Genomic DNA, 57,671 nt, shown 5'->3' on the forward strand with positions numbered 1-57,671 from the left:
AGCGCCCAACTGCGATCCGGCACGACCACGAACTGCAGCGTGGACGCCGATCGACCACTGCAGGATCCGAGCCAGCTACCCCGATTGAGGGTGACGAAGAGTACTGTGACCATATACTTGATGTGGCGTCAGCATGGATTGCTGGTTCGGAGGGGCCATGGGGAGCAAGAAGGAGCGCTGTGCCGTTCGCGGCACTGTCACCCGGCCTCCCCTAACCCCTGGCGGGAGGATCGCGCGCATCAACGCCAAGGTGAATCCGTGACGAGTGAGTTCAAGACAGTTCTCGCTAACGTCGAATCTCTGTACGACATCCCCGAGGACGACCTGATCGGCGAGGTCCTGATCCCGGCCATGTCCGTGGCAGATCATGCCCGAGTCGGAGCGGGTTTCTTCAGCTCACAGTGCCTGGCTCAGATTGCGCCTGGCCTGGCTTCGTTCCTTGAACGGAGCAATGGAGCCGTCGAGTTGCTCATCAGCCCCTCAATCAACGATGCGGACTGCGACGCGCTTATCCGCGGGGCGCTATCGCCTGAAGAGGCTATCCAGAACGCTGTAGATCGGCTACTTGAAGAGGCTGCACTGTCGCAGCACGCCTTGGTCCATCACACCCTTGACTGCCTTGCGTATCTTGTCGCTGCAAAACGCCTGGTAGTTCGATTCGCGCTGATGAAGCAAGGGATGTACCACAAGAAACTGTGGCTGCTACGCTCGGGGAGCGCTTGGACGGCAATCCACGGATCGGGCAACGCCACATCCCGGGGCCTTCTGGTCAATGGCGAACAAATGAGCGTCGACCGACCGTGGGCAGACGGTTCTGCCTCGCAAGCCCGCGTAACGAAGCTCCTGTCGCGGTGGGACACCCAGTGGGCGAATAGGAGTCCTCACGTTCTCTGCATCGCACTAAAGGACGGCCTGCATGTGGTCGCGCGGCGGCGTACGGGAACAGTGCCCCCGTCGATCGATGACTTCTGGCGGGCGTGGCACACAGATCATGCACATGGCCTTGCACCGCCACTCCCACCCGGTATCGATGTAGCTAACCCACGGCTGCTCACGATTCCAGAGAACGTCGAATGGAGGACTGGTAAGTTCGGTCATCAGGGCCGCGCTGTGGACGCGTTCCTAGGCAACGGGTCTAGAGGGGTTCTGGCCATCGCCACTGGTGGCGGCAAAACGCAAACTGCTTTGATCACCGCAGTCCACGAGCAGGACAGACACAAAGGCCCTACGCTCGTCATGGTTATCGTGCCGAGCGCACCGCTCGTACGGCAATGGGCAGAAGCCATCAGAGGATTTGGAGTTGAGCCGTTCCAGCCGAGCACGATGGCAAGCCCGCGGCGGCGCAGCCTACTTGAGGAGATCCGCGCAGGACTCGCAGGACAAGACCCGTTCACGGCGGTCATTCTCTGCACCCAAAAGCTCTTCACCGAAGACGAGCACATGCGCAGCTTCATCGCCGAGCTGCCTGATGAAGTACTCGCCGTACTTATCGGCGATGAGGTACATAACCTCGGCTCGGCGGGCTTCGTAACGAAGGCGCCACACCGATTCAACATTCGCCTGGGCCTCTCAGCAACACCAACTCGTCAGTACGATGCCAACGGCACGGAAGCGCTCTTTCAGTTCTTCGGACCGCCGGTCTTCGAGTTCACGCTCAGGGACGCCATCAGTGCCGGATGCTTGACGCCATACAACTACCACCTCCACGAGGTGGAACTAACCGACCAAGAGATAGCCGAGTACGAGGACCTCACACGTAAGCTACAGCGCAAGGGATTCGTTGGGTCCGACGACGGCAAGGACTTCGGCCATGACGCCCAGGTCGAGCATCTCCTGCGAAAGCGCCGAGCCGTACTTGAACAGGCGCAGGCCAAGATTCCCGCACTCGAGCAGCTACTAGACGCGGCTGGACCCGCGAACGTCGCCCGGACACTCATATACACCTCCGCCAAGCCAGTAGCGCTAGCTGGGCCACCACAGATCCACCTCGTCAACAGTACGCTCCGCCGACTCGGAATCCGCTTCCATCAGTACACAAATAAAGAAACCTCCAGTTCAAGTGCCGCTCAATATCTCGAACGCTTCGCCGACGGCGACTATCAGGTCCTTACGGCTATGAAGGTCCTCGACGAAGGCGTGGACCTCCCGCAGACAGATACTGCATACCTGCTCGCATCTAGCACAGTCCGGCGGGAGTGGATTCAAAGGAGAGGGAGAATCCTCCGTCAATCCCCTGGGAAGAAGACCGCCGAGTTACACGACTTTCTAGTTGTTCCGCCGCAGCTTGATACGACAGCTGCGCGCTCAATCTTGCACGGGGAGCTTGCCAGGGCACGTGAGTTCGCTAGTACGGCCGAGAACGAGTACGACAACGACGGCCCTCGCGAGATCATCGGCAAGTATGAGACCGCACTATAGTCAGGGGTAGCGGAATGGCAACAACTCCTCGCATCCGAGAAGTGGCGAGAGTCGAGGTGAAACATCTCCCGCTGCGTTATGAGGGATATCACGAGGACCTCATCGATGCACTCGATGAAATCACGAGGCAACAGGATCACATGACGAGCTCTCGGCAGCGGCAGGAGCTCATCACCAAGCTCGTGGAGAAGGTGGGGAGTATGGCGGCATCACTCGGCGGTGGAAGCGATCAATGAGAATCCAACGTATCAGAGTGCACAACTTCAAGCTGCTCAGAGACATCGACATCCAACTTTCGATCGACCCCGCTAAACCGCTGACTGTCATTCGAGCCGAGAATGCGTCAGGCAAGACGTCCCTGCACTATGCGATTATCTGGGGCCTATACGGAATGGATGCGCTCAAGAACATCGCCAGCCCCAGAGATATCCGGTTCTCCTCCAAGGCCGCACCCGCAGGATCACCGGTCTTGATCGAGGTCGTTCTTGACTTCCAGATCACTGACGAAGCCGGAACCGCAGACTACCGGCTCACGCGACACGTTCAGGAAACCCCCCAGGCGACCGGACCAGTGGATCGTGGTCGGGAGGTCGTGAAGCTCTCAAAGCTCACTGCAGCAGGCGATAAGGAGCTCGACCAGCCGGAGTCCTGGCTGGACCAGTGGCTTCCAAAGAGACTCGTAGACATCTTCTTCACTAACGGCGACGACGTTCAGAAGTTCATCACCGGTAAGCAAGAAGCTCGGCTGCGGCAAGAGAAGGTACATCTCGCGATCGAGAGTCTACTCGGGATCCGTCAGCTTCGGACGGCAGTCGTTGATATTGAGGCAGTACAGCGCACGCTTGACCGTAAGGCCGCCCGGGATGCCGGTGGCAAACTGGAAAGGGTCACGAGTGAACTCGAAAAGCTCGAACTAGCCCTCAAGGAGATCGATGACGAATACGAGAGGCTCACGGTTCGGCTCGGAAACATCGAGAAGAACCAAAGTCGCAAAACCCGCGAACTGGAATCTATCCGAGGCATCGGTGAACTCGACGCCATCAACCAAGAAATACAAGGGCTAGAGCAGGATCTGGCCTCGCTCGAGGGCTATCGGCGGAAGAACCTTGCCACGATGACTGGCCTGTTGCGCAGCGAAGCCCTGTCTTGGACTCTTGCCTGTGGCCCGCTGACGATGGCCCTGGCACGGCTGGACAAGCTGACGGACCTACGCAAGATCCCGAAGACCTCGACACAGATCTTGGAAGATCGACTCGAGCTCGGCGTCTGCATATGCGGGGAAACACTGGATCCAGGCTCAACTCATCGCGATGAAGTCGCCAAGTTGCTGGCCGAGCAACAGGGCAGAGACCCGATCGCGGACCGACTCACCGACCTGCGGTACCGCGCGAAGGCACTGCGCAGTGTCAATCAGCAGGACTTCACAGAAGCGCATGCCGAGGCTCTAGGAGACTTTGCAAAGCTGGCGGACTCGATCCGGAGCAAAACGACTGCCTTGCAGGCAGCCAAGGAGCGCCGTGCCTTGATTGACGAGGAAAGGGTTCGGGAGCTCACCGAGGAGCTCGCCGAACTCGACCGCAAGAAGGGCGACGTTAATTTTAAGCTAGGGACCCTGGATACTCGCCGCGTGACCGTACAGTACGACTGCGACCAAAAACGCGAAGAGAAAAGGAACGCCGAACGTAACGCCAATATCTCGCGGGATCTTGCCGTTAGGCGTGACGTCGGACTCGATCTCCTGAGTCTGGCAAGGGCGGTGCAGGAACAGCTTGAGGGACCCTACGTCCAGCGGGTCTCGAACCGGCTTGACCGCATGTTCAAGGACATCATTGGTGCGGACAACGGCGATACCACGGGTGTCATCACCTCGACGTCAATCACTAGCAGCTTTGACATCGTCGTTTCCAGCCAGCACGACAACAAACTTGACCCTGACTTCGAGGTAAACGGAGCCTCCCAGCGAGCCCTAACGCTCGCATTCGTCTGGTCGCTCATGGAAGTTGCTGGCACCGTCGCGCCGCGGTTCATAGACACCCCGCTGGGAATGGTCTCAGGCACCACCAAGGAGCGCATGGTCGAAGCCATCACACGTCCTCCTGCGCCCGACGAAACGCCGTACCAAGTCGTGCTGCTATTGACGCGTTCCGAGCTCGCTGGCGTGGAACATATCCTCGACGAGAGGGCTGGCGCATTCAACACCTTGTCATCTAGCCAGCACTATCCACTCGATCTCGTGTACAAGTGGGCCGAAGACGAGCCGCATTCCCGCAGCTGTGGCTGCAGCCACCGAGAGCAGTGCAAGATCTGCGCGCGGCGCCAGGATAACGATCTCGGCTTGCGGTTCAGAGAGGAATCTGTGGTGTGAGCGGTATGAACCCATACGCGTCTGTCGAGATGACCATGCCGGCAGACCTGCATCCGAAGATCAGCCAGTTTTTCGGGCCGGGAAAACCGGTGGGGCGAATGATCGACGCGTGGTGGCTTGGTCTGTGCATCGGTGTCAAGCACGGCCAGCAGCGTAAGCGTTCGGACGAAGTACGAAAGTTCGCAGATGGCACCATCTTCGCGAGCGACGATTGGCGCATCGTTCACCTTGAGTTGCTCGCGGTGGCCAAAAAGGGCGAGGCAATACTCGCGCAGCCGCGAGATGTCATAAGGCTCGCATCCGGCTACGCTGACTACGGCCTCGAATGGGTGGCGGAGCACTGCTTGGGTGCTAACGAGCCCATCCTGGCACTGCTCAACGCGATCGAAGTGCCTGCCGCTTGAGAGCGATGGGCCGCGGACAACGCAGCAGCGATTGACTGTCCGCGGCCTAGTCAGCGAAGCGCCCAGAGCGTTGAATGGGCGCAGCTGTTGCCACTACAGGTGGCAGACTGCGCAGCCTGCTTGATCGTCGTCCTCATCGTGGGCGTCGGCGAGTATCTCCAGCAGCGGGCGGTTCGGCTTGAAGCGCTTGGCGGCGCGTTCGAGGGCTGCCTGGTGCTTGGCTTCGATCTCTTCGCGGCGTTCGATGAGCTCCTCGAGAGACTCGCCCTGGGACCAGGTGTATTGGCGGCCCTGCATGGCGGTGTGTCGGTAGTTGACCTTCTCCTCGTAGGCTATGGCCTTTTCGAATAGGTCGGGGTGGCGGTCGCGGAGGCCGACCCATTCGTGCTTGCGCTGGAAGAAGCAGAAGTAGCAGCCGGAACGCGTGCGCCACTCGTAGTAGGCGGGGAGGCCGATACCGGCTTCGTCGAGGATGCGGTCGACGCCGGCGCGGTCGATGCCGTCCTCGCGGAAGGGAAAGACGGCCTTGATGTTGGGCTTGGTGCTGACGTAGCCGAGGCGGTTCTCGTCGGCGCGGATGGCAACGTAGGAGATCACGTTGTCGTCACCGACCCACTCCTCCAAAGGCTTGATCTTGAGGTTCTTGGTGCACCAGCGCATCTGGGGGCTGGGGAGGGTGCCCTGGTAGACCTCCAGCCAATGGTCAAAGTCGCGACTTGAGTTCAGGCGCACGATGGGCTTGCCGACGGCGGCTTCAAGCCGGTTGAGGTACTCGTAGGTCTCGGGGAGTTCAGCGCCGGTGTCGCAGAAGAAGTACTCCATGTCGGGGACGCGATCGCGCATGTAGATCGCGAGTGCGGAGGAGTCCTTGCCTCCGGATAGGCCGAGGACATGGCGCGTCTTGCTGTCGTTGGTACTGCTCATCGCGTTCATTCCTTCCTAGCGATCGCGGTGTCGCCGCCCGTGGCAGCCAGGCGTTCGGCCAGTGCTGCGAGCAGGATGCGAGCGCCGTCGGGACCTAGTGCTTCTTCAGCCTGCCTGATGACACTGACAACGAGTTCGTCGGCCACATGACGGGACTGCTTGGGCACATGGATGAGGGCGCTTTCCTCGGCCCCCTCCGAGGTTGTGAGCGTCAGGAGGCGAGTCTCGATCTGCCTCGCTGGCGCGGGCACGCTCGGGGTGACGGCTGGCGCCTGGTGCACCTCGTACAGGTGACCGACGCGGTCGAGGGCGCGGGCGACCTCCCTGGCCTTGCGGGGGAAGCTCTCCACGTCGGCGTCGGTCCAGTCGCCAAGTGCCTTATTAGCAAGGCGGATGACGATGGGGTCTAGCCAGTCCTCGTCGGGCAGGTTCTCGTTGAGGACGCGGGAGACGAACCCTTGCAGGCTGAGTTCGAGGGGAGCGTCAGCGAAGCCGCGCAGCCGCTCGGTCAGCCCGGCCCGCAGCTCCCGGATGTCGGAGGGAAGACGGAATTCCTTGCCGAGCTTTCCGGCGACCTCCCGGCGTAGGGCCGCAGCGGCGCCGGAGATGTCGTCAAGTGCCGTGGTGAGGGCCGAGACGTAGGCCCGGGCGGATTCTTCGTCCTTGGTGGCGTCCGTTGCGATGACGGGGAATCCCAGCGCCTTGGGCAGGGTGGCGAAGATTAGCTCGTCGGGGTCGGTCGCGCGTGACAGCAGGCCGCGGATGGCAAGGGCCTGTGCGCCGAGCCTCCTAGTCTGCCGGGTGTAGGGGTCGAGGACCATCACGCGCTCGAGGATGGTTCGGGTGACGGCTAGGAGCAGGGGGTTGCGCGCCGAACGCGAGCGAGGAAGGTCGACCTGGAGGGCCTTGGCGAGGCCATCCACCACGAGGCGGCGCTGTCCGCGGCCGACTGGCGTGGCCTTTACGGTGAAGCGATCGGGGTAAGGGACGTTAAGTCGTTCAACGAGCTCGGGGGAGAGGCGAGGGCAGTAATTTCCCTCCTCGAAGAGCGCAATGTCCTCAGCACGCAAGATCAGTGCGGCGACCACGAGCACGGGAACGACTCCGGCCTTGACGCCATAGGGCGGGGCCATGAGCTGATGGTAGATATCGACGATGGGTGTGGGCCGCTTGGCGCCGGTCAGTGCTTGGTCGAGGGCTTCCCACACGGGCATGACGCTGGGGTTCGTGTCCGGGGTGGGGCGGGAAATGCCGTGGGTGAGGATGCTGTCCCCGTCAATGCCGTTGGTGGCTTCTCCGGCGAAACGGTGCAGTCCAAGGTATTCGACAACTCCGTGGTACATGGCGCGTTCCGCGGAGTACCCCTTCTCATCGAATCCGCACAGGGGGTGGCCGGAGCGCTGGATCATTGCGGTGAGCAGCTCGCGGCGGGCCCGGGCACCATTGCTGGTGAGCTGATGGCGGCCAGCCATCTCGTTGCGGATGTGGGGGGTGGAGGGGAAGACCCGCTCACATGCCTGGGAGACGAGGTTCGAGTAACTCCGCGCTTCGATAACCGCGTCGGGGGTGTTGCCGGTCTCGGCGCCAACGTGCCACAGCCGCCAGGTGGACTGCGGGCTTTGCGGATTGAAGGCCCTATCGAGCAAGGTGCCGATGCTGTCAGAGATCTCGGCGATGCGCTCGGTGATCTCCCGAGCGGCCACGTAGTCGATCGTATCGTCGTCGAGGAGTTCTTCGAGGGCCACGAGGTCGATGCCCGCCTGGAGAACCCGTTCCGGGTTCTCAGTCGTACCGACCAGTGCGGGCAGCGGGGAGTTGATGGCGGGGAGCGTGTCGGTGGTGCCGAGATGGAAGACCATGAGGCCGTCCGCCGGGTCCTTGACAACCTCGGGACCGACGATCTTCTCGCCCGTGGGGCTGACGGCCGTTTGGAAGTAGCGGAGCATGCCGGTCTGCTGGCTGTGCTTGCCAGCCACCACCGCTTCGGGGAGCACGGTGCCGAGGTGCTTGCTGAGGTAAGCGACGACGTCGGCTGGCTTGACCCCGATGGCATTCGCCTTAACACCGGCGTCGATATCGAAGTCGGTGCCTTGCCAGACCCGGTACTCATTGCTGTAGGAGCGGTGGACGACGAAGCCGTCCTCGACAAGCTTGTCGAGCCGCTCTTGCAAAGCGGTAAAGCGCTCGGGGTCGGCGGCGTCGGCCGGGTCCTGGAGCGCGAAGTGGATCATGGAGGGTGTGGCGCGAAGGAGGCCGTCGACATCGATGAGGTTGAGGATGCCGATCGTCTTGAGGACGTCCTGGTCTTCAGCGGCGAGTCCGTGGGCCTCGCTCAGTCTCATATCTACTTCGAGCCAGCGGCTGGCCTTGGCGGAGGCGATGATGGTGGTACGGCCGGAGGCGAAGAAGTAGTCGTACAGCTGAGGTAGGCGGATGGTGCAGGCACGCTCCGGCGCCTCGCCCGCGAGGGTCTCCAGGGAGCGACGGACGGTGTTGGGCTCGTCGCTGGAGAGGAACCCAGTGAGGCTGCGGTCGTGCTGGCCAATCTGAGCAGCGATGAGCGGTGAGGCGACGACGGTGAGCGGGTGAAGGGGGTACAGGTCGGCGAACATCTGCTCGGAGATGTCGACGACAGGGTTGAGGCCGTGCTGCATCCAGGCGACAGCGGCGGCTTGCGCCTGGGTCTCGATGAGGGAGCGGCCGGACTCGGTGACCAGGCTGTGGTCGAGGCGCCGACGCAGGAGGTGGACGGCATCCCCGAGGTTCGGGGCAAAGGTGATGTCTTCGAAGCGGCCTTGGATCTTGGCCCATTCCTGGGTCTGGATGCTGCTGGAGCGGGCCGCGTAGTCCGTGAAGGCGAGGTGCTGCAGGGTGAGCATGAACAGCGGCAGGCCTGAAGGGCCAGCACCCTTCTCGGCGAGCAGCTGGAGGAGGAATACATCGCTGTCAGCGTCGCCAGTGTCTCCGGCGGCAGCGAGGTACTCCAGGGTCTTGCCGAACTCGTCGATAATCAGCAGCACGGGTGCCGTGTTACAGAGCGCTGTCACAGCGTCCATGAGGCTGTCGGCCGACGGCACGTCCCGTTGCTCGCACGTGGCGAAGGCTTGGGCGATGGCCTTGGGCAGCCGTGTCTTCCATCGGCGTTCGGCAGCGGTGCGCAGGGCGCGGTAGATCGTTGCCGCGAGAGGCTCGCGGCTGGCGGTGGCGACGGCGCCGAGGAATCCGCCCTCGGCAACCTCGTCTCGGACCCGGCTCAGCCGAGTCGCGGTGCGCGGGCTGGTTGCGGCTACCGCCTTCTCGGCGTCGGCCCGACGGGTCTTGTCGTGTCCTAGAAGGGCATCGATGAGGTTGGAGAGGGTGGACTTGCCCGAGCCGTAAGGCCCGGTGAACGACCAAGCGCGGGTACGCCGTGGACTCTCCAACGCGCTGGTAATCCGTTCAAGCACGTCGAGGGCGCGTGCTCCAACGTAGGGGGCGTTGAGGTGGCGTTCACGGACGTCGCGCTCAAGGTTCGTGGAGCGCAGTTCGGACCCGACCAGGGCGATACCTGCGGGGAGCTGGGCAGTGTTCGCGGTCATGATCCGACGCTCTCCTCGGTCAGTTCAAACTCCTCAGCCTGGCGAGGAGCCGTCTTGCGTGTGCTCTTGATCGTGGCGCCGACGAGGCCCGGGTACTTACGCACCCACTCCTGCGGGGTGGGGAAGCCGTCGCGTTCCCGTACACGGCCGTAGTACTCATCCAGGACATCCCAGGCCAAGTCCTGGGGCGGCGTGGCGAAGGCGAGGCTGCGCTGGCCGAGCGCTTCGACGATCTGCAGAGCCGGATACGCGCCGACCAACGCCTCGATGGCCTTGGTCAGTTCAGGTTCCTTCATTCGGAACGCCTTCCCCGGGGATCCAGCCTCGCTGGCGAGTCGGGCGAGGGTGATCTGGCCAGCCTTGTTCGAGAACCGGGAGGCGTAGTCCAGGCACGCGTAGACGAGAATCGCCGCAGGAAGGTTCGAACGTGTACCGCTGGTGAAGCGCCAGGTACGTTCCTTGCCCCTGCCCTGGCCCTCAAGTAGGCCGAGCTCTTTGAAAGGCGACATCAGCTGGTCTTCGAAGCTGCCCGGCGACAGAGGGTTGACCTCCTGTTCCTGCGCATACATCTTGATCATGCAATCGACGTCGCGCTTAATGGATTCTGCGGCAGGCAACTTCTCCTCGTCGAAGTTCTCGCGCAAATTACGCCGGATGACGCTCTCCATCTCCTCGGCGGTGGCTCGGGAGCGCGCTGCGAGGTTGAAGGTGATGTACCAACTCGGCACCTGGCATTTGGCCTCGGGTTCGGAGGACAGCAGCCACCAGTGCAACAGCCAAAGGCTGCCGGTGTCTTCGAGGTAGGGGTCGGCACCTTCTTCGTCAAGCAGCCAGCGTGCCCGCCAGGTTGGCGCGGCGAGCAATGCTCGCGAGGAGGGATCGCTGTGGGGGTACTCCTTGGTCAGTTTGAAGGCTCGCGACCAGTAGCGCATGGCATTGACCATGTTCTTGCCCACGCCGAGCCGGACCGGCGCGTCTTCCAAGTAGAAGATGTCGTGCACGTCCTTGACCTGCATGTACGCCTTGTGCAGCCAGCCGAACCGCGGGGCGAAGGTCTCGTGCCGGCTGAAGTAGAGGTCTACGACATCGGCAAGCCGAATATCTGACATGCGTGGGAAGCCTTTCGGGGGGTCGAGGGCTGGCGGAAAGCAGGACTGCCGTGCGTTATGCGCTCAGGGCTCCGTGTCGGCCGCCAACGATGAGCGGACCTGCGCGACTGCCGCCGCGACCGCTTCGATGCCTCGTTCGATGTCACGTGGTGTAGTGGCGTAGCCGAGAGACAACCGGACGGTGGAGTCCGCGTCTTCACGGCTGCGCCCCATGGCGAGCAGAACATGACTCGGACTCGGCGCTCCGGAAGAACAGGCGCTGCCGTCGGAGGCCGCCACGTCAGGCATAGCGGCCAGCACAGCGTCCGCGGGCACTCCAGAGAACGTGACACTGGTCACACCGGGCATGCGCGACGCCTTGATTCCGTTGATCCGGCAGCCCGGAACATGCGCCAGCAGGCCCGCCTCCAACGTGTCTCGGAGCGCGGCGATCCGTGCAGCCTCCTCGTGCATCTTGAGGCAGGCGGCTTCGGCGGCTGCCCCAAGCCCCGCAATACCGGCGACATTGAGCGTGCCCGCACGCCAGCCGCGCTCCTGCCCTCCACCGATCATCTGCGGGTGGAACGGCAGCGAGGTGCTGCGGCGCACGAACAGGGCGCCAACTCCCTGCGGCCCGCCAAACTTGTGTGAGGATAGAGACAGCAGGTCGACATCCAATTCGTCAAGGTCGATCGGCAACCGCCCCACGTACTGCGTGGCGTCGGTATGCACCAAGGCCCCGGCCGCGTGCGCAGCCTTGATCACGGGCGACAGGTCGGTGATGACTCCGGTCTCGTTGTTCGCGAGCATCGCCGAAACTAGCGCCGTCCCACGCTCACCGGCATCTTCCAGCGCGTCGTCCAGCTTCGCCAGGTCGACGTTGCCATCCGCATCCACCGGTAGGACCACGAGAGCGTTGGGGGTTGCATCGGTGATCGCCCGAGCGACTTCCAGCACGGCCGGATGCTCCACCGCGGTGGTCACCAGTGCCCCGCCACCCGCGCAGGCAGCCCGCAGGGCCAGATTGTTGGCCTCCGTCGCACCAGAGGTGAAGACAATCTCACCTGCAGAGCAGTTGAGCAGAGAAGCGAGTTGACGGCGTGCCAGGTCTACCCGCTCAGCGGCGTCCCGACCGGCGTGGTGCATGCTTGAGGCGTTTCCAACGCTCCTGAGCGTGGCGACGGTAGCATCAAGCGCCTCCGGACGCAGTGGCGCGGTGGCGTTGTAGTCGAGGTAGATCATGTCGGATCCTGCGGGCTCTTCCGCCATGTGTTTGCCCCCTCGCGCAACGGACCTAGGCGCACTCCTGGACAGCTTGACCGTCGGAGCTTCTCGTTCCGCCAGGAGTGCACTGAAATCCTAGCCGCCCCCGGGGACAGGCGAGACCAAAGTCGACCTTTGACCTAGTCGTAGCCGTGTCGACCAGGAAACGAGAACATGCGTTCTTTGTCACAGTTAGTCGCGTCCGCTTCGACTGCCCGGGGTGGGGAAGATGCGAACGCGCAGCCGTGGTAATGCGCGGGCGAATCATCAGTAACAGCCCACGTTGTCGGCGTAGCGGTCTAGGGTTAACTCTGCCGCCACCGCATATGCAGGTACCGGGCGGCCGGGGTGGGACCCAGAGGAAGGTGGACGGTTGGACTGCGCTCAGGGGGAGCGTCTCGCGCAGCGGGGTGCGCGGGAGGAGGCGGCGTGATCGACTCCCCGGGGATCGCCTTCGGTGCCATCCTCAGTGCGGCCCCGATTGCGTACGTGCGGCGCTTGGTCGGTGAGCACGTGTGCGAGCTGCTGGAGCTCCTACAGGGTAGCAAACCGGACGATAACACTCTCCGCACTGTCGCCGTTTCTGCGGTATCTGTCGAGCGGCTCGTGGCTGATCCGGACGAACGCGCACAGTTGCTGCGCCTGCTGCCGACGGCCAAACAAGAGGAACTCGCTAGGCGGCTCGGGCATGCTGACAGGTCTTCAGCAGCTACATTACTGGCTCGACTGCCCTGGTCTGTGGAGCAGCGCCGGACGTTCTTAGGTTTCCTCGGACTGGTGGTCGATCGCGCACCGGAGGCCCCCGTCTCCGCCGTCCGGGGCGTGGAGCCTGCCTACAGTTTGTTCCCCTACCAGCGGACAGCAGCGGGCAAGGTGCGCCGCCTGCTGTACACCGGGGAGCGACGAACCGTGCTCCACCTTCCGACCGGGGGCGGCAAAACCCGCACCGCGATGAACCTGGTCTGTGATCACCTGCGGCAGAACGAACCCACTGTGGTGGTCTGGCTGGCGCGAGGCCGAGAGCTTCTCGAGCAGGCTGCACTAGAGTTCGTCCGAGCCTGGAGCATGCTCGGTGACCGGGAAGTCACCGTCGTGCGGATGTGGGGCGACGCACCGACCGAGCTCGACAACATCACCGACGGTGTGGTCATCCTCGGCCTCGACAAGGGCGGCTCCGCGGCCAAAGCCGACCCCACGTTCCTGGACCGTCTGGCCCTGCGGACGACCCTGACCGTCTTCGACGAGACGCATCAGGCGATCGCCCCCACCTATCGCAAGGTGCTCGATGCCCTGACGCTACGAAGCGACTCCAGCCTGCTGGGACTCACGGCGACACCCGGACGCACCTGGGCCGACATCGCCGAGGACGAGAGGCTCGCCGAGCTTTTCGCTCGCCAGAAGGTCACGCTGGAAATCGAGGGCTACGACAACCCGGTCACCGCTCTGATCGAGCAGGGCTACTTGGCGAGGCCGACCTTCCGTACTGTCGCCGCGCAGTCTGGTATGACGCTCAGCGCGCAGGACCGGCGGGACCTCGCGGCATCGTTCGATATCCCAGACGAGCTGATCGTCCGGCTGTCGACAAACGTGCAGTGGAACCTGCAAGTCGTCCGTACGGTCCTCGACTTGGCCGCGCAGCACCGCCGCGTTTTGCTGTTCGCGGCGTCCGTGGAGCACAGCCGCCTGATCACTGCGCTTCTGGGCATGCTCGGGATGGACGCGGACCAAGTGACGGCCGAATCCTCGACCCGGCATCGAGACCGGGTGATCAGCCGATTCAAAGGGGCAGGCCCTCGGCCCATGGTCCTGTCCAATTTCGGTGTGCTAACCACCGGCTTCGACGCGCCGGCTGCAAGCGCCGCAGTCATCGCTCGCCCCACCCGCTCCCTTGTGCTCTACAGCCAGATGGTGGGTCGGGTCATCCGTGGGCCGAAGGCGGGCGGAACCCCCACATGCGAAGTGGTCACTGTCGTGGACCCGGAGCTGCCGGGCTTCGGCGACGTGGCAGAGGCGTTCACCAACTGGGAAGACGTATGGAAGGCCCAATGACATCCAAGTACTCGATCGTCACCTCCGACCTGACAGTCAAAGCTCTGCAGGACAGCGGGTACAAGTCAACGGCGCATGCGATAGCCGAGCTGATCGACAACGGCATCGAGGCCGGCGCCGACCTTGTGGAGCTCTTCGTCGTCGAGGGGACGTACCGGCCTTCCGAGCGCGCTCGGCACCGCGTGGAGACGATCGCCGTCATCGACAACGGTCATGGGATGGACGGCGAGACACTCAGGCAGTCCCTGCGCTTCGGCGCAGGGACGAGGCAGCACCGCAGGGGGATAGGGCGCTTCGGGGTCGGTCTGCCGAACTCCAGCATTTCCCAGTGCGATCGCGTCGATGTGTGGTCTTGGACCAACGGGCCCGACAACGCGCTGCACACCCACCTTGACCTGGCTGAGCTGCGCGCGGGCCTCGAAGAGGTACCGGAGCCCAAGCATGAACCTGTCCCGGAGGAGTGGCATCGACTCTCGCACGCCCTCGGTCCCACGGGCACCCTGGTGCAGTGGACGCAGCTAGAGCGTGTGCAGTGGCGCGGCGCCGAGGCAACACTCGCCAACACCGAGAGCCTCATCGGCCGCATCTACCGGCGTCTGATCACCAAGGGCACGCGCATCCGACTCGTGCCCGTACGAGGATGGTTCCCGCTGGCCGGCGAACGCGACGCTCGCCCCAACGACCCGCTTTACCTGACAGCGCCTAGTTCTACGCCTTTCCCGTTCGACGCCAAGCCGATGTTCCGCCCCCATGGGGGTGGCAACAGCGGGGAGATCGGCGTCGAGCGGTTCATGGTCAAGGGGCATGACGGCGCCGACCACCCCGTACTTGTGCGCGCCTCCATCGCGGTGGACGCCGCCCGGCGACCCGACATCTCTGGCGAGGAATGGCCGCGGGAGGTCTCTCCCACGCTCAACCCCGGTGACACACCATGGGGCAAGCACGCCGCGAAGAACCTCGGGATCTCACTCATCCGGGCCGACCGCGAGCTGGATCTCGACACCGGCTGGACGAACTCCTACGACCCGGTAGAGCGTTGGTGGGGCGTCGAGATCGACTTCCCGCCCCAGCTTGACGAGGTGTTCGGCGTGACGAACAACAAGCAGGCCGCCACCATCTTCTCCAGCCTCTCCAGCTTCAACTGGAGAGATGAGGCGGCGGGTCTGTCGTTCGAAGAGTTCCGCGACCAGCTCCGCGAAGAGGGGGACAGCCGACTGTCCCTGATCGAGATCGTCTATTACATCCGCGAGAAGCTGCTGGGCAATCTGCGCACGAATCTGACCGACCAGACCCGCGGAACCCGGTCGAATCGGAAGCGGCATGAGGAGGTCGAAGCGAAGGCCGAGCACGTCCTGCGGCGGCGCAAGGAGGAGACTCAGCCCAGCTTGACCGACGTACTGGCTGACCAGGCGACCGTGGAGGAACGCCAGCAGCAACAGTTCGAAAGCCTGGTCAAGGTCCACAAGTACAGCCCGACCGATGCTGAGCGCATCATCGCGGAGACCACGGCCAACGACCGCCATATCCAGCTCCTCACCAGCCGCAACCCCGATTCGCCCGCGTTCTTCAACGTCGAGTTCATCCCCGGGATGCTGCAGGTCTCTCTCAACATGGACCACCCGGCCTATAGCGACCTCATCGCCGTACTCGACCAGGACCTCGATAGCGCCAGCAAGGAAGAACTCGCCGAGCGCCTCGTTACGGCTGCCAACGCGTTCAAGCTGCTGCTCCTTTCGTGGGCCCGCTACGAGGACGAGCAGCCCGACAAGCCGCGGGCACGGGCCAAGCAGATGCGTCAGGACTGGGGTCGCATCGCGCGGGAGTTCCTCTCCCCCGACGACGAGGACGACGAGTGAGGGACGATCACGTCTGGCAGCAGATCCAGCAACTGCTGCACACCGCGCACCAGCGCGTCGTCCTCATTACTCCCTTCATCAAGAAGGGAGTCTTCCAGGCCGCACTCGACGCCATCCCGGACAACGTCACCGACATCAACTGCGTGACCCGGTGGTCCGTCGCAGAGATTGTCGCTGGCGTCTCAGATCCCGAGATCGTCGACCTCGCTATCGCTGACGGGCGCGCGCAGGTGCGCCTGTGCCACAACCTGCACGCCAAGCTGTATGCGGCAGACACTCGCTGCCTCGTCGGTTCAGCCAACCTCACCGGAAGGGCAACCGGCCTCGTCCTCGAGCCCAACCTCGAAGTGCTCGTGGAAACAGAAACCACGCACCCGGAGGTACAGCGAGTCCTCGACGCCATCGATCACAGCTCCGTGCCAGCAACGCTGGACCTGGCCCGGCAACTGCGCGAACAGGCCGAGCTCATCCAGAGCGACGAGGAGACCCCCAGAATCATGATCCCTGGGCAGCAGACCCGGTCCGCCCGGTGGCTGCCCGAGACCCGCCGTCCGGAACGCCTGTACCGCGTGTATTGCGGGCGGCATCGCAACATCGGCAGGGACGTCCTCGCCGGCGTGCTCCGCGATCTCGCCGAGCTCGACATCGCACCCGGACTCCCCGAGGAGGAATTCGCAGCTGCCGTCCGCGTCCGCCTCCACGAACTGCCGGAGCTCCGCAAACTAAGCGATGCCGGCCGTCTGAACCTGGAGGAGGCAAGAGAAGAGCTCGTCGCCAGCGGCGCACGAACACTCGAGCAAGCCCAGAGAGCCGTTGAGACCATCGCCGAGTGGCTGCGGTACTTCGACGAGGTCCACTTCGTGCCTACCGGGCCATGGGAGATCAGGCAAGGGAAGCGGATCGTCTAGCTGCTCCCGAGATGATGCAGAGTCGACGGGGCCGCCTTCGCGGTGACGGCACTGCGTGCGCAGCTTCCGCTTCGTGCGTCCGCACGCGATATCTTGGGGCTGCCACGCACGTGCGGCAAACCTTGAAGCAGCCACTGCGACGACGGAAAAGGTAGAAGGCATGGCAGCGGTACGCGTGCCGTATCTGCTCGGCCATGCCGAGATCGCCGCCCTCTTCGACGTCAAGAAGCAAACCTCCCAGAAGTGGCGAACCGACGGAACGCTGCCCAACCCTGATTTGACGGCTTCCGGGAATCCATACTGGCTGCTGGCCACCGTGCTGCGACTCAGCGCAGCACGCGACCGTGTAACAGCCGAGCGCCTCACCGCCTACAAGCAGAGCATCCCGCAGGGCTACGACGTCACATCTCGCGACCAGCTGCCACCCATCGTCGGTATCAAAGAGACCGCTCTCGTCCTCAACCGAAACGAACAGACCATCGCACGGTGGCGCGGCAGAGAACAGATCACCCAGCCCGACCTTGTCCTGTCCGGATCCCCACTGTGGCTGCTCGACACCATCCTGGCCGACGCACGCACCCAGGGGCGCTCCATCGACGACCATCAGGTCCAGCAGATCCTGGCGGGTGAGCGTCCCGCCCAACAGCCGCGCGGCCGACGCACAGGTGACAAGGTGCCGCGCGCTACGCGCAAGCCGCTCCCACCGGCCAGAACGTTCACCTACAAGGAACGCAAGGAGGCCGTGGCGTTCCTTGACGCGCTCTTCTCCGAGGACCTCGCGGTAGTCATCCGGGCAGCCCGCAGAGAGCGGTGAACCACTTACCGACTGCGGTGCGTCCCGTCGGTGTCCGTCAACACTCAGTGTCGCCACTGGGCCTCCTCCCCACGCGCCGATGAGAGAAACACTTGATGAATCGATACTACATCCATAAAGTCTCTCACGTCGTGACCGCACCACACATGGGAGCTAAGGCATGTCCACCACGCGCAACGGCGCGCCCGCCGCCAGTCAGAAGAGCCGGCGGCTGACGTGAAGGTCGTCTCGTACGGGGGCGGCGTCCAGTCGACCGCCCTGCTCGTCCTTGCCGCGCAGAAACGTCTCCCCTACCGCACGTTCCTCTTCGCCAACGTCGGGGACGACAGCGAACACCCAGCGACCCTTGCCTACCTGCGCAATGTCGCCATCCCCTTCGCGGCGCAGAACGGACTAGACCTCCAAGAACTGGTTCGACGGAGACGCGATGGCTCCACCTGGACGCTCATGCAGCAGCTGAAGCGTCCAGAGAGCCGATCCATCCCCATTCCCGTGCGGATGTCTAACGGCGCCCCTGGACGACGCTCCTGCACCGCCGAGTTCAAGATCAAAGTGATCGGCAGATGGCTGCGTGAGCAGGGCGCCACCGCCTGCAATCCAGCCACAGTCGGCATTGGGATCTCCCTCGACGAGATCCATCGAGCCAACCGGCGCAGGGCGGAACCGCATGAACGCGTCGCGTACCCCCTGCTGGACCGGGGCCTACGCCGGACTGACTGCGAAGCGCTCATCGCGGATGCCGGGTTGCCCGTGCCTCCCAAGAGCGCATGTTTCTTCTGCCCGTTCAGAACGGTCGAAGGGTGGCATCAGCTACGGCGCGACGAACCCGAACTCTTCTCACAGGCAGTCGAGTTGGAAGACACAATCAACCAGCGACGCAAGGCACTTGGGCGCGATCCTGTGTATCTCACGCGCTATGGCCAGCCACTCGCCACGGCGATTCCCGCGAGCGCAGGGGAGGACCAGCTTGAGGATGAGTCGGAAGGCACTTGCGACTCCGGCTGGTGCATGACCTGACCCACTCCGGCAGCGCTGCCAAACGTGACATTGCGCGTACGCGCATCGCATCCGCCAAGCCTTTGGCGCGGCGCCAACGGCCGCTATCCGCCCCAAGAGGAGGTGTTCTCCGGTCTTGCCTGCCCGTCTTCTGTGCTGCTCACTTGGCCCAGGTGATCAGACTCAGGTGTCGGCCGAAGATCCGGGCGTCGGCGTGCATGGTTGATCAACGACGCGTTCAGTTGGAGCGAGCCGGCACAGGCTATGCACCATACGCACCCGCCCATGCGTGCCCCCATGTCCGAATGAGTGCGAACGAGATAGCCGCAGGCCACGCAAGGGATGCCAGGTCTCCTCCCATGTTCAGCATTGCTCAGTACCCGGGATAGCCCAGCGATCGCCGAGTAAGTCTTACCCCCTCCTATCGATGAGTGCAGCAGAAATTGGGCCCCTTGGCCAGCAGGAGGTTGGGCTCTGGCAGCGTCGAGATGATGGCGCTCCCGCTGGAGGCAGTTACTCGAAGACGGGTTGTTGTCTGATGGCCGACGCGCGGCGTCTGCACGGTCCCATGCCCTGCCCCACGCTTCGAGCGCAGAACCACGCGCTCCGCACACCCGGGCGAAAGTGATGACAAAGTCCCGGCTTGGTATGACCTGGCCGTTAAGGACACGACTGATCGTTGCAGCGGGTAGTCGACCGAATCCTCCTGCCTCTTCGTTCAACTGCCGATACGGTCGCCGCCCGTCCTTCGCATGAACATCCACCAAAGCAACGCGAAGCTCCGTGAAGTTGCCAACAATGTCTACATGTACAGCACGGAGCTTGGCTCGTTCCTCATTAGGATGCGTTTCATACCGCGCCCTCTTCCAGAGGCGCTCGGCCTCTGCCAAGTCTGCATCACAGGCTTCGGCGAACGCCCGCACCACTACCAGCCTCGGAACGTACCTTCCCGATGCGGCGCGGGCCAGGGTGTCCTCACTGTAGGGGGTGAGTTCCGCAAGGCGCGCGTAGCTCAGTCCCGCGCTCTCGCGCCGGGCACGCAGCCACGACGCGAGAGCGGCCAAGGACTTACTGCATGCGCCGATGGGTTTCTCCCGGCGCCCCACGCTTACGCCTGCCCAAGCTCCGTTGATACGTGTCGGAGGTCCACGACTCGTAGCCGCCGGACCAGTCGTGCGCCAAGTGCGCAGGATCCGCCCAAGAGAGCAGATTCCCCAGGTGACGGCATTCCCGCCACTGCGAGGACCGTCGCCGCAACGACGATGACGATCACCAACAGCGCCTCAGCGGGGGCAAGGGGCTTGACATCGGGTTCGATGCAGGCGGCGCCTCGAAATTGCTGACTCATCGCTGATCCTTCCGGGCTTTGGGCTCCAACTGCCATACGTGGAACGGCGGTTGCCGACGCAGTTCCAACGCTGCACTCATGTTGACACCCCACCACGGTCAGGCCCAAGCCCGATCCGCGTCTCCTGCGGCCGTTTCCGCACCCTTGTTTAAGTCTGGTCCGGAGCCCCAGGCTTTTCTCAGCTCGTCCGTTTCTGCAGGTAGTGCGTTCACCGCCTCCAGATTCCCGCATCCGTGTTTCTGTTCAGGGTTGACCAGGCACGATGGCATCGTGCACCTTGGGACGAGAGGCTCCGGGATCAGTGGATGCGCTGGTTCTGGCCCCGGGCGCTGTGGGCTCCAGCCAAGGTTCCGGGAATTGAGAGCAGGTCGCGTTGCCGCGAGGGCCCGTTCTCAACCTGCGCCGCATGCAGGGGCACTGTCACCTGTGTGCGGCGCCTTGGGTCATCTGCCGGGTCCTCCCGTTGCCCCCTACGTAGCCCTGACAAGCACCGCCCCTCGGCAGTTGTCCGAGAGGGAACTGACCAATGTGGTCGCGCTGCAGAGCGCTCAACCTTGGTCGGATACGGGTGCGAGGTTGCCGATTGAGTTTTCATGACGCCAACAGCAGGGGGAGGCCCGGTTGACCGACCTGAAGTTGTTCTGTCTCGGCGACGAGGGACGCAATGTCGAGATGACTGGATCCACGGCGCCCCTGGAGCGCGAACTGCAGCGCCGGATCGAGGCGCGCATGGAGGCGATGCTGGGCATCCGGCTCCTGGCATCGGAGTACCCGACGGCGCCGTGGCACCGCGGGCGGGTTGATTCACTGGGGCTGGATGAGAACGGTATGCCGGTGGTCATCGAGTATAAGAAGGGCGTCGCGACCGGGTCTTCTCTGAACTAGAGCTTCGTGGCCTGAGACGGTCCTTCCACGGTAGCCCTAGGACGACGGACCCGACGTCGCCGAGGCAGCCGGCGCCGACAGAGAGATCACACCGTGGGCGACTGCAAGCAGATGGAGCGCGGCCTGCAACACCAGCGCGACAACGGGGCGCGGTGGACAGTCGATCAGACCATGACACACGTCGTTGCGCACGTTGAGACCGCGCTCCCCATCGGTGAACGCCAGAGCAAACGAGTAACGCCGGTCCTCGTCGAAGCCAATCTTCTCCATGTTGGAGATCAGCGTGCCCAGCTGGACGACGCCGCCGTTGGTAGCGCCCTGCGCGACGGTGAGCATCGGCACGCCGCGGCCCCGCATGATCTCCCGCGCCAAGGCCTCCACGCGCGGCACCGCAAGGTGCACCGAGGCGTCGTCGTCTTCGCCTGTACTGTAGAACTTGAACGCCCGGGCCAGCATCTTCGTCCGGGATACGGTGCCGAGCTCGGCGCAGTCCAGCACCGCCACGAGGTCCTCGACGCTGGGCGCGAAGCGCTCCCATACCCGGTCCAGTTGCACCTCGAACGCGAGGCCAGCACGCAGAATGGCGATCTTGCGGTAGATGGCCTTGGTGTTCTCCAGCCCATCGGTGCTGGCCGGGGCCGTGGGCACCGGCCCCCCAGGGTTGACACTCCCGCGCGGGATGACGGTGGTCAGCGGTGCGTTCGGCATCACGGCCCTCGCAGCCCGCTCGGCCTCGGCGTCGGTGCCTGCCGGTGCGGGCATGGCGCCGATCCGCCATAGCGCCTCGGCCAGGGTGCGGGCCTGGTCGACTTCGACCAGCGCCGTATCCCGCTCGGCAGGCGTCAGCTGCAGCGGCATCCTGGAGACAGCTATCCCCAGGTTCTGCACCTTCATGGCCTGCATCTTCTTCCGAGCCTGTTCGGCCAGGTCGGTCAGCCCCGCCTGCTGGGCCTTCGTCGCCGCGTCGTTGAACAGCAACAGGCTGGGCATGCCGGTCCTCTTCTTCTCCGCAGTATCAATCATCGCGGCAACGATCCGCCGGTCGACCGCCTTGCGGCCCACGTCGTCGACGCCAAGTCGGCGCAGCAGCCCCAGGAACGCGTGGTGCAGGACGATGTCGTTCTCGCTGGCCGTCACGGCCCGCTCGATCAGGGCGCTGACCGTGGCGGAGTCCGCGTTCGCCGCGATCAGCACATCCAGCAGCCGATGGAGCAGCCCCAGCGCCGGGGGTGCGGTGTCCAGCATGTCCTCGACCATCGTGACGATGTCCGTGACGACCGGCCCGATCAGGTCCTTTTGGTTCATTCCCCGCGCTAGGCCGAGCGCGTGAACCAGCGATTCGGCCGCCCGGGCCCGGGTGCTTATGGTGTCCGCGGCCTGGAACGTCGGGACCGCGTCGCGATAGGCGGTGATCGCCGCCCGGGCATGAACGTGCGGCCGGTTGGCCTTGGCCGCGGTGAGCAGGTGATGCAGGTGGGCGCGCACCACCGGGCTGGCGGCGGCGTCCGCATACGCAGCCCACACCGGCAGCGCGTCAGGGCCGACCTGGTCGATAGTGCGGGGCCACGGAGACGAGAGGGCCCCGGCGTACTCGCCGGAGAACGTTCCATCGGCCAGCAGCCGGAAACCGATCGCCGCACGCACCGCGTCCAGGTGCACGGTGTCGTAGGTGGTGGGGTCGAGTTCGCTGACCTCGTGGATCAGCCGTTCGACCACGTCGGAGATGGCACTGAAGTCCTGGGTCGCGCGGTCCAACGCGCCGAGGATCACCGGGTCTGTGTTCGTCATAATCTCTCCCTCGAAGGCCTGTTGACCGAGTGTGAGGCTGTCGGTCGGGGTCCCGCCCGGATTTTCCATTTCGATACCGAGCCCAGGCTTCCGCCCCGCGCGGGTACGCGTAGTCGTTGGCGTTCGTGGACACGCCTTCTAGGGTCCGTCTTCAAACGGATCTTGCCCAGAGCAGGAACGATGCGATTGTGACCGCTGCTTCGTAGGAGGTGGCTGTCTTCTCGTATCGGGTGGCGATACCGCGGAAGCCTTTGAGTCGGTTGAAGCAGCGTTCGACGATGTTGCGTTGGCGGCAAGCCTCTCGGTCAAAGCGTGGTGGCCGCCCGCCGCGGTGCCCGCGGTTGTGGCGATGCCGTCGTTGGTCGGCCTTCTCAGGGATCGTGTGCGCGATTCCGCGACTTCGCAGGTAGGTACGAAATCCGAGGGGGCTGTAGGCCTCGTCTGCGATGACGTGGTCGGGACGGCAGCGTGGCCGACCCAGGCCAGTGCGTGGCACCCGGATGCGTTCGAGGAGCGGGCGTGCGCAAATGCTGTCATGCCGTTGGCCGGGAGTCAGCAGCACGGCGAGAGGGCAGCCTTTGCCGTCGCAGGCGAGGTAGTTTTTGGTGGTCAGTCCGCCTCGGGATCGGCCGAGGGCGTGATCGTCCGGTTCGTCCGGCCGGTACCGCCCCCTTTTCGGCCGGTCGCTGCAGCGTGCTGATGAGCACGGACGATGGTGGAGTCGATCTGGACCAGCCAGTCGATCTCACCGGCAGCCTCCGCGCGAGCCTGGATCTCCTGCAGAGCGCGGGTGAACACTCCGTCGAGGGCGTAGCGGCGGAAGCGGGTGTACACGGTCTTCTTCCACGGTCCGTAGCGTTCCGGCAGGTCACGCCAGGAGATCCCCGTCCGGATCTTGTACACCATCCCGTTGACGACCCGCCGGTCCTCCGCCCGCGGCCTTCCCGTCGCAGCCCGCGGTATCAGCGGAGCAAGTAACTCCCACTCATGGTCGGTGAGTTCATGGCGACGTATCACCCCACCGTCATCCACCACTCGATGATCTTTGAAGACGGATCCTAGTTTGGCCCTGACAACCGGGGCGTGGATCCCAATGGTTGGCACGGGGAGGTCGACCGTGGGGTCCGCCGATCGATCTGGGCGAGCTTGTCGTTGGCACCGGTCAGGCTGTCCACAGTCCTTCGACCTCGCCAAGCCAGCCTTCGCGCTCGGCCTCGGCGATGCGGGCAACGAGATTGTCGCGGATCCCCTCCAACCGGCCGCGCTGGGCCGGGTCCGGCCAGAGGAGCGAGCAACGCACACAAACGTGGTCATGAACACAGGGGCTTGAAAAGGCGCGTGCGCAAGTGTGGAGGCGCAGGCCAAGCTTCATTACATCGCCTGTCGACGGATGGTGAACGTCATCTGCGTCCAGTTCCGTCCCCTGCTCAGCACGTGGTCGTGGTGTACCTGAAGCTGGACCCGGACTCCGTCGACTTGGCGGAGGGCTTCACCCGGGACATGCGATGTGTCGGGCATCACGGCACTGGCGATCTGCAAGTGCGGATCAGTTCGGCCGCTGATCTGGAGAAGGCAACTCCCTTGAATCAGCGAGCGCTCGAGGTGGTCTGAGCAAACGAATCAGGGCGGCTGGTGCACCGGTTACGTCGGTGCACCAGCCGCCCTGGTGTCTTTGGATCTTCCCGGCCATGGTCTTGGTCTCATGCCTCGGGTCCCGCCAGCACGAAGTCGTCCTGGGTCAGCTCCCTGCGCAGCCTTCCGTCCGCGACGTCGGCGTAGTGCGGCGACAGTTCAACGCCGACGAAGTTGCGTCGCTCGCGCAGGGCGGCGACGCCGGTGGAGCCGCTGCCGGTGAACGGGTCGAGTACAGTGCCGCCTTCGGGGCAGATTCGCACGAGTTGCTGCATGACTTCGACGGGCTTTTGGGTGATGTGGACCCGGCCCTTGCGGGGCTGGGAGGCGATAAAGTGGCCGGGTAGGTAGAGGTCACGGTCCTTGTTCAGGGTGCCCTTGACACCCCAGAGGATGAACTCGGAGGACTGCTTGAAGCCGCCCTTGCGGGGGCGGGAGGCGGGCTTGATCCAGGGGATGGTGCCGGTCCAGGTCCAGCCTGCCATCTGCAACGCGTCGCTGGTGGTGGGTTCCTGTCGCCAGTCGGTGAAGACCATGGCGACGGAGTGCTCGGTGGCGGCCCGGTATGCCTCGGTGAGCAGTTCGGTCAACCAGGACCGGTAGCTCCTCTGGTCGCGGTTCTCGCCAGGGAAGTTGGCCAGGTCGTGGGCTGCGTCGCCGGAGGTGTACTTCGCGCGGGCGGTGCGGCTGGTGCGCTCGGAGCTGGTGCGTCCGCCGCTGTTGTACGGCGGGTCGGTGATGACAGCGTCGATGCACTCGTCGGGCAGGGCCTTCAGCACGGTCAGGGCGTCGCCTCGGTGCAGGGTGTAGCTCATCGATCGGGGCCTCTCGGGGATACGGGTTACGGCCATGCTTCGAGCGCCGTCGCAGGGGGACTTGTGTTCGGAGCGAGGAGTGCGCCGGAGGTTAGCGGCGATTTCCGGCCGCACCTAACGCCTCGCTCCTTCGCCGGTGGTTCGTTCGAGGGTCGTTTGGTGCGGCCGGAAATCCGTTCTACTGTCTCGCCCTGTCATCGCGACGGAGCCCGCTCCCCCCGTGCTGACCTGTGCTGATGCATGCTTCGGCGTCCAGCCGCGCAACCGCATCGGCTCTCTTGTGCCCACCCTTACGTCCGTACGAGGAGGCTTCCGCGTGCACAGGCTGAGATTACGAGGGCGGCTGGCTGCCGCCGACTGATTCGCGTCCGGGGTTCCGGAGCTACCAACTCCGTTGCCGGGCCAGCCCCTGGGCTGATTCACACCGGCGCGGTGCCGACGGCTTTCCACGAGGAGTCGGCACCGCGCCTCCTACGACCAGCAAGGAGACGCTGCGATGCAGCATGCCCTCATACATCCGCCGCCTGATCCAACGCCGCCGGCAGCTTCGGCTGCACGCACCGGCGTGGGGCAACGGTGATGAAGAAGACCGCAGCCGCGGCGGCCGTCGGGCTCGTCGCAGCCGGTCCGCTGTTGTTGGCCCTGCCCATCGTGGTGGCCGCAGCGGCGAGCGCGCAAGCCGCCTCCTGCTCAACTGGCGGTCCACAGTCTGTGGATGCTGCAGCCATCGCCGCCGATGTGGAGGCCATCGTGAACGGCGGCGCCAAGACATCGGTGTCGGTTCCGGGACTGGGTGATCCGGCCGAGCAGGTGCCGAACGCCAAGTCGATCGTGGCTACCGGGATCGCCATGCACATCCCGGCCCGCGGGCAGATCGTGGCGTTGGCGACCGCGTTGCAGGAGAGTAGCCTGCGTAACCTGAACTACGGCGACCGTGACAGCCTCGGCCTGTTCCAACAGCGGCCGTCCGCAGGGTGGGGCACGCCTGAGCAGATCATGGATCCGGTGCACGCCAGCACCGAGTTCTACGCGGCGCTGGAGAAGGTGTCCGGCTGGCAGTCGATGACTGTCACTCAGGCCGCGCAGGCGGTGCAGCGGTCTGCTTTCCCGGATGCCTACGCGAAGTGGGAGGCGCTGGCCACCGCCCTGCAGAAGGCGCTCGAACCGCTACTGGCCAACTCCGGCGACCCGAAGTCCTCCCCGTCACCGAGTAGTTCGCCTTCGAGCGGTTCCTCGGCGAGCGGCAGCGGTGGCTGTCCGGCCAGCGACGGCCGCGGTTTCGGTCCAATTCCCGCCGGGGCGGTGCCGTCGGGGTACACGATTCCGGCGGACTCTCCGCCGCAGGTGCGTACCGCCATCCGGTGGGCGCTCGGACAGCTTGGCACCTCCTATCAGTGGGGTGGTAGCTGCACGGATCCGCACGGGTCTGACCCGATGGGCCGCTGTGACTGCTCCTCGCTTATGCAGATGTCCTACCAGGCGGCTGGGGTCTCGTTGCCGCGTACTACCTACGAGCAGGTCAAGGTCGGCCAGTCGGTGTCTGTGGATGCCCTGAAGCCAGGTGACTTGCTGTTCACGCGTGGTTCGGCGGAGGCGCCCGAGCACGTCGGGATGTACATCGGTGACCAGCTCGTCATCAACGCCCCGCACACCGGTGACGTGGTGCGCATCGCCACGCTCGCCGACTGGAAGCCGCAGATCCTCGCGGCCCGACGCGTCGTCTGACTGGCGCTTCCCTCTCCCCTACCTCTCTCCACGCGCTCCCGCGCACCCATTTTCGAACTGGAGTTCACAGTGATACTCGCCGACAAGGCCATCCAGCTTGCCTACGATCCCGGCATCAGTCCCAACAGCGGCGGCCTGCCCGGCTTGCCGGTCTTGAAGCAGGTGATCGGCTCGATCAACCTGTTCGGCATCATCGCCGTGGTCGGCGCGCTCGCCGTCAGCGCGGGTGTGTGGGCCTGGGGCCACCACTCCGGCGGCCACCAGGCGGAGGCGAACGGCAAGAAGGGCGTGCTGGTCTCCGCCGGTGCAGCCCTATTGCTGGGCGCGGCGAACGGTGTGGTGGCGTTCTTCAGCACGCTGGGGACGCAGGTCCACTGATGTCCGCCCGTAGCGATGACTATTCCGGCCGCGCACCGCGCGTGCTCCGCCGGGCGCTGATCGGAACCGCCGTCTTGGCGGTACTTATCGCCCTGGCCGGCCTGTTCGCCTACGCCACCCGCGACAGCAGGCGTCCCGCCAAGGTCCCTGTTTCCAGGTCGAGTTCGGTGTCTACTGCTCCTTCCACGCCGTCTTCGTCGGCCTCCGCGTCTGCCGGGCGAAGCACGCTGCCCAAGCCTCCGGCGACGCACGATCCGATCGTCTTGGGCAAGGCGGCGGCCACCGCCTTGTGGACGTACGACACCCGCGCATACTCCCAACCCCAGTTGCTGTCCGCTCTGCACGCCTGGATGACGAGCGAGAGCAACTACGCCGATGTCGCGTCGGTCAACCAGCAGGTCCCCACGACACAGCTGTGGGAGCAGATGGCCCAAGACCGCCAGTACGCCACCGCCACCGTCAACGAGGCACACTTCCCGGCCTCGTTCACCCACGCCCTGCAGGCGGACCCAGGGGCGATCACCCAGGCGTACATCTACGCCGTCACCGTCACCGGCAAGCAGTCCATCGCGTGGAACGGCGCACCCCACGGCGGGGCCGAAGACCGATCTACCACCCTCGCCGTCCAGTGCCGCCCCGGCAAGGACTGTGCCCTGGTCGGGGTCCTGCCCGCCGTCGCCCCCTGAACCACGCCGACACCGAAAGAGAGGAGGTACCTGCCATGGGAGTCTGCGACATCCCCTTGATGGACAAGGTCTGCGACGTGGTTGATGGCATCAACTTCGTCAGCGACCCGGGCAAGAGCATCACCGACGGCATCGGCGCGTGGATCGCCAAGTCCATGGGCGAACTGGCCACCAGTGCCGCCAACCTTGCTGCCAAGGCCGTCGACAAGACGACAGCCATCGACCTGAACGCCTCATGGTTCAGGCACAACTACGACCTGATCTTGCCGATCGGTCTCGCGTTGCTCGTCGGCACGTTCTGCCTGCAGTTGATGCTCGCTGCCTGGCGACGGGACGAGCGAGCCCTCGCCCAGGCCGCCTGGGGCACCATGACCGGCGTCCTGTTCTCCTTCTGTGCCGTGTCCTTCACCGCAGTTGCCGTTACCGCCGTGGACGCCTTGTCCGACGGGCTGTTCAAGGCGGCCAACCTGAGCATCGCGGACGCGGTGCGGCGCATCATCAAGGTCTCCGAACTGGGGGCGATGTTCCAGCTCGGCTGGGCGATCCCCGCCCTGGTCGCCGTTGGCTGCGCGATCGGCGCCTTCTTGTACTGGTGCGTCATGGTCGCCCGTAAGGTCGGCGTGCTGATCCTCGTCACGCTCGCCATCTTCGCCGGGGCTGGTGGCGGTTGGGATGCGGCCAGGCGTTGGCGGCGCGGCTGGATCGAGGCCACCGGCACGCTGGTGGTGTCCAAGCTGCTGATGACGGTGGTCTTCCTGATCGGCGTCAGTGCGATTGGCAACTCGGATGCCAAGGACGGCATGAGTGCCCTGTCGGACGCCATGGCGGGCATCGTGGTGATGGTCCTGGTGCTGTTGTGCCCGTACGCCACCTACCGGTTCATCCACTGGGCCACCGACGGCGGCGGCCACGACGAGGTCCACCGCTCCGGCGTCGCGGGCTTGGCGGTTGCCGCAGGCGCGGCGAAGACCGCGGGCAGCCTGGCACTGCAGATGCGCACCGGCGCTCCGGCCCCGCAGGGTCCGAACCAGGTTCCGGGCATGGGTCCCGGCGGCGTCGCCTCCGGCATCGACCCCACTGGTCGGATCAGTAAGGAAGGCATCGATGCTGGGCCGCCCCGGCAGCCGACCACGTACCGGTACGGCGAGGACCCGAACGCCTCCGGTGACAAGGGCCGCGCTCTGATCCAACGTCCTGGTATCCCGCCGCTGATCACCCGATCTGGCGCGGCAGGCGGAAGCAGCGCCTCCGAGCCTGGCGAGCCTGTGGCCAGCGACGGCTCGGCCCAGCAACCAGTCTCCTTGGGCAGCCCGTCGAGTGGGCTTCCGACCAGCTTCGTCCCCGCCGCCCCCTCGGGTCCGGAACCCGCTGGAGCCCCGGGTCCCAGGACGATCCCCCCGATCGGCAACGATCTGTCCGCTCGCCGAGCAGATCCGGCACCCGGCAGTAACGGCCCGTCGGCAACAGGCTCGCCGACCCCGGCCTGCTGGGACTTCCCGAACCAGCCGCCGAGTTCCGAAGCCTGATCCATCCGCGGGGCGGGCTGGCCCACTCGGCACAGCCTGCCCCGCCTCCCCCTCGTTCCTTCACCGAAGCAGGAGATCCCTCGATGGCTTCCAGAAGAGCGCTCCTCCTCCAGCTGCCCGATGTTCCGCGCTCGTACCACCTGGATTCCCGATGTCTGACACCCCGGCCAGCACCCCGGCCGCCGTAACGTTTCCGCACCGCTCTCGCCGTGGCATCCTGCTCGGCCTGACCGCCGCCCAGCTGATCGTCCTCGCTGTCTCCGGCCTGCTGCTGCTCGCTGTGATCCTCACGCGTGGCGTGGTCGGCGCTCTGCAGCTGCTGCCTGCCTGGGCCGTCATCGCCTTGTTCGTCTTCGTCCGCCACCGGGGCCGCTCCCTGGCGGACTGGGCACCGATCGTCTCCCGCTACGCGCTCCGCCGCATGCGCGGACAGCTGATCTGGCTCGTGCGGCCGTCGCGCCGCCCTGTACGCGAGGGCCTGTTGAACCTCCCCGGTACAGCCGCCAGCCTGCGTGTCATCACCTCTCCTGACCGCCGATACGGGGCAGTTCATGCCCCCCATTCGGGCACGCTCACCGCGGTGGTGAAGGTTTCCTCCCGCGCCTACGCCCTGCTGGACCCGGCCACCCAGAACGCCAACGTGGCCGGTTGGGGCCGCACCCTGGCCGCCTTGGCCCGCACCAACCAGGTCGCTCGCATCCAGGTGATCGAGCGCACCGTCCCCGATTCCGGTGACGCGCTGCGCCGCTACTGGGATGAACATGGCCAGCCCGACGCGCCACTCGCAGGCACCATCTACACCGAGCTGATCAAGAACGCCGGTCCTGCCGCCGCCCCGCACGAGGCATATGTGGCGGTCGCACTGGACATGAAGGCCGCCCGCCGGTTGATCAACCAGGCCGGTGGCGGACTGACAGGCGCCTTCTGCGTCCTCTTGCAGCTGACGGCGACGTTCGACCAGGCCGCCCGCACTGCGGGGCTCAACCCGAGCGGCTGGTTGTCCGCTATGGAGATCGCGGCGGTCGTACGCAGCGCGTACGACCCCAAGGCTCTCCCGGCGCTGGACCGTTGGTCCTCCACGGGGCGGCCCGAGGCGGATCCGGCTGCTGCTGGTCCGGTTGTGGTTGTGGAGAAGGCGGACTGCATCGCTACTGATTCGGCGTTCCACACCACGTACTGGGTGGAGAACTGGCCCCGTACCGAGACCAGCGCTGGGTTCTTGCACCAGTTGCTGTTCACCGCCGGTGTCCGTCGCACCCTGACTCTGTCCTACGAGCCGAAGGGCCTGGATGCCGCGTTGCGCGATGTCCAGCGCAAGAAGGCATCCGTCATCGCGGACGCGGCCGAACGCGTCCGCCGAGGCCAGGTCGATTCCGAAGCGGACAGCATCGAGTACCAGGACATCAAGGCCCGTGAGCGGCAGCTGATCGCCGGACACGCCGATGTCGCCTTGACCGGGCTGCTGACCGTCTCGGCCGACAGCGAGGAGGAACTGCGCTCCGCGTGCGCGGTCGTGGAGACCGCGGCTGTCGCTGCTCAGCTCGACGTTCGCCCGCTGACCTGGCAGCAGGCCGAAGCCTTCACCGCCGCCGCCATGCCGCTCGCCCTCGCTGCCTGACGCTGGTCCGCCTCTCCGCTGAAAGAGCACCACCCCATGTCCCGCACTCCCACCCCTGACGCGCAGGACTTCGTTCCGTACGCGACCGCGGCGATCGACTTTCACCGGGCACTGAACGTCCCCGGCGGCGCCCTGGTCGCCAGCCGCACCGAGTTGGAATCCCTGCACGCCCACCTGATCGCCCTGCACGGCCTCCTGGACGCCCACGTGTCACGCACGACGCCGCTGATGCAGACCGAGGGCGACCACCTCAAGGCCGCGCGGACCCGGATCTGGCAGGCCGCCGACCATCTGCACGCCGCCTACCACGCGGCCCCCAGGCCGGACACCGGCGAGGTGCCGACCCGGGAGGCGTACTCAGCTCGCCTGCCCGAGGGCGCCCCGGAGCTGACGATCTGCCAGCGCCACCAGCGTGCCGCCCGCACCGTGCGGCGCCAGTCCACCCCGGCAGAGCTGTACGCCCCCTTCACCGGCCTCATCCGCCACTGACCACACGAGAGCACTGTCATGCCGAAAACCCGCGCCAGCGCCAGCCCCCTGTACATCCCCCGCAAGTCTTCCCGTACCCAACAGTGCGCCGCGCGAGCGGAGTTCGCCGCCGCGCGTCGCCAAGCCCGCCACGCTGCAACGGCCCGCAAGCAGCACGCCGTCCAAGGTGTCGACCCGGAGCTGCGGGCGACCTACCCCGCATCCGGGCGCCCTGGGCCGGCGTCAGCCCGGGGAGGCAAGCTCCGGCTGCCAGCGCACCGGATGACCACCGCCACGGCCAGCGGCGCGTACCCCTTCCTCGCCGAAGGCGGCCTGGGTGCGGAAGGAATCTTCATCGGGCGCGACGTACATGCCGAGGCAGCGTTTTGCTACGACCCCTTCAGCCTGTACAACAGCGGCCGACTCGACGGATTCACCAACCCCAACGCGGTGTTGGCCGGAATCATCGGCATGGGCAAGTCCGCCCTGGCCAAGAGCATCGCGACCCGAGCAATCGCCCACGGCTACCGCATCTACGTCCCCTGCGACCCCAAAGGCGAATGGACCGACCTCGCTCAGGCCCTCGGCGGCTACACCATCGCCCTCGGCCCCGGCCTGCCAGGACGGTTGAACCCGCTCGACGCCCCGGCCCGACCGGCCGGTGTGAACGAATGTGACTGGGCCAGCGAGGTCCGCAAGCGCCGCTTGCTGCTCCTCAGCAGCCTGGCCCGCACCGTACTCAAGCGCGACTTGCGGCCGATGGAACACACCGCGCTCGACCTCGCCCTCGACCTGGTCGTCGCCAACGCCCAGACACGCGACACGGTGCCACTGCTCGGCGAAATCGCCCACACCCTCGGCAACACCCAGCTTCTGGATTCCGCGCTCGGCGAGGGAACTGGGCGGATGGGTCCGGCCGCGCAGGACCTCGCTCACGCCTTGCGGCGCTTGGTCCACGGCGACCTCAGCGCAATGTTCGACGCCCCGTCGACCGTGAAGTTCGACGCGAACGCACCGATGCTGTCGATCGACCTGTCCCGGCTCGGCAGCGCTGGTGACGACACCGCCCTCGTACTGGCTATGACCTGCGCCAGTGCCTGGATGGAATCCGCCCTCGCCGACCCCTATGGCGGACGGCGCTGGGTGATCTATGACGAGGCGTGGCGAGTGATGCGCCACATCGGCCTGCTGGAGCGCATGCAGGCCCAGTGGAAGCTCTCCCGCGGTCTTGGCATCGCCAACCTCATGATCGTCCACCGCCTGTCCGACCTGCTCTCCGCAGGCGACGCCGGATCACGCGGACGCGTCCTGGCCGAGGGACTCCTCGCCGACTGCTCCACCCGAATCATCTACCGCCAAGAGCCGGACCAACTCGCCACCGCCGCCTCCCTACTCGGCCTGACCGGTGTCGAGACCCAAGCCGTCTCGGCCCTCATCAAGGGCCGAGGGCTATGGAAGGTCGCTGGTCGCAGCTTCATCGTCCAGCACCTCCTTCACCCGGCTGAGCGGCAACTGTTCGACACCGACGCGCGCATGGCCGCCTGAATCAACCAGCGGAACCGCGACGCAGTTGTCCTCGAAGACCGACACAGGAACACCGCCATGGAACCTGCCGACCTGACCTTTGGCCGTCATCCCCAGTACGGCATCGTCGCCCGCAACACCCGCGATTTGCCCGCCGGTCAGTGGATACTCGACCGTCTCGACTTTCGCCCCGTCCCCGGCCATCCCCACCTGTACGCGCTGGCCAACCACTACCGCGACGGCCGGGCACACACCGCCCAAGCCATCGCCATGCTACGCAAGGCTGGCTTCGCCGTGGACGCCGATGTCGAGTTCGAGCCGATCGAACTCGCCGCGCACGGACAGCAGTTCGTGCACCACGAACCGGTCACGCCCGATGTGGCGTTCGCTGAGCACCCGCGGCTCGGCGTGATCGCCGCCATCGACGACCGCGCCCGCGTCGGCGGCGAGCTACTCGAACAGCACGGATGGCAACACAACGCCGAGTTGGACATCTACACGCTGCCGAATAACACAGGCCACCCGCAAGCACTCGATCGCGTTGCGGCAGCCACCCTCGCCGCACAACGCGCCGACCTGCTGGTGGCTGTGCACCCCGAGCTGGCCCAGGCCGTAACCCACCATCGCGCCGGCCAGTCCGCGATCCTCCGCGCCAGTACGCAGCACGCCCCCATCCAACGGTTTCCAGACGGCGATGCCGCAGTCGCCCGCAGTCCCGCGGTGGCCGCCCTGCCCGGCACACCGACAACCCCCGCACCGGCCGCCGACTCTCCGGCACACCCAATCGATCCCAGTAGCCACATCTCCCGCTCTCGCTGAGCCCCAACCCACCAGATGGAGCCATACCGATGTCCGTTGTTGGTAAGTCCGGCTATCAGAAGTTGCGGAATGGTCCTCCATCCCGTGGAGATCCACGGTAGTCACCGGTCCCGGTAGAGGACTTCAGCTGGCTCCCAGTCCGCGTAGAAGTCGTTTGGTGACTCATCCAGCTTGACCTCCTCCGCAAGCCCCTCCAACTCTTCAAGTTCCTCGTGCTCGACAAGCAGGTCGCAGGCCGGGCAGCTGAAGACGAAGGGGGTGAACATGACCGCCCACTCATCCTCGTCGACGTGCTTGTCACCACTAAGCCAGCCCTGCGAGTCGCATGCCGGGCAGGTGACGAGCTCGTCGTGTTCGATGTTGCCGCCGGGAGGGAAGACTCGCGCAATCGCGCCGAGGACGAGCTCGCGTTCCTTCTGGGGCATGTGGCCGTAACGTTCCGTGAAGACATCTTTGGCCCGAGCAAGTTTGCTCTCCAGCCGGACACGGACAGCTTCCACGTTCTCTTCGAGAAGCCGGTCGTGCAGGGACTCGTAACCGCCCCAGTAGGAGTTGTTGATCTTGAGCTCGACGAGCAAGGGGTCGATCAGCCGGAGACACGTGGTGAAGACGGCATTGACCTCTGACCGGTCGTACATGCCACTGTGTGCGACGCCGTTACGAGCATTGGCTAGCGGTCCAAGCGCCCGCTGATCGACCGGCATTTTCTTCCGCAAGATCTTCTGCGCTCGGGCATGGGCTTCGGCCAAGCCGATGGTCTTGACCTGCTCCGCGGGAACCGAAGCGTGTGACCCGTGACCCGTCGCGTGCAGCAAGGAGTTGAAATCCTTGCCCTCCACTACGAGAGCCGGATGGAGGCTGGCCAGGTATGACTTGAGGAGATGCTCGGCAGCGATCCCGGCGTGGTGGACCGCCAGGTCATGAGACGACGGGCCTTCGGCGAGCGCGATGAAGGCCGCGATCATCCATTTGCGCGAAGAGAGCTTGAGCCGTTCCGAGTCCATGGCCAGGACACTAGGCGGCTGGAGCAGACACATTGTCGGAATTTCGGTGGCACTCAATAGTGCCACGGCGACATATGTCCACTTCTGTCTGCCCCAGCGCCGAGCAGGTCGAGGTCGCAACGGCAGCCGTTCTCGCCGTCCGGACTGGCTTTGTACGCGTGACCTGACACCACTTGTCGGTCACGGACGACACCACCTGGTGTTGGCGGAGAGCGATGTCGCCGAGATTTGACACCACTTCGGGCCTTGCGGTGGGAGGATCGGTGTTCTCCTCGTGGTGAGGGGCGCCGATGCCGCCCAAGTCCAAGCCTGAGCGGCCGCCCAGGACTCAGCCGGGAAGTGACGTGCCCACCATTGCCCACGCCCGCTCAGCCCCGCCTGGCACCAGCCTGCGGTGACCAGGTTGATCGCGTTGCCTGGTCGGACGTACGGCGGCGAGCCGTTCGAGGCGATGGTGTCTCAGGTAAGCCGAGACCAGAAGGCGACGAACGCGATGTAGGTGATGGCGGCGGTGGCCACGAACCAGAAGTACGGATCGCCGCTTCGTCCGGATGCCAGGTCACCGATGAAGGCGCTGAGATTCCCCACGGTGAGCACCACGCCCGTGCCGGCCCAGGCTCGCCCTGCGATCCGGGCGAAGCGCTCGTCGGGTTCCTTCTCGGTGAGGCCCTGGTAGGTCTCGCTCCGGCGTCCCAGCAGTACTAAGGCGAGACTGCAGACCGCCAGGATTCCGAACGTCACCAGGCCGAGAGCGAGGTGGCCGCCGACAGTCGCGGCCACGAGGCAGGCGCCTCCGAGGGCTAGGAAGAAGCCGGGGACGGACCGCCTGGCTGTGTTACTGGTCATCTGCTGGGCTCTCATTGGCATGAAACATCTCCTCAACGCTGACCTCGAAGAACTTGGCCATGGACAGGGCGAGCGGCAGGGAAGGTGTGTACCGCTCGGTCTCGATGGCGTTGATCGTTTGCCGTGAGACCCCGAGGGCTGTGCCTAGCTGGCTCTGGGAGAGCTCTCGTGATGACCGCAGTTTCCTGACGCTGTTTCGCACATGTAAAGCGTACTTGTCACCCCTCGGGGGCTGTCAAGCTTGCTTTACAGAAGGGGCCGGGCTCGCACGGCGCCTCGGGCACCGTGCTCACCACGCTGGTGGCCAGCCCGGGATGGAAGGGAGAGTGCATCCCCGACCGCCCCTTGGAAGGCCGCACCCCGCCCGCGAGTGCGGCTCCAGCTCCGAGGTGGTGTCACTTCTCACCGGCATTTCGCGGCACTGTGATCGACAAGCGCTGTCTGAACTCGTCGACAGGCGGTGTCAGGTCTCGCCTACAAAGCCACCGGACCGTGTTCGGGCAGGAGAACCAGGCCGCAGGCATATCGGCAAGTCCGGCTATCAGCAGCGGCGGAACGTCGGGTCAGCGGCGGCTGACTTCCGCGGCGTAGTCAGCGCCAAAGCCCTGGCTCTCTCGGGTCCAGTTGTCTCCGGTGGACTGGTGGAACCCAAGCAGTCGGCTGATGGCGATGGCGGGCAGTTCCGAGGCGATGTCCATCAGCGACGCGTGGCGCGCGAGCTGCGCCGGGATGCCGATCGCCTTCAGCCGCCGACCCAGGGTGTTCGGGTTGATCGGCTGTCCGGGGTAGATGCTATGGAACAGCCACTTGGGTTCCTCGAGCGGGACAGTGGCCGCGCGGCCGTTGCGTCGCTCGACGAGCTGGCGGATCAGGCCGTCCAGAGGCGCGGGGATCTCAACGGGGACTCGCCCGAGCTTCAGAGCGAGCGTGTCGCCACGGTCGACGATGTGCTCGGTGGTGAGGCGGCTGATGCGGCCAACGGGCTGGGCGAACAGCAGCAGGAGCAGGCCGGCGGCCCGGTCGGCGACCTGGAGTTGTTCGCCGTGGACGAGCCGGCGGACCAGGGCCCAGCGTTGGTCTTTACCGATGATGCGGGCGGTGAAGTAGTTGCTGATGACCGGCGCGGTCAGTGGTCGGCTGTGGCCGCGTCGGCTGGTCCAGAGCAGGAATCCGCGGACCGTGGCGCGGGCGGTGGGGCCGTCGCTGAGCCAGGCGTCCACCTGGTCCTGGGTGCAGGTGTCCAGGGTGGTGCCGCCGTCGTGGAGCCATTCCAGCAGGCGGGCCACGTTACGGATCTCGATCCGGACGGTCTCGGCCCGGCCGTGGGTGACCAACTGTCCGGCGGGCATGCGTCGGAGTCTGCGCAGGGGCTGCCAGTTCGTGTAGTTGCGCAGGATCCTGCGCTCCTCGGCGGACGAGACGCGGGCGATGGTTTTGGTCAACCAGCGTTCCAATAGGGCCAGTTGTTCGTCCCGGGCGGGCAGGGCTCCTGCGGCGACCAGTGCGGCACGCAGGTACTCCACGGTCCGCGCGGCGGCGAAGCGGTCAAGGACCTCGTGGGTGACCGGCCCGTGCTCCGTCACCAGGGCTTGGAGGACGGCGCGGCGGGCGGGAACCTTGTGGATCCAGTGCAGCACGGTGCGAGGCGGCGGCTTCAGCAGCGCCTGGAAGACCGGTTCCAGTTCCGGGCGCACGGGACCGCCCCGCGGGCTGAGCACGTCGCGCAGGTCAGCGGAGCGCGCGCAGGCGGCGCACCGTCCGTGCCGGTAGAGCCGTTCGACGGACCCGCACTGGGTGCAGGGACGGCGGGCGGCGGGGTGCTTGGCCCAGCAGGTCTGGCACAGGGGTTCGCCCTCGGGGGTCCGGCCGCTGGTGCGGAAGGTCCCGCCGCAGCCGGCGCAGGGCTTGGGTTTGTTGCCGCAGTGGCTGCACAACGGTTCGCCGGTGGCGGTGCGGTTGTTGACGCGCCGGTGCTTGCCGCAGCTGGCACACACGGCCTCCTCGCGCTCCTTGGCGCTGCAAGGCAGGCACTTGGGGGCATCGGTGGCGGCGAAGTAGCAGGGGCCGCGTTCACCGCAGGTCGCGCAGACTGCGGTGGGAATCTCGCGGCAGACGGCGCAGACTCCACCGTCGTCGGTGCGCGACTTCCTGAAGCGCAGCGCGCCGCAGACGCTGCATGGCCTGTGGTTGAAGGGGTCGTGCTGGCGGCAGGTGCCGCACACGGGCTGGCCGTCGAACCTGCGACCGCCGATCGGTCGCGAGCGCCCGCACCCGGCGCAGATCACAACCTTGGTGTCGTGCCAGCACAGCCCGCAGCAACGCAGGCCGTCACGACGCTGTTTGAGGTCGGTGGTGCGCTGGCAGAACGGACACGAGGGGACGACCACGCCGTGGGCGCCGTAATCAATCAGCGCCTGGGCCAGGGCGGAGATCTTGGGTGGCCCCTCGGCGCCGCGCCCGGTCAGCAGGGCAGGGGTGTCTTCCAACGCCCACAGCAGCCGGAGCTGGCCGGGGCGGGTGGGTTCAATCGAGCGGATGACCTGCTGCGCGGTCGCGGGCGAGACGCCGAACGGGCCGGCGGCGATCAGCTTGGCCAGTTCCTGGGCCGGGTCTGTGGCGCCCCAGGGCGGATGGGCCCGGCAACGGGGCCGACCGGCGCGGTCGCGTCCGGCGAGGGTGGTGCTTCCGCAGATCACGCACGGGTTGGCGCACCAAATGCGGCGGTTCTTACAGGCACTGCAGATGCGTACGCCGTCACCGAGGCCGGTCAGCGGACGCTCACGCCCGAAGTCACCGCAGCGGGGCTGCGCCAGCCTTTCCGCGCCGGCCTCGCGCAGTGCCCCAACGAGCCGTTCGATCGCGCGTGGCCCTTCGGGACGGCCGGACGTCAGCAGGTCCGGTCTGGCCTGGAGAACTTCGGCGAGCGTCCGCAGCTGGGGCCGCTGGCGGAAGACCGCCTGGAGCACGGCGGCGACGTCGATCCGCTCGCACGAAGGGTCGGCCGACCGGACGATCTCGCTGATCACGGCCTCAGGCTCGGTAGCGGAGCGTGGCAGCTCAGGATCGGGCACGACCGGCGCCTACTCGGGCACGATCCGGGCCCGCTTGGGCCGCAAATCGCCGAGCCCGGCATCCTTCCCGGCCGCCGATCCGCCACCGGCCGCGGCGCTGTGACGGCGCCGCGAACCGGCCGCCGCGACGGGCTCGATGAGCTCGTCCATACTGCAGCCCAGGATGTCGAGCAGGGCCATGAGGGTCTTCAGGCTCAGCCGCTCGGGCCGTTCCACCACCAGGCGGTAAGTCTGGCTGGGCGACAGGTCGATGCCGCGCTCGGCCAGCAGGGGACGCAGGTCGGTGGTGGAGAACATTCCGCGGGTGGCCATCACTTCCCGCAGATGCCAGCGGTAGTCAAGCTTCGGCGTCACATCGTCTCCCTACTGTCCGCCCTGCAGGGCCTGGTCCAAGACCTTACGCATCATCGCGTTCATGAAGTCCCCGCTCACACCGGTATAGAGGGCGGTCGTGGAGGCGTAGCGGTGACCGACCTGCCGCTGGACGAAAACGGGGTCCGCACCGTCCTCGATCTGGTGGGTCACGTGGCTGTGCCGAAGACAGTGCGGGACCAGCGCCTTGTCCAGGCCCAGCGCATCGCGGTAGGCCGCGAACCGGTCCTCGATCTCGCGAGCCTGCAGGCGCCCGCCTCGTTCGGTCAGCCACAGCGCCGACTGCTCGGGGGCCGCCGCGTAGCGGGGCCGGGCGTTGATCACGTAGTCCTCCACCGCTTCCACCGCCCAGGGCATGACGCTCAGCGTCGTACGTCGACGTGGCGGCGATCCCTTGGTCCGCTTGCCGTAACGCACGTGCAGCGAACCGAAGTTGCCCAACTCCGGTGCCTTCGGGTTGCGGTAGAAGTCGGTGACGTCCAGCCGGGAGGTCTCGGTGCAGCGCGTGCCCCAGCCGTACATCAGCTTGAACACGGTGGCGTCCCGGTAGGCCGCGAGCGCTCCCTTGCGCCCCAGCCGGATCGCCCGGTCGACCTGGGCGTCCGCGTGGTCGAGAAAGATCTGGATCTCCTCCCGCGTCATCGGCCGCCGCTCGGCGCCGCCCTCGTAGTCGGCCAGGTGCGCGACGGTGTTCCACTCGTGGCAGATCTGCACCGGATGCACCCCGAAGCGGGTCTCGCACTCGGCCGGCCACTGGTAGTGCGGCGAGGTGACGTAGTCGCAGAACATCCGGATCGCACCCTGGTACCCGCGGATCGTCGACTCCGCCCGCTTCAACTCGGCGATCAGGTACGTCATCCACTCGTCTAGATCGGACGCCGACCACTGCCACGGATAGGCGTTGGTGTACGCGGCGAAGCGCCGCACCGCGCTCTGTCGATCGCTGATCGTGTCCGGCTGCAGCCGGCGCCCGCCGCGCTGTTGCCGTCCCCAGCCCTCGATCATCGCCTCGAAGACCGCGTCCTCGGGATGCAGCAGAGACACGCCCTGGAGCAGCACGAGCTGCGCTGAAGCCTCCCGCAGTTCCGCTCCGGGCATCCGTAGCCCCCTCCATTAGCCGCGCGAATCATGCATCAGATGCACTCGCCCGCGCAACACCCCAGGCCACTGGCCTCAACTTCGAAGAGAGGTACTCGGCATGAAGCCGCAGAACACCAGCTCAACCAACTCCGGATCACGCATCCAACGCAATTCCCCGCCGTCTAAGAAATTCTGGACGATCGCGCACGCTTGCGGACATGAGGTCGAGCGCGACCTTTCCGACCGCCCCGCGGACCGCCGCGCCGGTTTCGCCGAATGGCTGGCCAATCAGGAGTGCACCGACTGTTGGAAGGCCACACGCGTCGACCGTGAAGAAGTCAAGGCGGCCTGGCTGGCCGCCAAGCGTGCCGAGGAGCAGGCCGCCGCCGGCACTTGGTCAGCGCAGTACCGGATGCCTCCGTTGGAGGGCAGCGAGCGAGGGATCGCCTGGGGCGAGCGCTGCCGCCATCAGTTGGTGTCCGCCGCCTACACCGCTCTGGTTCTCGAGGGCGACATGGACGATGACGCGTGGCAGCAGATAGAGGACGCGGCTCGGACCATCACCCGCGCTGGCTGGTGGATCGACAACCGCGCCTCCGAACCTGACGACCTCCCCGAGCTCCTGGCCGCTGCCACTTCTGGTGACCGGCCGTGTGAGAACCCATTCGTCTGACCAGGGGGCGGTGCCGCAACACACGGAGGCACCGCCCCCTCCTCCCCGGGCGATCCGGCCTCTACCACCCGTTTCCGGCCGAGCCAAATTCGCAATCCGGCGGATCCTCATCCTCCACGAGCCCGTTTCGTCAACTCATTTCCTTGGACACCTGCATGCCTACCCCGCGTACCAGCGCGCCATCGACCACCGACGGTACCGACGCGCTCCTTTGTCTGCTGTTCGGCGCCGTTGGCGCCGCCGTCGGTTATGGCTCCCTCGCCTGGCTGAGCGGTAGTCTCACCAACTACCTGCTGGCATCTGGAACTTGGGTCCGCTACCAGCCGGCAGAAGCGGTTCTTCATCCGGCTGAACTCTGGCCCGACCTTTCCCCCACCGCACTGCTCATCGGCGCGCGGGTCCTGCCCGCCGTCCTACTCAGCGCCCTCCTCACCGCAATAGCGATCTTCTGGCTGTCCCGGCGTAGCGGTGTCACGACCGGGCTGGCGCGCAAGGCGGACCTCGCTCCGCTGCTGGGCAAGCAGATCACCGCCAAGGCGAAGAGCCTGCGGCCAAGCCTTTCCGGGCTCAAGCCCAAGGAGATCCCTCCGGCCGACCGCGGCATCCTCCTCGGCACCCTCGACCCGGGCCAGGCGGAGGTCCGTGCCTCCTGGGAGGACGTACTGGTGGCAATCATGGCCCCGCGCTCTGGCAAGACCTCCGGCCTGGCCATCCCAGCAATCTTGTCCGCCCCCGGACCGGTGCTGCTGACCTCCAACAAGGCGGCGAACGACGCCTTCACCGCCACCGTGGACGCGCGCTCCAAGGTCGGCAACATCTGGACGCTCGACCCGCAGCAGATCGCGCATCACCCGCGCCGCATGTGGTGGGACATCCTCGCCGACGCCCGCGACCTGGCCGGAGCCAAGCGTCTGGCCGGGCACTTCGTCGCCGCATCCGTGGACGACTCCAACGGCGGCGACTTCTGGTCCACCGCCGCCAGCAACACCCTCGCCGCCCTGTTCCTGGCAGCCTCCTCCTCCGGCCGCCCCATCACCGACGTACTCGCCTGGCTCGCCTCCCCCGCCGACCGCACCCCGGTCGACCTGCTCACCGACGCAGGCCACCTGGCCGTCGCCGCCCAACTCCAGGGCACCGTCAGCGGCGCCACCGAAACCCGGGACGGCATCTACGAGACCGCGCGACAGTACGCCAGCTGCCTGCTCGACCCGGAAATCGCCGCGTGGGTCACTCCCACCGAGGAGGTGCCCGAGTTCAAGCCCAGTGACTTCGCCACCTCGAAGGACACGTTGTACCTGCTGTCCAAGGACGGCGGCGGCTCCGCCTCCGCGATCATCGCCGCAGCCGCCGACGCGGTCATGCGCGCCGCGGTGATCGTCGCCGAACGCTCCGGTGGAAGGCTCGACCCGCCGCTCCTAGCGATCCTGGATGAGGCCGCCAACGTGTGCCGCATCTCGGACCTGCCGGACCTGTACTCGCACCTCGGCAGCCGCGGCGTCATCCCCCTCACGATCCTGCAGTCCTACCGGCAGGGCCAGAAGGTCTGGGGCGAGACGGGCATGGACGCACTGTGGTCCGCCGCCACCATCAAGATCATCGGCTCCGGTATGGACGACGCCGACTTCGCCGACCGCGTCTCCCGCCTCGTCGGCGACCACGACGTACAGACCTCGTCGATCTCCACCAGCGACGGCGGCAAATCCACATCGATCTCGATGCGCACCGAGCGGATCCTGCCCCCGGACGCCATCCGAGCCCTACCCAAGGGCAAGGCACTCCTGCTGGCCACCGGCATCCGCGTCGCGATGCTCAGCCTCAAGCCCTGGTACAAGGAGCGGTCCGCCAAGCAGATCGGCCCCGCCTCCGCAGCCGCCACGAAGGCGATCACCGAGCGGGCCATCGCCAAGACTCTGCGCAGTGATGACTTCGGGACTGCGGCATGAGCAAGCCGCACCTGGTTCCTGCCCGTTCAGTCGGCCCGCCACCAAGCACGTGGTCTACCTCGTCCAGCAGTCGGCGTGACCACCGCCGAAACGGCCCTGCAGATCCCGTCGCTGCAGGTCACCAGATGAGGACCCCGCCGCCCAGCGTCTGTGCGCGCCTGGCAGCATCCTCAATGTTGGCCAACCGCCTAGAAATTACGTCCCGGTGTTCCTCAACCGTCCGTGCTGGGACCGTTCCTGCCACGATCTTCTCGAGGTTTTCGCGGAGCAGGATGCACTCGCGCAGGAACGCTGGCACCTGTTCGACGTCAACCTGTACGTCGGCACCAGCGAGGACCGGAAAGAAGCGGGCTCCCAACGAACGGACCACCTCGGAGCCCCACACCCGGGTACGCCAGCGCTCGAATCCGGCGAGGTCAGAGGATCCTGCTGGAACGTCGAGCACCTGCATCTCACCGTCAGATCCGACGACGAAGACATCCACCAACAGACTCATGAGCGCAGTGGACCACAGCAGTCTTTCCTCGGTCTATGAACTTTAGGCGCCCTGTCTTGGCACGCCGTAACTCCGTCCAGGCCAGCTTTCATCTCCGCCCGGCATCCCCTTGCACACCTTCGTCAGGAGGCATCCGTGTGCCGTTACATCCCTTGCGGCCCTGAGCTGGCCAACAGTCACGTCATTCCCCACGGCGACCAGTGGTGGCTCGTCGCCGACAGCGGCTCCATGCCCATCGCCGATCCCACCTTCAGCGGCGAACTGGACCAGTTCGCCGCCGCGATGACCGCCGCGAACCGCGCAGTTGCAGCACTCCGCTCCCCACAGCACGCCGACGAGAGCGACGCGGAGCCGCAGTGAACGTGCTGATCGAAGCCGAACAGGCTGTGCTCGGCGCCGTCCTGCTCGACCCCGGCCAGCTCGACTCGCTGGCTGGATGGCTGTCTCCCGACCACTTCTTTCGGCCTGCGCACCAAGCCGTGTTCGCCGCGATGCTCACTCTCCGATCACGCGGTCACTCCGCGCTGACGGCCAAGGGCGAGGTGCCGCTCGCCTGGGTGACCGACACCTTCGCCGAGGCAGCTCGCAGTATCCGGGGGCTTACCCCCTCGTACGCGCACACCCTGGTCGCCGCCTGCCCGCGCGCCGGGAACGCTCCGGTCTACGGGCGGATGGTGCTGGAGGGCGCGATCCACCGCAGCGTGCTGGAGCACGCCACCCGCCTGCGTCAAGTCGCCCACACCGATGCCCTGCAAGGTGTGGCCGACAACACCGTGGGTCATGTCCAGATCCTGAACAACGTCCTCGACGACCTGTCCCGACGCTGGGGCACCGACCCCAAGCCGCTTCCACCACCCAACCATTTCGACCATTCGTCGACGGCCGCCATCGCGAGTAGCGATGAGCAGGCCGAGGATGAGCAGCTCCTCATCGGGCTGCTCATCGATCGCCCCGACGGCATGCGCCAGGTGGTGGAGTGGCTGCGGCCGGCTGACTTCGCCAACCCAATCTGTGGGGACCTCTACCGCTGCATCGGCGCCTTGCACCACCGCAGTGAGCCCATCGACGCCCTCACCGTCCAGTGGGAAGCCCAGCGACGCGGCCTGTTCGCTGACTGCACTCTGAGTGCCGACCAGGTCGGTGTTATCTGCCGGAGCGGCGGCGCTGGATCTCCGGAGTTCCTCGGCGAGCGCGTCATGGCCTCCTCCCTCGTCCGAACGGCTTCAGCCTCTGCCCACATGATCCAGGAACTGGCCCGCGACGAGTCGCTCGCCCCCGGCCGTCTGATCGGCTACGCCCTCCATGCCCTCATACCGGCCCATGAGGTGCACGAGCGCTGGCGTACCGCCATCAATGCAGCGCCAGTCGGGAGTGCCGCTCCCGCGGCGAACACCGAACGGTCGACCGAGCGCGTTCACGCGGCCCTGGCTCGCAGCCAACCCCAGCGCCCGAGCCCGCCCCCAACTCGAACGCCTGCCACCACCATTCCCTCCACTCGTCCCGCTGCCCGGAGCCACACGTGATGCCTCGCAGACCAGTCCCGCCCATCCCCGCCCACGTCTTCCGAATCACTACGGCCAGGAGTTCGCCATGTCGTCCCCCTCCCCCGCCCATACTCTGCGCGCTGCGGCTTTCGCCTTCGACGCCCAGCGCGGCAAGCTGCCCGTCGCCGCAGATCCCCACCGATCGCCCGAGCCCACCTTCGTCTCCCGCCAGATATCCGAACTCAGCAAATTGGTCGCGGACTTGAGTGACGAGGTCGCCTCCCGGGCTGTGTACGACTCGACCGCTCCCGGTGAGGCGCGCGTCGCCACCGCCTTCGCCGCAGCGCTCGAACCCGCCGGCCAGGCCATCGCCGCGCTCGGTACGGTCAGCCACCAGCTGGCCTTCGTCGACCACACCTGGGCCAGGCGCCACGAGCCGGACCTGCGCGATGTTCACGACCGGATCCCGGAGGTCATCGAGGACGCCCTCGCCGAGGCCGACACCGCACTTCAGGACGCCGCCACCGCCCTCCACAGCGCAGCGACATCGATCGCGCAGCCGACGCTGCGGCTGAAGGCCGCCCTCAGCCGCACCCCGACAGCCGTCGCTAACTCGTCGCGCGTTCCCACCACAGGCCCTGCTCCGGCGACTCCCCGCGCGGCGGCGACCACGCGAGCCCGGTGACATGACCGGCAACGCTCAATCCCATCTCCCACTGATCGGGAGCCTGTGCTCGGGATACGGCGGCTTGGACCTAGGTGTCCAGGCCGCCCTCGGCGGCAGCGTGGCCTGGCACGCCGAGATCAACCCCGACGTTTCCATGATCCTGGCCCGGCACTGGCCAGACGTGCCGAATCTGGGCGACATCACCACCGTCAACTGGGCCGCCGTACCGCGGGTGTGCGTGCTGACCGCCGGTTTCCCCTGTCAAAGACGTCTCGGTGGCCGGTCGACGCGCCGGACTCAACGAAGACACCCGCTCCGGCCTGTGGCTGCACGTCGCCCGTGCAGCCGAGGCCCTCCGCCCTTGCCTTTTGGTGGTTGAGAATGTCCGAGGGCTCCTCACGTCTCCCGCCGGTTCCCCTGGCGACGTGGAACTCTGCTCGGGGTGTCTGGGAGACGGCCCAACCCAGTCTTCTCTGCGGGCACTTGGTGCCGTACTCGGCTCCCTGGCCGACATCCGGTATGACTCGCGATGGCTCGTGCTTCGCGCCAGCGACGTCGGAGCACCCCATCATCGCGCACGGACTTTTCTCGCCGCCTGGCCCGCCGACCGACCTGCTCAAGACCCCAACATCGAACCTGGGCACGAACGGTGGGAGTCAGCACCCGAACAAGCGCAAGCAGGGCGGCCACGGCCCGTCACTGGCCGACGAGGTGGAGTGGCTGCTGCCCACTCCGAAGGCCAGCGACGGGATCAAGGGATCACCCAACCAGCGCCACGGCAACGGCGACCTGACGCTCCCGTCGGCGGCGGCGCTGTGGTCGACGCCGAGGACCAGCGACATGGGTACACCTGGCCACAGGGCCAACAAGAGCGCCCGTCTACCCTCGTCGGCGGTGGTGCTGCCGCTATGGGACCACTCGGACCCGGGCAGCGAATAGCCACCGGCCAATGGGGACGGTACGCGGCGGCCATCGCCCGGTGGGAGAACCTCACCCGACCGGCACCAGCTCCAACCGACAGCGCAGGACGCCTTCAACCAGCTTTCGTGGAGTGGATGCAAGGGCTCCCTGCGGGCTGGGTGACCGCCACTCCCGGCCTGGGCCGACCGGCCCAACTCATCGCACTCGGCAACGGTGTTGTCCCCCAACAAGCCAAGCATGCCGTCCAGTTGCTGACGCCCTTCCCACGGTGCTCGCAGTGCGCCGTCCCGTAACCGTGCCGGACCACATCACGCAGCCGCTCCTCCTACGGCGGCCCCTCTATCGCGGATTTCCGGCCGCGCCAAATCCCGAATCCGCCGGATCCTCTTCCGCGTGCCGTCCTCCGACAGAAGAAAGCAAGCACTACCGTGCCCGATTCTCTCCAGGGCTCCATCGAGCCCTTCCGCATACCCGACGACGACCTGGACGATCTCGCAACCACCTTGGCCAAGATCGTCGCCGAGGTCCGTAAGCACGGTGTCCTCCTCGACCGCCTCGCCGACGAAACCACCGAGCCCGACGACGCCTCCTCCGGACAGCCCGGAGAGACGGTCCATGCCGCTGGCGAACAGAAAGCACCTACCTCGGCATTCATCGTGGCGCTCGGCGGCGAAGCATACGACATCGAACTCGCCGCCCTACGGAACTGGGTCAACCACCTTCTCCTGCCCGTCTATGGACGCGAGATCGGCAGCACCCGTCCATGGTGTGACCAGTGGCACGAGCACCCCGAGGCCGTTGCCCGCCTACACGCGCTCTGGCTGGCTTGGCAACAGCTGACCGATGCCGAGGCGGGCCTGTGCGGGCCGTCGACCTGGCACCGCGACCACCTCGACCACGCGCTGCTCCAACTACGCGCGCCTGATGGCCCGTTCGCGGCCTGCACCACCAGTCCCGCCCGGCCGACCCACCGCGTTCTGGCCACCCCTGCCCCCGCACAGCCCGGAGCACAACAGTGAACACCGCACCCGAACGTCCCGACTACCGCATCGAAAACTTCGAGCCCGCGGACGACACCGTGTCCGACGACTTCGATTCCTTCACGCTCCTGGATGACACCTTCGTAACCATCGCCCAACACCACAGTGGCGACGGCCGCGACACTTACCTGGTTCTCTTCGACGAATCGGCGGATTGGGGCGTCCCGGGTTCTCCTACATTCATGGCCCTACACCTCAACCGCGACGTCGAGCAGCGCAGCTTTCGGTTCGACGCCGCTCGTGTAGCGCTCGTGCCCTTGGCCCAGCGTTGGCTGATCCAGCGCGGCTGCCCCGCCGAGGCCATTGAGGTCTCCCACTCCAACGCGCCGAAGCCGAAGGACGACCTCACGCAGCGTCTGGAGGAACGGCTGAAGTCGTCAGGCAGCCGGTACACGATCCGTGACGACTACACCTACAGTCCCGGACGCTTCGACTTCGGTGTCGAAACCTGGGTGCTCGTCCACGACAGCCACCCGGACTCCGCGGAACAGCCCTACCGCATCTTCCTCGAAGAGATAAGCGCGGACCTCGACAGCTACACCCTCCGCGAAGGGGCATTCGCCGACGAGGATGCGGCCCAGGAGTGGCTGTGGAATCGCGACACGCCGCTCCCCCAACCCGTCGAGGCGATGCGCGACACAACCCGCCGGGCTCAGGTGGCTCTTGCCCGGTCAACCACCGGAATCCAGGTCGCAGCTATCCCCACCGCAGGAGCAGCACACCCCACCGAAGGGAAGACGAGCCGGAGGGCGCGATGAGCCGCGCCCGCTTCGCCTTCGCCGCCCATCCGGACGCCATCGCCGACCTGCGCCAACTCCCCGACAACATCAGGGACCTAGCGCTGCTGGAACTGCAGAACCTCGTCCACGGCAGCGGTGACTGCCTCCCGCTGGACGGCCACCTGACCGGTTTCCACAAGGTCTATGTCGATCCCGCCGTCGCCTACCGCATGGTCATCCAGTTCCGGGACGCGCCCGCCTCCTCCACCCACGCCCGCGAGGTCTACCTCCTCGCCGCAGGCCACCGGCAGGACTACGAGGTCTACCGGACTGCCCAGCAGCGAACGAACCGTACCGTCCTGAACCGTCCGGTCACCGAGCCGACGACCGACGCGCGGGTGCGTGCCGCGCGTGCCCGCTCGCCCCAGGCCGGAGTGGTCAACCCGCTGCCCACACCCACAACCCCAACCGCCCCCGCAGGCCCTGCTCGCGTTACCGCTCGAAAGGTTCTGTCGTGATCGCCGACCGCACCGCCACCCGCGCGGAGCTTGCCGAACTGCTCGACGAGGCAGCCGAGCGCATCTCCGCCATCCTCACCACCAGCTACCCCACCCCGACCAGCCGCTCCTACTTGCACCCCGTCCTCGGCGCACTGTCCACCGGCCCACAGATCATCGGCGAACTCAGCGACCGCCTCGAAGCCCTCGTCGCCCAGCCGCTTCCGGTCACACCCGCCGGTCTGTTGGCGGTGGCGTCCTACGCCTCCGCGCTCGGCTGGCTTACCGAGTCCCTCGGCGAACTGACTGTGGCCGTGGAAAGGATCTGCACGCACGTGGGCATCCCTGACACCGCGCCCAACGAGCACGCCCCACCCCGGTCCGCAGACGAGACCGCGCAAGACTCCCATGCTGTCTCCCGACCGCTGGAGGAGGTCGACTTCACCGCATTGGAACTGGCCGCCATCCGAGCCGCTGCCGACGCTGCCGATCTGACTCCCGGCGACTACGTCGAGGCACTCTCCCAGGCCCTGCGCGCCGCATCACGCATCACCGACGCGTGTACCGAAATCTGCGAAGCGCTCCTGGACGACGCGGCGTACATCCGCGAAGAGGCCGCCGACCACATACGGATCGGCGCCGAACCCGGCAGCCTCCCAACCCTGGTCCGCATCCTGCTCGCCCGAATGAAGGCCGACCAGTAACCCCATCTGCTGACCGATCTCCCGCGTTGTGCACCGCCGCGCTCGCCACCAGGAGCCCTCCACTCATGAAGTCTTTCCTCCCTGCCGATCTCCCGCCTGACACCGCCCTACTGGTCCGACCGGTCTACCTCGCTGGGCACGGCGAAACGTCCACGATCTACGACGCCCTGCCTGACACCCGTGGGTGGGGGAAGGCAGCCACGGACACAGGGGTGATGTTCACCAGCCCCCGTCAAGACGTGCAGGTCGCCTACCTGCCCGAAAGCCGGTACGGCGGTTGGAAAATCACCCAGTGCCACGAACCCCTGGGCATGCCGATCTGGTCGGCCGCCTTCAGCGAGAACACCCCAGCCGAGATCGTCTCCGCCTTCACCACCGCCCTCGGCGACGACCAGCGATGCGAGGCCCGCCACGCCTTGTCCCACGATCCACAGGACCGGTCCTGGCACCCGGCCGGGGTGCTCGCCGACCTCGGCTGGCATCACCAAGACGACGACCGATTCCTCTATCTCCACGCACCTGATGGGCGTGCCTACCTGCGCATGCGCAGGGGCGAACTCGCCGACGACGTAGAACTTCGAGGCGATGGCCCGGCGTTGTGGACGATGCACGCCGGTATTGACGAAGTGGCCGGCGAGCGCTGGCACGCTGACTTCACCGCCCACACACCACTGCACCTGCTCGCCGCGACCGCACGCGCATTCAGCAGTGCCGATCCCGTTGAGCGCACTCTCGCCGATATCCCCGAGCGCAACCTGCTTTTCATCACCGCGACCCCAGTAGACGAGCACGCCGCTACGCGCCAGTCCGCAGCCTTGGCTCGCACTCCCAACGCCCCGCCGATCAGGCCCGCTTCTCCACCTCCACCGGCCGCAAGCCATCCGGCTGCGCATGCTCCAACCCGCCACCGCTGACCACCCACGGAGAAAGCCGTGCCGTACACCTCGGAAGAAGAACGGTGGCGCGAGTACCACGTCACTCCGCGCTATCTCGCCGGTTCGGGCACCATCGGAGACCCGGGCTTCGCCCCTGTCGCCGACTGGCCGCACCACCATCTCGACGACGGTGACTGCCAACTCGTCGTCACCTCGCCCGACCACCGCATACGGATCGGCTGGTTCGGCGACGACTACGACCTGTGGAAGATCAGCGCAGCCGGGGATCCCGTCTCCGCGCCTCGCTGGACAGCAATCGCCAACCAGAACACCCCGTCGGAGATCGTCGCTGGGCTGACCAGCGCTTTGGCTCGCGATTACGCGGACGGCAACAACCGCTTCCTCGCCAACTCATCAATGCATTGGACCGACGGGGTCCAGCCCTTGTTCGACGCCGGTTGGACGCGGAGCGCAGCCGAGCGAGGCACGGTCGAGATCGTTGCTCCGGACGGGCACGCCGGAGTCCTGATCGACAACCGTCTGTATGGCGCCGCGAACGGGACGTGGACGCTGTGGGCTGGTCCGCGCGGTTGGGGCACCCGCGCGGAGATCGTCTTCACTGCGCGAACCCCGTCCCACCTCATCTCAGCGACGGCCGCCGCCATGGCTGACCCGTCCCCCGTCGTCCGGCTCCGGCGCCAGATCCACCGCGACGTAGAACACCTGGTCTCCTTCGCCCCGGTGGCTCCCAACGTCCCTGCGGCCGAGGGAGCGCCCACCCCGCTCGATGCCCGACGCGCCGCCGTCACGGCGGCCGTCGCACGCGCTGCACACGCTCAGCAAGCGGACCTGCGCGTGCGCGCCGCCCACAGCCGTACCACCACGCCCGCGGCCCGCGCCGGAGTGGCCACCGCGGTCCGGCCGAACACCACCGCGCCGACCGTCGGCCACTCCCAGCCCCGCCCCCGCCGCTGACCAACAACTCCCCCCTGGAGCACACGATGTCCGACCCCACCCCACTCGCCCAGGCCGACGCCATGATCGAGAAAGCCTGGGGGCGCCCGATAGCTGACCTGCAGGCGCTGGCGGTTCGCCGCCCGGTACAAGACCCACTCCTGACAGCCGCGATGCATCTGCGCTCCGCGCTCGTTGTGTCGAACAATGCGGTCGCCGTCCACCAAGACCGACTGCACGCCCTGACTCGGCCGGGATATGTGCCGCCCTTCTACGACCTGGAACGGACCACCCGCGCAGCTACCGAACTACGCGTCGCGCAAGCCGAAAGCCTCACGGCCCTCCGTGGGATCGGCTACTTGATCGAGGCCCGCGAAGCCGCGACTGCGCACTCGGTACCCGGGGTTCGGCTGGCCCAAGCCGCCGTCGCTCGCTCTACGCAAGCACGGCCCGCCTTGGGCCATCCGCCCGACCGGCCCGGCCCGACGGCCACCACTGGCCCCCGGGCGGCCACGATCGGGCCGCGCCGGTAACCGGTCACCCCGCGCCGTTCGCGCGGTGGGCCTCTCAGAGCCGGAAGCCCACCGCGTGAGCCAGTTCCTCCACCGCCAGCGCCACTCAGACCGGGCGCGTGCGGTGCGGCCTGTTGATCACCGTACGGGCTGCGTGGTGACCAGGACATAGTCGAAGTACAGGGAATCGCCTTCGGCGTCGACGGGGTACTCGTAGGAGCTGTTGTTGGCGAAGGACATCTTGGATTCGGGCAGGGCGTAGATGCCGAAGCCGTCGTCGTATACGACGGAATGCCCGCGTTCATCCATTTGCGGCACCAGTTGTTCGCTGGGGGTGCGGAAGACGTCCAGTCCGTCGAAGGTGACGTTGATGTCTGCGTCTTCCACGCGGAAGCGCCACAGCTCGACGCTGGTCAGCGCCCCGTCCTGAGGGAAGGACAGGACGAATTGGAACGCGAAGTCATCGAGGCTTACCACGTAGACGCCTGGGGGCCGCTCGGTTCCTGGTCGGTGACTGATCCGGCCCAGCCCTTGAGTGACCTGCATTGCCGTGTGGAAGGGCATACCGAGTTGGAAGGGCCCAACGCTAACGTGTGGACGAATCTGAACATCCACGGCTTGCTTCGTCTACCCCCTGTCGCTGACTGGTTGCAGGGATCACCGTAGTAGAGCGGGCTCGTCGAAGGCCCAGCCACGGCTGGCCACTCGTCTCACGCACGCCGCTGCAGAGGCCCAGTGTGACCAGTTCGCTCGCGGCAGACGCCACCAGGGCCGAATCGACTACGTACATCGGCACACCCCATGCCAACGTACGGGTGTCGGGGAAACCCCAGGTCAACGAGGGGTCTGCTCCAGCCACCCTTCATCGGACGGCTGCGCACCTATCTGGAACTGCTCCGTCTCGACCAGCACTGAACTCATCGCCAGCACCTCGCTGGCTCCCTCAAAGGATTCCCATGTCTCGCTCGCTCACCGTCGGCCAACTGATCCGCCAACTAGAGGAAATGGATGCTGATCTGCCGGTCCGCCTGGCCGTCAACCCGGACTGGCCGTTCTCTCACTACGCTGGCCGCGTTCTCAATGCCGACGGCACCGCGTTCATCGCCGAGGACGGCCAAGAGGGATACCTACCCCGCACCGTCAGCACCCTGCTCGACTGGGAGGCGAGCACTCCCACCGATGTCACCGACTCTGACGAAGCCACGGAGTACCTCGACACGCAAAACGCCGCATACATCGTCACCGAACTGTTTGACCGCCCAGACTGGACCGTCGATGACGACGGCCTGCCAGCCACCTACTCCGGCCCTGTGGCCACCTCAACGCCCGTCTCTACGAAGACGGTTGGCTCTACGAAGCGCGCAAGGAGCCCATGGCCGATCCCGTCTGGAACGCCTACTTCACGCGCTCCGTACCGGCGGACGCGATCAGGGCTTTCACCGCTGCCCTATTGACTTCGCCCTGACACTGACCCACCCCGCCCGAGGTACGTTGCTCGTCGGGCGACTTCTCTTCGCCGTAACCCGCGCCTCACGAATCGGAGTGACACCATCGCCGCATTGGCGGACTCTTCCCTGCCGCTGTCCACGTTCGTGCACAATCCGATGCCCGCTGGCACTCGCGGCGCAGTGGTTTGCGCATCAGCGGCTTCGCCCCGCCGCCATGTCCTCATCCGCTGGGTCGGCGCAGACCAAATCCGCCTCGCGTTCGGGCAGATCCTGTTGAGCTGAAAACCCGCCGTGATCGGCGGCATGGACGTCACCGCACACCTCGGGCTCGCCACCGGCGGCGTACTGCTGGCCACCTGGCCGGGGTTGGTCGGTGACTGGTCACGCATTGTCCGAACCACGCTGTATGAGGTGACCGGCCTGTGCGCCGCCGTCACGGTGGCCAAGGCCGCTCTGCATCTGGCGAATCACCTCGCCGAGTAGGGATGAGCCGCAACACCGGCCGCCCCTCACTCACGCATCCGGGGCGGTCTCGGGCTGGTCAACTTTTTCTCGTTTGGGGCGTCCTACGGCATCTGCCCAGAGCTGTACTGCTGGGCCCTATTGGGGCAGCCGATCACTGGGTCACCCGCCACCGCCGCACCAGGTCGCCCTCCGTTGTAAGCCACGTCCCGTCCCCGAGGGCGAGGGGGTCGCAGGAGACTGTGCCCGGGTAGTCGAGTTCGGCGACTGGCTGGAGGGTGTGGGCCTCCAGGATCAGGTGGCGGTTGTCGTCCGAGTCCTCCTCCTCGGCGACGGCCACGAGAACGCGATCGTTGTCCAGGAATCCAGGGCGATGGCCGACGAAACGCATGCCCTCCGGCAGCACGTCCGCAGCCTCGACGACGATGTCCTCCTGTCCAGCCTCGCAGCGGCTGAGCCACTCCCCTCCAATGTCCAGCTTGAGGACTACACCGTTGAGGCTCACCCCGGCGAACGGCTCGTCGTCGCCACCGACGGACTGCGTGCGCAGGGTGTCGTCTTCCAACGTGACCGCCAGCGAGTAGAAGGTGTCCCCTTGCAGCGCGTCGAGGAACACCTGAGTGGGGTCAGTGAGGGACTGCTGGAAGATGTACCCCGCGGAAGCGGACGGCAGCAGCGTCTGCGTGACGCGTCGGCCGTCGGCCAGGTCAAGAGCGACGCACGCGTCTCCGGAGTAGGCGTGGTCGCTGAGGTCGGGACCTGGCGTCGTGACGAGGAGGCGGTGGCCCGAAGCGTCGGCGACGCAGGACGGGCCTCCCGTTCCCCGATCAGGCCACGGCTCGAACTCGTACGTCCATCGCTGCCGCCCACTCGCGTCGTAGACCGTGACCACGCCATTGACCACCATGGCGAGCCCCCCGTCCGGTAGTGGCGAGGCGAACCCTTGCGTCTGTCCCGGCTTGTGGGAGAGCCAGCGGCGCTGCTCGGCGAAGACTCGACCACTATCCGAAGCTACGCGGCCCACGACGATCTCGTGCCCGGGTTCGGAGACCAGCCAGCAGGCATGGTCGCGTACTAGAAAGGTGTCGAGGTGGTTGCGGGACCGGTTAACGAGACCCGGCAGTTCCTCCTGCGCGAGGAGCTCAGCGGTGGTGCGTGAGTAGCTCATGGTGATTGTCTACCTCGGAGAATGCCTGGCGGGCCAATAGAACTGTTTCTGCTGCGTCCCCTGCGTGCGGGGATACACCATGCCGTACATGGCTCCGTGGCTGCCACGGATGAGCGGGGAGCAGAAGTCTGTGCACACGCTGTTGGAGGCCGCGCCATGTGTGGGTAGCCAGTCCGGCTTGTCCTTGCCGTGGTTCAACCGGCTAAGGTAGGCGAGGATGTTCTGCTCGGCGTGACCGCCCTTGACGCGCGGAGGCACCTTCATATAAGCGTCATCGGGGATGGGTACGAGCCCAAGTTGCTTGGCCAGTTTGACTTGTTCCGCATCGAGTTTGCTCTTGCTCGTGCCCGAGACAAAAGTTACGGGACCCTTTGGCGTCTGCGCGTGGATGATCGCGACTGTCTGCTTCTCGCGTTGAATCTTGTTCTGCTTGAGGTTGTTGATCTGCTCCGCCATCTTCTGCATCGCGTCCATGCATGGCGCGAGCCCCATGGGATCGGAGATGGTCGCCGGGTTTTCCACGTACCCGAGGGGATTGGGCGCGGGTGCCAGCCCCAGCGGGTCGGGTGTGACGTAGCGGCCCGGTTCGGGATCGTAGTGGCGGAAGTGGTTGTAGTGGAGTCCGGTCTCCGGGTCGGCGTACTGGCCGGGAAAGCGCAGGGGTGTGTAGGCGCTGGCGCCGCGATTCCACGCGGTGGTGCCCCACAGGGTGGGGCGGCTGTGCCAGGCGATGTCACCGGTCTCGCTGACGAGTTCGGTCGGGGTGCCGATGAGGTCCGTGACGATGGCGAAGAAGCGCGAGTCGACGGACTGCTGGTCGGCGCTGAGCTGGCGGCTCTCGGCTTGCGCGAGTGGTCGTAGGCCGTCGTACTCCCAGGTCAGCGTTGTCCGCGTGGTGGTGTCGGTCTGTTCCGACAGGCGGCCACCGTCCCATGAGAAGACGGTTTCCTCGACGACCGTTCCGTCCGCGGCGTGCTTGCGCTTGGCGGTGCGACGCGCGAAGGCGTCGTAGGTGTAGGTCCAGAGCACGCCGTCCGGCGTTGTGCAGGAGGTGAGTCGGTCCTCGGCGTCCCAGGTGTAGCGCCAGATGTCGGGCTTGCGGGACAGGCGTTTTCTGCGGCGCTCGATGACGCGTCCCGCCGCGTCATAGGTGTAGTGCAGGCATCCGGCGGAGCGCAGCCGCATCCCTTCGTAGGTGCGCGGGCCCCGTGTGTCAGGGCTGGGGGCGTGGTCGGGCCAGGTGGCCTCGGTCTGGTTGCCTTCGCCGTCGTAGAGGTAGCGCTCGCTCCAGTGGTGCGCGTCGACGCCTGTTGGGCGGCCATCGGCGTCGAGCGTGAAACTCTTTGCCTCGCCAGTGAGTTGGTCGGTGATGGCGAGGAGGTGGTGGTCGGGCCGGTAGGAGTAGGCGCGTGAGCGCAGCTTTCGGCCCTTGACGGCCAGGCTCTGCTCGCTGACGCGCCCCAGTGCGTCCCAGGCGGTGGCCAGGTGGACGGCCCGATCAGCGGAGCCAACGGTGCGGGTGAGTTCCTGCCCGCGGGCGTCGTGCGCGAAGTGCAGCGGACGCCCGCTGAACTCCATGAGTGTGCGGTTGCCTGCCGCGTCATACCTCTGGGTCGTGACCGCGCCGCTGGGTGTGGTGCGGAAGGTGCGGCGGCCTTCGGCGTCGTAGGTGTAGCGATGGGTACGGCCGTCGACTGTCTCGGCGGTAAGACGCCCCTGCGCGTCCCACTCCAACTCCAGCGTGGCATGAGGAGATTGTGCTTGGAGGAGTCTGCCCGCCGGGTCGTAGGCGAAGGAGGTGACAGCGCCGTCGACGTCCTTGGTCGCGAGGCGGCCCAGTGCATCGTAGTGGTGAGTGACGGTCTGACCGGCAGGGTTGGTGCGGGAGACCATGCGGCCGGAGGTGTCGTGCGTGTAGGTCAGTGTCCGGCCGTCGAAGTCGGTCTCGCGGATGACGCGTCCCACTTCGTCGTACGCGTAATCCCACGTGAGACCAGCTGAGTTGCGGACCCCGGTCAGTCGCAGCTCGGTGTCGTAGGTGAACTCATAGCGCGCTCCGCCCGCCTCGGTGCGGGCCGCGACCAGGTCGAAGTGGGTGTATTCGTAGCGGGTGATACCGCCGTTCGCGTCGGTCTCGGTCAGGCAGTTGCCCTCGCCGTCATAGGTCCACCTCTGTTCGCTGCCGTCGGGCTCGACGCGGCGTAGAAGGTTCCCTTCGATGTCCCACTCCAGGCGTGTGGTGGCGCCGAGCGGGTCGGTGAGGGAGGTCGGGCGGCCGAACCCGTCGCGCGTGAAGGTGTGGGTGTGGCCGAGGGCATCGGTGCGGGCCATCGGTAGCCCGGCCGGGTTGGGCAGGAAGGTTTCGGTGGCGCCGAGGGCGTCGGTGATCGCCGTGATGCCGCCGCGCGCATCGTGTGCGTAGCGAGTGGTCGTCCCGTCGGGTGCGATCAGCGCGGTGTTGTTGCCGGCCTCGTCGTACCCGCGCCGCCACACGGCTCCGTCAGGCCCGGTCACGACGAGCGGCATGCCCCGCTCGTCGTACTCGGCAGTGGTGACGGTGCCATCGGCCTCGCGGACGGCCGTGAGATTGCCGTGCTCGTCCCAGCTCCACTGTGTGGTGTGGCCCTGTGCGTCCGTGCGGCTCAGGAGGTGGTCGTCACGGTCCCAGGTTTGGCGGGTGCTGTTGCCCAGCGGGTCGGTCTCGGCCACGACCTGAAGGCGGTCGTTGAGATGGTAGACGGTGGTGACACCGGTGGAGTTGGTGTAGCGGGTGATGCGGTAGCCGGTCTCGGGGTGGACCTCGTACGCGAAGGTGGAAGAGAGGAGCCCGTCGGGGCCGATGGTGCGGACGACGCGGCCG

52 protein-coding genes and 1 pseudogene (1 of these 53 only partly in view) are annotated in these 57,671 nt (G+C 66.2%); 34 read left to right on the forward strand and 19 right to left on the reverse strand.

Going from position 1 to position 57,671, the window contains the following annotated elements; genetic code table 11:
- The first annotated feature begins 258 nt into the window (after positions 1–258).
- From P2L57_RS00800 to P2L57_RS00810, 3 genes are all read left to right on the forward strand, one after another.
- Positions 259–2,418 carry a DEAD/DEAH box helicase family protein gene (locus tag P2L57_RS00800; RefSeq protein WP_275806501.1) on the forward strand — a complete coding sequence of 720 codons (2,160 nt, stop codon included), beginning with the start codon at positions 259–261 and terminating at the stop codon, positions 2,416–2,418.
- Positions 2,419–2,671: 253 nt separating this feature from the next.
- Positions 2,672–4,783, forward strand: a complete 2,112-nt coding sequence (locus P2L57_RS00805) for an AAA family ATPase (protein WP_275806503.1) — start codon at positions 2,672–2,674, stop codon at positions 4,781–4,783.
- Positions 4,780–5,187: a hypothetical protein gene (locus tag P2L57_RS00810; protein WP_275806505.1), complete on the forward strand. Its 408-nt coding sequence runs from the start codon at positions 4,780–4,782 to the stop codon at positions 5,185–5,187. The genes P2L57_RS00805 and P2L57_RS00810 overlap by 4 nt, the downstream gene beginning before the upstream one ends.
- A gap of 93 nt (positions 5,188–5,280) precedes the next feature.
- Here the strand turns inward: P2L57_RS00810 and P2L57_RS00815 are convergent, their stop codons facing one another.
- The 4 genes from P2L57_RS00815 to P2L57_RS00830 all read right to left on the reverse strand — a co-directional run bounded on the left by P2L57_RS00815 (position 5,281) and on the right by P2L57_RS00830 (position 12,019).
- A complete protein-coding gene (locus P2L57_RS00815) occupies positions 5,281–6,120 on the reverse strand; it encodes a phosphoadenosine phosphosulfate reductase domain-containing protein (RefSeq protein ID WP_372515562.1) in 840 nt (279 codons plus the stop codon).
- A complete protein-coding gene (locus P2L57_RS00820; protein ID WP_275806508.1) occupies positions 6,117–9,689 on the reverse strand; it encodes an ATP-binding protein in 3,573 nt (1,190 codons plus the stop codon). The genes P2L57_RS00815 and P2L57_RS00820 overlap by 4 nt, the downstream gene beginning before the upstream one ends.
- The gene (locus tag P2L57_RS00825; protein ID WP_275806510.1) at positions 9,686–10,798 is read right to left on the reverse strand and encodes a DUF4007 family protein; all 1,113 of its coding nucleotides are present in this window, start codon (positions 10,796–10,798) and stop codon (positions 9,686–9,688) included. Before P2L57_RS00825 ends, P2L57_RS00820 begins: the two co-directional genes overlap by 4 nt.
- Before the next feature lie 63 nt (positions 10,799–10,861).
- Positions 10,862–12,019: a cysteine desulfurase family protein gene (locus P2L57_RS00830; protein ID WP_275806512.1), complete on the reverse strand. Its 1,158-nt coding sequence runs from the start codon at positions 12,017–12,019 to the stop codon at positions 10,862–10,864.
- A gap of 450 nt (positions 12,020–12,469) precedes the next feature.
- On the opposite strand from P2L57_RS00830, the gene P2L57_RS00835 reads away from it, so the two are divergent.
- The 5 genes from P2L57_RS00835 (at position 12,470) to P2L57_RS00855 (ending at position 18,684) form a co-directional block, all read left to right on the forward strand.
- Complete coding sequence (locus P2L57_RS00835; protein ID WP_275806514.1) at positions 12,470–14,089, forward strand: DEAD/DEAH box helicase; 1,620 nt, start codon at positions 12,470–12,472, stop codon at positions 14,087–14,089.
- Positions 14,086–15,945 carry an ATP-binding protein gene (locus P2L57_RS00840; protein WP_275806516.1) on the forward strand — a complete coding sequence of 620 codons (1,860 nt, stop codon included), beginning with the start codon at positions 14,086–14,088 and terminating at the stop codon, positions 15,943–15,945. The genes P2L57_RS00835 and P2L57_RS00840 overlap by 4 nt, the downstream gene beginning before the upstream one ends.
- A complete protein-coding gene (locus tag P2L57_RS00845) occupies positions 15,942–16,853 on the forward strand; it encodes a phospholipase D-like domain-containing protein (protein ID WP_275806517.1) in 912 nt (303 codons plus the stop codon). The genes P2L57_RS00840 and P2L57_RS00845 overlap by 4 nt, the downstream gene beginning before the upstream one ends.
- 160 nt (positions 16,854–17,013) lie before the next feature.
- Complete coding sequence (locus P2L57_RS00850; RefSeq protein ID WP_275806519.1) at positions 17,014–17,667, forward strand: hypothetical protein; 654 nt, start codon at positions 17,014–17,016, stop codon at positions 17,665–17,667.
- 216 nt (positions 17,668–17,883) lie between these two features.
- Positions 17,884–18,684, forward strand: coding sequence for an adenine nucleotide alpha hydrolase family protein (locus P2L57_RS00855; protein WP_275806521.1), 801 nt, complete (start codon positions 17,884–17,886; stop codon positions 18,682–18,684).
- A gap of 83 nt (positions 18,685–18,767) precedes the next feature.
- Here the strand turns inward: P2L57_RS00855 and P2L57_RS40500 are convergent, their stop codons facing one another.
- Complete coding sequence (locus P2L57_RS40500) at positions 18,768–19,769, reverse strand: helix-turn-helix domain-containing protein (protein WP_372515563.1); 1,002 nt, start codon at positions 19,767–19,769, stop codon at positions 18,768–18,770.
- A gap of 914 nt (positions 19,770–20,683) precedes the next feature.
- Between P2L57_RS40500 and P2L57_RS00860 the strand changes: the two are divergent.
- Positions 20,684–20,881 (forward strand): annotated as a pseudogene (locus tag P2L57_RS00860) (DUF5655 domain-containing protein); the annotation flags it as partial.
- A gap of 51 nt (positions 20,882–20,932) precedes the next feature.
- Here P2L57_RS00860 and P2L57_RS00865 read toward each other — a convergent pair.
- From P2L57_RS00865 to P2L57_RS00875, 3 genes are all read right to left on the reverse strand, one after another.
- The gene (locus P2L57_RS00865) at positions 20,933–22,684 is read right to left on the reverse strand and encodes a hypothetical protein (protein ID WP_275806523.1); all 1,752 of its coding nucleotides are present in this window, start codon (positions 22,682–22,684) and stop codon (positions 20,933–20,935) included.
- Between the two features lie 151 nt (positions 22,685–22,835).
- Positions 22,836–23,698 (reverse strand): IS5 family transposase gene (locus P2L57_RS00870; RefSeq protein WP_372515581.1). Its coding sequence is split into 2 segments (ribosomal slippage): positions 22,836–23,329 and positions 23,329–23,698, totalling 864 coding nucleotides; the frame shifts between segments, so codons are not numbered across the junction.
- A 148-nt stretch (positions 23,699–23,846) separates the two neighbouring features.
- Entirely contained in the window at positions 23,847–23,984 is a 138-nt protein-coding gene (locus P2L57_RS00875) for a hypothetical protein (RefSeq protein WP_275806525.1), read from the reverse strand.
- A 140-nt stretch (positions 23,985–24,124) separates the two neighbouring features.
- On the opposite strand from P2L57_RS00875, the gene P2L57_RS00880 reads away from it, so the two are divergent.
- Complete coding sequence (locus tag P2L57_RS00880) at positions 24,125–24,295, forward strand: hypothetical protein (RefSeq protein ID WP_372515564.1); 171 nt, start codon at positions 24,125–24,127, stop codon at positions 24,293–24,295.
- 89 nt (positions 24,296–24,384) lie between these two features.
- Here the strand turns inward: P2L57_RS00880 and P2L57_RS00885 are convergent, their stop codons facing one another.
- Entirely contained in the window at positions 24,385–25,131 is a 747-nt protein-coding gene (locus P2L57_RS00885; RefSeq protein ID WP_275806527.1) for a DNA-methyltransferase, read from the reverse strand.
- Positions 25,132–25,710: 579 nt separating this feature from the next.
- On the opposite strand from P2L57_RS00885, the gene P2L57_RS00890 reads away from it, so the two are divergent.
- The 8 genes from P2L57_RS00890 to P2L57_RS00925 all read left to right on the forward strand — a co-directional run bounded on the left by P2L57_RS00890 (position 25,711) and on the right by P2L57_RS00925 (position 33,875).
- Positions 25,711–26,856, forward strand: a complete 1,146-nt coding sequence (locus tag P2L57_RS00890) for a C40 family peptidase (RefSeq protein ID WP_275806529.1) — start codon at positions 25,711–25,713, stop codon at positions 26,854–26,856.
- Between the two features lie 69 nt (positions 26,857–26,925).
- Positions 26,926–27,234: a DUF6112 family protein gene (locus tag P2L57_RS00895; RefSeq protein WP_275806532.1), complete on the forward strand. Its 309-nt coding sequence runs from the start codon at positions 26,926–26,928 to the stop codon at positions 27,232–27,234.
- Between the two features lie 263 nt (positions 27,235–27,497).
- Positions 27,498–27,920: a hypothetical protein gene (locus P2L57_RS40505; RefSeq protein WP_372515565.1), complete on the forward strand. Its 423-nt coding sequence runs from the start codon at positions 27,498–27,500 to the stop codon at positions 27,918–27,920.
- 35 nt (positions 27,921–27,955) lie between these two features.
- On the forward strand, positions 27,956–29,446 hold the full coding sequence (locus P2L57_RS00905) for an SCO6881 family protein (RefSeq protein WP_275806538.1): 1,491 nt from the start codon (positions 27,956–27,958) through the stop codon (positions 29,444–29,446).
- A 151-nt stretch (positions 29,447–29,597) separates the two neighbouring features.
- Complete coding sequence (locus P2L57_RS00910) at positions 29,598–31,064, forward strand: SCO6880 family protein (RefSeq protein WP_275806541.1); 1,467 nt, start codon at positions 29,598–29,600, stop codon at positions 31,062–31,064.
- A gap of 36 nt (positions 31,065–31,100) precedes the next feature.
- On the forward strand, positions 31,101–31,553 hold the full coding sequence (locus tag P2L57_RS00915) for a DUF6238 family protein (protein ID WP_275806544.1): 453 nt from the start codon (positions 31,101–31,103) through the stop codon (positions 31,551–31,553).
- 18 nt (positions 31,554–31,571) lie between these two features.
- A complete protein-coding gene (locus tag P2L57_RS00920) occupies positions 31,572–33,077 on the forward strand; it encodes a putative type IV secretion/conjugal transfer ATPase (RefSeq protein WP_275806547.1) in 1,506 nt (501 codons plus the stop codon).
- Between the two features lie 57 nt (positions 33,078–33,134).
- On the forward strand, positions 33,135–33,875 hold the full coding sequence (locus tag P2L57_RS00925) for a hypothetical protein (RefSeq protein ID WP_275806550.1): 741 nt from the start codon (positions 33,135–33,137) through the stop codon (positions 33,873–33,875).
- Positions 33,876–33,976: 101 nt separating this feature from the next.
- Here the strand turns inward: P2L57_RS00925 and P2L57_RS00930 are convergent, their stop codons facing one another.
- The 6 genes from P2L57_RS00930 to P2L57_RS00955 form a co-directional block, all read right to left on the reverse strand.
- The gene (locus P2L57_RS00930; protein ID WP_275806553.1) at positions 33,977–34,879 is read right to left on the reverse strand and encodes a hypothetical protein; all 903 of its coding nucleotides are present in this window, start codon (positions 34,877–34,879) and stop codon (positions 33,977–33,979) included.
- 459 nt (positions 34,880–35,338) lie between these two features.
- Positions 35,339–35,725, reverse strand: coding sequence for a hypothetical protein (locus P2L57_RS00935; protein WP_275806556.1), 387 nt, complete (start codon positions 35,723–35,725; stop codon positions 35,339–35,341).
- On the reverse strand, positions 35,715–35,927 hold the full coding sequence (locus tag P2L57_RS00940; RefSeq protein WP_275806560.1) for a helix-turn-helix transcriptional regulator: 213 nt from the start codon (positions 35,925–35,927) through the stop codon (positions 35,715–35,717). Before P2L57_RS00940 ends, P2L57_RS00935 begins: the two co-directional genes overlap by 11 nt.
- A gap of 361 nt (positions 35,928–36,288) precedes the next feature.
- Positions 36,289–38,751: a hypothetical protein gene (locus P2L57_RS00945; protein WP_275806563.1), complete on the reverse strand. Its 2,463-nt coding sequence runs from the start codon at positions 38,749–38,751 to the stop codon at positions 36,289–36,291.
- 54 nt (positions 38,752–38,805) lie between these two features.
- On the reverse strand, positions 38,806–39,150 hold the full coding sequence (locus P2L57_RS00950; protein ID WP_275806566.1) for a helix-turn-helix domain-containing protein: 345 nt from the start codon (positions 39,148–39,150) through the stop codon (positions 38,806–38,808).
- Positions 39,151–39,159: 9 nt separating this feature from the next.
- On the reverse strand, positions 39,160–40,266 hold the full coding sequence (locus tag P2L57_RS00955) for a tyrosine-type recombinase/integrase (protein WP_275806569.1): 1,107 nt from the start codon (positions 40,264–40,266) through the stop codon (positions 39,160–39,162).
- A 100-nt stretch (positions 40,267–40,366) separates the two neighbouring features.
- Between P2L57_RS00955 and P2L57_RS00960 the strand changes: the two genes are divergently transcribed.
- Positions 40,367–40,921, forward strand: coding sequence for a hypothetical protein (locus tag P2L57_RS00960; RefSeq protein WP_275806572.1), 555 nt, complete (start codon positions 40,367–40,369; stop codon positions 40,919–40,921).
- Positions 40,922–41,076: 155 nt separating this feature from the next.
- Positions 41,077–42,864 (forward strand): type IV secretory system conjugative DNA transfer family protein, encoded by a 1,788-nt coding sequence (locus P2L57_RS00965; protein ID WP_275806574.1) that lies wholly within the window; start codon positions 41,077–41,079, stop codon positions 42,862–42,864.
- A gap of 118 nt (positions 42,865–42,982) precedes the next feature.
- On the opposite strand, the gene P2L57_RS00970 is transcribed toward P2L57_RS00965, so the two are convergent.
- Positions 42,983–43,348, reverse strand: a complete 366-nt coding sequence (locus P2L57_RS00970; protein WP_275806577.1) for a hypothetical protein — start codon at positions 43,346–43,348, stop codon at positions 42,983–42,985.
- 147 nt (positions 43,349–43,495) lie between these two features.
- On the opposite strand from P2L57_RS00970, the gene P2L57_RS00975 reads away from it, so the two are divergent.
- The 12 genes from P2L57_RS00975 (at position 43,496) to P2L57_RS01030 (ending at position 51,754) form a co-directional block, all read left to right on the forward strand.
- Positions 43,496–43,720 (forward strand): hypothetical protein, encoded by a 225-nt coding sequence (locus P2L57_RS00975; protein WP_275806580.1) that lies wholly within the window; start codon positions 43,496–43,498, stop codon positions 43,718–43,720.
- On the forward strand, positions 43,717–44,883 hold the full coding sequence (locus P2L57_RS00980; RefSeq protein ID WP_275806583.1) for a DnaB-like helicase N-terminal domain-containing protein: 1,167 nt from the start codon (positions 43,717–43,719) through the stop codon (positions 44,881–44,883). Before P2L57_RS00975 ends, P2L57_RS00980 begins: the two co-directional genes overlap by 4 nt.
- Positions 44,884–44,950: 67 nt before the next feature.
- Entirely contained in the window at positions 44,951–45,529 is a 579-nt protein-coding gene (locus P2L57_RS00985) for a hypothetical protein (RefSeq protein WP_275806585.1), read from the forward strand.
- A 1-nt stretch (position 45,530) separates the two neighbouring features.
- Positions 45,531–45,890 carry a DNA cytosine methyltransferase gene (locus P2L57_RS00990; RefSeq protein ID WP_275806588.1) on the forward strand — a complete coding sequence of 120 codons (360 nt, stop codon included), beginning with the start codon at positions 45,531–45,533 and terminating at the stop codon, positions 45,888–45,890.
- The gene (locus P2L57_RS40510) at positions 45,787–46,725 is read left to right on the forward strand and encodes a DNA cytosine methyltransferase (protein WP_372515566.1); all 939 of its coding nucleotides are present in this window, start codon (positions 45,787–45,789) and stop codon (positions 46,723–46,725) included. Before P2L57_RS00990 ends, P2L57_RS40510 begins: the two co-directional genes overlap by 104 nt.
- A 135-nt stretch (positions 46,726–46,860) precedes the next feature.
- Positions 46,861–47,451, forward strand: a complete 591-nt coding sequence (locus P2L57_RS01000) for a DUF4913 domain-containing protein (RefSeq protein WP_275806593.1) — start codon at positions 46,861–46,863, stop codon at positions 47,449–47,451.
- Entirely contained in the window at positions 47,448–48,230 is a 783-nt protein-coding gene (locus tag P2L57_RS01005) for a hypothetical protein (RefSeq protein WP_275806596.1), read from the forward strand. The genes P2L57_RS01000 and P2L57_RS01005 overlap by 4 nt, the downstream gene beginning before the upstream one ends.
- Positions 48,227–48,709 carry a hypothetical protein gene (locus P2L57_RS01010; protein WP_275806599.1) on the forward strand — a complete coding sequence of 161 codons (483 nt, stop codon included), beginning with the start codon at positions 48,227–48,229 and terminating at the stop codon, positions 48,707–48,709. Before P2L57_RS01005 ends, P2L57_RS01010 begins: the two co-directional genes overlap by 4 nt.
- Positions 48,706–49,392 carry a hypothetical protein gene (locus P2L57_RS01015; RefSeq protein WP_275806602.1) on the forward strand — a complete coding sequence of 229 codons (687 nt, stop codon included), beginning with the start codon at positions 48,706–48,708 and terminating at the stop codon, positions 49,390–49,392. Before P2L57_RS01010 ends, P2L57_RS01015 begins: the two co-directional genes overlap by 4 nt.
- 215 nt (positions 49,393–49,607) lie before the next feature.
- Positions 49,608–50,306 carry an SPDY domain-containing protein gene (locus P2L57_RS01020; RefSeq protein ID WP_275807579.1) on the forward strand — a complete coding sequence of 233 codons (699 nt, stop codon included), beginning with the start codon at positions 49,608–49,610 and terminating at the stop codon, positions 50,304–50,306.
- 18 nt (positions 50,307–50,324) lie between these two features.
- Positions 50,325–51,242 carry an SPDY domain-containing protein gene (locus P2L57_RS01025; RefSeq protein ID WP_275806605.1) on the forward strand — a complete coding sequence of 306 codons (918 nt, stop codon included), beginning with the start codon at positions 50,325–50,327 and terminating at the stop codon, positions 51,240–51,242.
- Positions 51,243–51,268: 26 nt separating this feature from the next.
- Positions 51,269–51,754, forward strand: a complete 486-nt coding sequence (locus P2L57_RS01030) for a hypothetical protein (protein WP_275806608.1) — start codon at positions 51,269–51,271, stop codon at positions 51,752–51,754.
- A 117-nt stretch (positions 51,755–51,871) separates the two neighbouring features.
- Here P2L57_RS01030 and P2L57_RS01035 read toward each other — a convergent pair whose 3' ends face one another.
- Positions 51,872–52,210: a hypothetical protein gene (locus P2L57_RS01035; protein ID WP_275806611.1), complete on the reverse strand. Its 339-nt coding sequence runs from the start codon at positions 52,208–52,210 to the stop codon at positions 51,872–51,874.
- Positions 52,211–53,105: 895 nt separating this feature from the next.
- On the opposite strand from P2L57_RS01035, the gene P2L57_RS40515 reads away from it, so the two are divergent.
- Both P2L57_RS40515 and P2L57_RS01045 read left to right on the forward strand, forming a co-directional pair.
- Positions 53,106–53,198: a DUF317 domain-containing protein gene (locus P2L57_RS40515; protein WP_372515567.1), complete on the forward strand. Its 93-nt coding sequence runs from the start codon at positions 53,106–53,108 to the stop codon at positions 53,196–53,198.
- Positions 53,199–53,484: 286 nt separating this feature from the next.
- Entirely contained in the window at positions 53,485–53,664 is a 180-nt protein-coding gene (locus tag P2L57_RS01045; protein WP_275806616.1) for a hypothetical protein, read from the forward strand.
- A gap of 133 nt (positions 53,665–53,797) precedes the next feature.
- Here the strand turns inward: P2L57_RS01045 and P2L57_RS01050 are convergent, their stop codons facing one another.
- Together P2L57_RS01050 and P2L57_RS01055 are read right to left on the reverse strand one after the other, a co-directional pair.
- On the reverse strand, positions 53,798–54,811 hold the full coding sequence (locus tag P2L57_RS01050; protein ID WP_275806619.1) for a hypothetical protein: 1,014 nt from the start codon (positions 54,809–54,811) through the stop codon (positions 53,798–53,800).
- A 9-nt stretch (positions 54,812–54,820) separates the two neighbouring features.
- Positions 54,821–57,671: the 3' portion of a DUF6531 domain-containing protein gene (locus tag P2L57_RS01055; RefSeq protein WP_275806622.1), read on the reverse strand. The gene runs 1,895 nt beyond the window's last position; the window shows 2,851 of its 4,746 coding nt (coding positions 1,896–4,746); the start codon falls outside the window, past its right edge; it ends in the stop codon at positions 54,821–54,823.

It is taken from the genome of Streptantibioticus ferralitis, from assembly GCF_029223525.1.
GTDB classification, from domain to species: Bacteria; Actinomycetota; Actinomycetes; order Streptomycetales; family Streptomycetaceae; genus Streptantibioticus_A; species Streptantibioticus_A ferralitis.

Bases quoted from the DNA above. Each gene is read 5' to 3' on its own strand.
- P2L57_RS00935 (WP_275806556.1), bottom strand. From the start codon at position 35,725: ATGACCAGTAACACAGCCAGGCGGTCCGTCCCCGGCTTCTTCCTAGCC.
- P2L57_RS01010 (WP_275806599.1), top strand. From the start codon at position 48,227: ATGAGCCGCGCCCGCTTCGCCTTCGCCGCCCATCCGGACGCCATCGCC.
- P2L57_RS00890 (WP_275806529.1), top strand. From the start codon at position 25,711: ATGAAGAAGACCGCAGCCGCGGCGGCCGTCGGGCTCGTCGCAGCCGGT.
- P2L57_RS00915 (WP_275806544.1), top strand. From the start codon at position 31,101: ATGTCCCGCACTCCCACCCCTGACGCGCAGGACTTCGTTCCGTACGCG.
- P2L57_RS01050 (WP_275806619.1), bottom strand. From the start codon at position 54,811: ATGAGCTACTCACGCACCACCGCTGAGCTCCTCGCGCAGGAGGAACTG.
- P2L57_RS00830 (WP_275806512.1), bottom strand. From the start codon at position 12,019: ATGATCTACCTCGACTACAACGCCACCGCGCCACTGCGTCCGGAGGCG.
- P2L57_RS00985 (WP_275806585.1), top strand. From the start codon at position 44,951: ATGTCGTCCCCCTCCCCCGCCCATACTCTGCGCGCTGCGGCTTTCGCC.
- P2L57_RS01030 (WP_275806608.1), top strand. From the start codon at position 51,269: ATGTCCGACCCCACCCCACTCGCCCAGGCCGACGCCATGATCGAGAAA.
- P2L57_RS00965 (WP_275806574.1), top strand. From the start codon at position 41,077: ATGCCTACCCCGCGTACCAGCGCGCCATCGACCACCGACGGTACCGAC.
- P2L57_RS01020 (WP_275807579.1), top strand. From the start codon at position 49,608: ATGTTCACCAGCCCCCGTCAAGACGTGCAGGTCGCCTACCTGCCCGAA.
- P2L57_RS00990 (WP_275806588.1), top strand. From the start codon at position 45,531: ATGACCGGCAACGCTCAATCCCATCTCCCACTGATCGGGAGCCTGTGC.
- P2L57_RS00960 (WP_275806572.1), top strand. From the start codon at position 40,367: ATGAAGCCGCAGAACACCAGCTCAACCAACTCCGGATCACGCATCCAA.
- P2L57_RS00815 (WP_372515562.1), bottom strand. From the start codon at position 6,120: ATGAACGCGATGAGCAGTACCAACGACAGCAAGACGCGCCATGTCCTC.
- P2L57_RS00905 (WP_275806538.1), top strand. From the start codon at position 27,956: ATGGGAGTCTGCGACATCCCCTTGATGGACAAGGTCTGCGACGTGGTT.
- P2L57_RS00885 (WP_275806527.1), bottom strand. From the start codon at position 25,131: ATGAGCTACACCCTGCACCGAGGCGACGCCCTGACCGTGCTGAAGGCC.
- P2L57_RS00820 (WP_275806508.1), bottom strand. From the start codon at position 9,689: ATGACCGCGAACACTGCCCAGCTCCCCGCAGGTATCGCCCTGGTCGGG.
- P2L57_RS00955 (WP_275806569.1), bottom strand. From the start codon at position 40,266: ATGCCCGGAGCGGAACTGCGGGAGGCTTCAGCGCAGCTCGTGCTGCTC.
- P2L57_RS00850 (WP_275806519.1), top strand. From the start codon at position 17,014: ATGGCAGCGGTACGCGTGCCGTATCTGCTCGGCCATGCCGAGATCGCC.
- P2L57_RS00930 (WP_275806553.1), bottom strand. From the start codon at position 34,879: ATGGACTCGGAACGGCTCAAGCTCTCTTCGCGCAAATGGATGATCGCG.
- P2L57_RS00825 (WP_275806510.1), bottom strand. From the start codon at position 10,798: ATGTCAGATATTCGGCTTGCCGATGTCGTAGACCTCTACTTCAGCCGG.
- P2L57_RS00925 (WP_275806550.1), top strand. From the start codon at position 33,135: ATGGAACCTGCCGACCTGACCTTTGGCCGTCATCCCCAGTACGGCATC.
- P2L57_RS00910 (WP_275806541.1), top strand. From the start codon at position 29,598: ATGTCTGACACCCCGGCCAGCACCCCGGCCGCCGTAACGTTTCCGCAC.
- P2L57_RS00840 (WP_275806516.1), top strand. From the start codon at position 14,086: ATGACATCCAAGTACTCGATCGTCACCTCCGACCTGACAGTCAAAGCT.
- P2L57_RS40515 (WP_372515567.1), top strand. From the start codon at position 53,106: ATGGCCGATCCCGTCTGGAACGCCTACTTCACGCGCTCCGTACCGGCG.
- P2L57_RS00865 (WP_275806523.1), bottom strand. From the start codon at position 22,684: ATGACGAACACAGACCCGGTGATCCTCGGCGCGTTGGACCGCGCGACC.
- P2L57_RS01045 (WP_275806616.1), top strand. From the start codon at position 53,485: ATGGACGTCACCGCACACCTCGGGCTCGCCACCGGCGGCGTACTGCTG.
- P2L57_RS00920 (WP_275806547.1), top strand. From the start codon at position 31,572: ATGCCGAAAACCCGCGCCAGCGCCAGCCCCCTGTACATCCCCCGCAAG.